The organism is Pigmentiphaga sp. H8, from assembly GCF_003854895.1.
Classification (GTDB): Bacteria; Pseudomonadota; Gammaproteobacteria; order Burkholderiales; family Burkholderiaceae_B; genus Pigmentiphaga.
The window spans coordinates 3,270,487-3,327,600 of the sequence record NZ_CP033966.1 but is presented as its reverse complement, the minus strand read 5'-3'; the positions used below and the strand labels follow the sequence as shown (position 1 = coordinate 3,327,600).

The 57,114-nt window shown below is 68.7% G+C and carries 50 protein-coding genes and 2 tRNA genes (2 of these 52 cut by a window edge); 27 read left to right on the top strand and 25 right to left on the bottom strand.

The features are described 5' to 3' along the window. From EGT29_RS15730 to EGT29_RS15710, 5 genes are all read left to right on the top strand, one after another. On the top strand, positions 1-618 hold the 3' end of the coding sequence (locus tag EGT29_RS15730) for an aldehyde dehydrogenase family protein (protein ID WP_124689867.1). The gene continues 813 nt to the left of window position 1, outside the view; 618 of the gene's 1,431 nt are visible here — the last part of the coding sequence; its start codon lies off the left edge, out of view; it ends in the stop codon at positions 616-618. Between the two features lie 37 nt (positions 619-655). Further along, positions 656-1,654, top strand: a complete 999-nt coding sequence (locus EGT29_RS15725) for a D-glycerate dehydrogenase (protein WP_124689866.1) — start codon at positions 656-658, stop codon at positions 1,652-1,654. Next, a complete protein-coding gene (locus EGT29_RS15720) occupies positions 1,647-3,392 on the top strand; it encodes a dihydroxy-acid dehydratase (protein ID WP_124689865.1) in 1,746 nt (581 codons plus the stop codon). The genes EGT29_RS15725 and EGT29_RS15720 overlap by 8 nt, the downstream gene beginning before the upstream one ends. Then, a complete protein-coding gene (locus EGT29_RS15715) occupies positions 3,389-3,901 on the top strand; it encodes a 2,4'-dihydroxyacetophenone dioxygenase family protein (RefSeq protein WP_124689864.1) in 513 nt (170 codons plus the stop codon). The genes EGT29_RS15720 and EGT29_RS15715 overlap by 4 nt, the downstream gene beginning before the upstream one ends. 73 nt (positions 3,902-3,974) lie before the next feature. Further along, positions 3,975-4,934 (top strand): LysR family transcriptional regulator, encoded by a 960-nt coding sequence (locus tag EGT29_RS15710; RefSeq protein ID WP_124689863.1) that lies wholly within the window; start codon positions 3,975-3,977, stop codon positions 4,932-4,934. 10 nt (positions 4,935-4,944) lie between these two features. Here the strand turns inward: EGT29_RS15710 and EGT29_RS15705 are convergent, their stop codons facing one another. From EGT29_RS15705 to EGT29_RS15665, 9 genes are all read right to left on the bottom strand, one after another. After that, positions 4,945-5,676, bottom strand: coding sequence for a SapC family protein (locus EGT29_RS15705; RefSeq protein ID WP_124689862.1), 732 nt, complete (start codon positions 5,674-5,676; stop codon positions 4,945-4,947). 10 nt (positions 5,677-5,686) lie between these two features. Then, positions 5,687-6,412 carry a fumarate/nitrate reduction transcriptional regulator Fnr gene (fnr, locus tag EGT29_RS15700; protein ID WP_124689861.1) on the bottom strand — a complete coding sequence of 242 codons (726 nt, stop codon included), beginning with the start codon at positions 6,410-6,412 and terminating at the stop codon, positions 5,687-5,689. A 58-nt stretch (positions 6,413-6,470) separates the two neighbouring features. Beyond that, entirely contained in the window at positions 6,471-7,367 is an 897-nt protein-coding gene (locus EGT29_RS15695) for a LysR family transcriptional regulator (protein WP_124689860.1), read from the bottom strand. An 83-nt stretch (positions 7,368-7,450) separates the two neighbouring features. Beyond that, complete coding sequence (locus EGT29_RS15690) at positions 7,451-9,391, bottom strand: response regulator (RefSeq protein WP_238160010.1); 1,941 nt, start codon at positions 9,389-9,391, stop codon at positions 7,451-7,453. After that, a complete protein-coding gene (locus tag EGT29_RS15685; RefSeq protein ID WP_124689859.1) occupies positions 9,388-9,873 on the bottom strand; it encodes a response regulator in 486 nt (161 codons plus the stop codon). Before EGT29_RS15685 ends, EGT29_RS15690 begins: the two co-directional genes overlap by 4 nt. A 10-nt stretch (positions 9,874-9,883) precedes the next feature. After that, positions 9,884-12,040 carry an ATP-binding protein gene (locus EGT29_RS15680; RefSeq protein ID WP_124689858.1) on the bottom strand — a complete coding sequence of 719 codons (2,157 nt, stop codon included), beginning with the start codon at positions 12,038-12,040 and terminating at the stop codon, positions 9,884-9,886. Between the two features lie 121 nt (positions 12,041-12,161). Then, positions 12,162-12,929: an ABC transporter permease gene (locus EGT29_RS15675; protein WP_124689857.1), complete on the bottom strand. Its 768-nt coding sequence runs from the start codon at positions 12,927-12,929 to the stop codon at positions 12,162-12,164. A 45-nt stretch (positions 12,930-12,974) separates the two neighbouring features. Beyond that, positions 12,975-13,757, bottom strand: a complete 783-nt coding sequence (locus EGT29_RS15670; RefSeq protein WP_124689856.1) for an ABC transporter ATP-binding protein — start codon at positions 13,755-13,757, stop codon at positions 12,975-12,977. A gap of 1 nt (position 13,758) precedes the next feature. After that, the gene (locus tag EGT29_RS15665) at positions 13,759-14,820 is read right to left on the bottom strand and encodes an ABC transporter substrate-binding protein (protein WP_124689855.1); all 1,062 of its coding nucleotides are present in this window, start codon (positions 14,818-14,820) and stop codon (positions 13,759-13,761) included. Between the two features lie 196 nt (positions 14,821-15,016). Here EGT29_RS15665 and EGT29_RS15660 point away from each other — a divergent pair, with 196 nt between their 5' ends. Further along, complete coding sequence (locus EGT29_RS15660; protein WP_124689854.1) at positions 15,017-15,799, top strand: class II glutamine amidotransferase; 783 nt, start codon at positions 15,017-15,019, stop codon at positions 15,797-15,799. A gap of 18 nt (positions 15,800-15,817) precedes the next feature. On the opposite strand, the gene uraD is transcribed toward EGT29_RS15660, so the two are convergent. Together uraD and puuE are read right to left on the bottom strand one after the other, a co-directional pair. Next, positions 15,818-17,590 (bottom strand): 2-oxo-4-hydroxy-4-carboxy-5-ureidoimidazoline decarboxylase, encoded by a 1,773-nt coding sequence (gene uraD, locus EGT29_RS15655; RefSeq protein WP_124689853.1) that lies wholly within the window; start codon positions 17,588-17,590, stop codon positions 15,818-15,820. Positions 17,591-17,598: 8 nt separating this feature from the next. Continuing rightward, a complete protein-coding gene (gene puuE / locus EGT29_RS15650) occupies positions 17,599-18,540 on the bottom strand; it encodes an allantoinase PuuE (protein ID WP_124689852.1) in 942 nt (313 codons plus the stop codon). Between the two features lie 170 nt (positions 18,541-18,710). On the opposite strand from puuE, the gene uraH reads away from it, so the two are divergent. Next, a complete protein-coding gene (uraH, locus tag EGT29_RS15645) occupies positions 18,711-19,064 on the top strand; it encodes a hydroxyisourate hydrolase (RefSeq protein ID WP_087840597.1) in 354 nt (117 codons plus the stop codon). On the opposite strand, the gene EGT29_RS15640 is transcribed toward uraH, so the two are convergent. Then, positions 19,027-20,013, bottom strand: a complete 987-nt coding sequence (locus tag EGT29_RS15640) for a LysR family transcriptional regulator (protein ID WP_124689851.1) — start codon at positions 20,011-20,013, stop codon at positions 19,027-19,029. The two genes, uraH and EGT29_RS15640, sit on opposite strands and share 38 nt — an antisense overlap. 143 nt (positions 20,014-20,156) lie before the next feature. Here EGT29_RS15640 and xdhA point away from each other — a divergent pair, with 143 nt between their 5' ends. From xdhA to xdhC, 3 genes are read left to right on the top strand one after another with little or no spacing between them, the layout of a single operon-like run. Further along, positions 20,157-21,758 (top strand): xanthine dehydrogenase small subunit, encoded by a 1,602-nt coding sequence (gene xdhA, locus EGT29_RS15635; RefSeq protein WP_161567830.1) that lies wholly within the window; start codon positions 20,157-20,159, stop codon positions 21,756-21,758. After that, on the top strand, positions 21,755-24,079 hold the full coding sequence (gene xdhB / locus EGT29_RS15630; RefSeq protein ID WP_124689849.1) for a xanthine dehydrogenase molybdopterin binding subunit: 2,325 nt from the start codon (positions 21,755-21,757) through the stop codon (positions 24,077-24,079). Before xdhA ends, xdhB begins: the two co-directional genes overlap by 4 nt. Further along, on the top strand, positions 24,076-24,918 hold the full coding sequence (gene xdhC, locus EGT29_RS15625; protein ID WP_124689848.1) for a xanthine dehydrogenase accessory protein XdhC: 843 nt from the start codon (positions 24,076-24,078) through the stop codon (positions 24,916-24,918). Before xdhB ends, xdhC begins: the two co-directional genes overlap by 4 nt. Positions 24,919-24,922: 4 nt before the next feature. Here xdhC and EGT29_RS15620 read toward each other — a convergent pair whose 3' ends face one another. The 4 genes from EGT29_RS15620 to EGT29_RS15605 form a co-directional block, all read right to left on the bottom strand. Next, on the bottom strand, positions 24,923-25,444 hold the full coding sequence (locus tag EGT29_RS15620) for a MarR family winged helix-turn-helix transcriptional regulator (protein ID WP_124689847.1): 522 nt from the start codon (positions 25,442-25,444) through the stop codon (positions 24,923-24,925). Positions 25,445-25,505: 61 nt separating this feature from the next. After that, complete coding sequence (locus tag EGT29_RS15615; protein ID WP_124689846.1) at positions 25,506-26,420, bottom strand: ABC transporter substrate-binding protein; 915 nt, start codon at positions 26,418-26,420, stop codon at positions 25,506-25,508. 8 nt (positions 26,421-26,428) lie between these two features. Further along, complete coding sequence (locus EGT29_RS15610; RefSeq protein WP_124689845.1) at positions 26,429-27,388, bottom strand: tripartite tricarboxylate transporter substrate binding protein; 960 nt, start codon at positions 27,386-27,388, stop codon at positions 26,429-26,431. Positions 27,389-27,423: 35 nt separating this feature from the next. Beyond that, entirely contained in the window at positions 27,424-27,819 is a 396-nt protein-coding gene (locus tag EGT29_RS15605) for a RidA family protein (RefSeq protein WP_238160008.1), read from the bottom strand. A 212-nt stretch (positions 27,820-28,031) separates the two neighbouring features. On the opposite strand from EGT29_RS15605, the gene EGT29_RS15600 reads away from it, so the two are divergent. From EGT29_RS15600 to EGT29_RS15575, 6 genes are all read left to right on the top strand, one after another. Further along, complete coding sequence (locus EGT29_RS15600) at positions 28,032-28,826, top strand: IclR family transcriptional regulator (RefSeq protein ID WP_161567829.1); 795 nt, start codon at positions 28,032-28,034, stop codon at positions 28,824-28,826. Positions 28,827-28,844: 18 nt separating this feature from the next. Then, positions 28,845-29,294, top strand: coding sequence for a MaoC family dehydratase (locus tag EGT29_RS15595; RefSeq protein WP_124689842.1), 450 nt, complete (start codon positions 28,845-28,847; stop codon positions 29,292-29,294). 5 nt (positions 29,295-29,299) lie between these two features. Continuing rightward, positions 29,300-29,857, top strand: coding sequence for a MaoC/PaaZ C-terminal domain-containing protein (locus EGT29_RS15590; protein ID WP_124689841.1), 558 nt, complete (start codon positions 29,300-29,302; stop codon positions 29,855-29,857). A gap of 7 nt (positions 29,858-29,864) precedes the next feature. Next, entirely contained in the window at positions 29,865-31,364 is a 1,500-nt protein-coding gene (locus EGT29_RS15585; protein ID WP_124689840.1) for a class I adenylate-forming enzyme family protein, read from the top strand. A 96-nt stretch (positions 31,365-31,460) separates the two neighbouring features. Next, on the top strand, positions 31,461-32,384 hold the full coding sequence (locus EGT29_RS15580) for a tripartite tricarboxylate transporter substrate binding protein (RefSeq protein ID WP_238160005.1): 924 nt from the start codon (positions 31,461-31,463) through the stop codon (positions 32,382-32,384). A gap of 36 nt (positions 32,385-32,420) precedes the next feature. After that, positions 32,421-33,872 (top strand): NAD-dependent succinate-semialdehyde dehydrogenase, encoded by a 1,452-nt coding sequence (locus EGT29_RS15575; RefSeq protein WP_124689838.1) that lies wholly within the window; start codon positions 32,421-32,423, stop codon positions 33,870-33,872. Between the two features lie 32 nt (positions 33,873-33,904). On the opposite strand, the gene EGT29_RS15570 is transcribed toward EGT29_RS15575, so the two are convergent. The 6 genes from EGT29_RS15570 to EGT29_RS15545 form a co-directional block, all read right to left on the bottom strand. Further along, positions 33,905-35,815 (bottom strand): ABC-F family ATP-binding cassette domain-containing protein, encoded by a 1,911-nt coding sequence (locus EGT29_RS15570; RefSeq protein ID WP_124689837.1) that lies wholly within the window; start codon positions 35,813-35,815, stop codon positions 33,905-33,907. 235 nt (positions 35,816-36,050) lie between these two features. Beyond that, on the bottom strand, positions 36,051-36,935 hold the full coding sequence (gene prmB, locus EGT29_RS15565; RefSeq protein ID WP_124689836.1) for a 50S ribosomal protein L3 N(5)-glutamine methyltransferase: 885 nt from the start codon (positions 36,933-36,935) through the stop codon (positions 36,051-36,053). Continuing rightward, positions 36,932-38,062, bottom strand: coding sequence for a succinyl-diaminopimelate desuccinylase (gene dapE, locus EGT29_RS15560; RefSeq protein ID WP_124689835.1), 1,131 nt, complete (start codon positions 38,060-38,062; stop codon positions 36,932-36,934). Before dapE ends, prmB begins: the two co-directional genes overlap by 4 nt. A gap of 28 nt (positions 38,063-38,090) precedes the next feature. Beyond that, positions 38,091-38,921, bottom strand: a complete 831-nt coding sequence (gene dapD / locus EGT29_RS15555) for a 2,3,4,5-tetrahydropyridine-2,6-dicarboxylate N-succinyltransferase (protein ID WP_124689834.1) — start codon at positions 38,919-38,921, stop codon at positions 38,091-38,093. A 137-nt stretch (positions 38,922-39,058) separates the two neighbouring features. Next, a complete protein-coding gene (gene dapC / locus EGT29_RS15550; protein WP_124689833.1) occupies positions 39,059-40,267 on the bottom strand; it encodes a succinyldiaminopimelate transaminase in 1,209 nt (402 codons plus the stop codon). Between the two features lie 167 nt (positions 40,268-40,434). Continuing rightward, positions 40,435-41,142 carry a winged helix-turn-helix domain-containing protein gene (locus EGT29_RS15545; RefSeq protein ID WP_341434473.1) on the bottom strand — a complete coding sequence of 236 codons (708 nt, stop codon included), beginning with the start codon at positions 41,140-41,142 and terminating at the stop codon, positions 40,435-40,437. Positions 41,143-41,359: 217 nt separating this feature from the next. On the opposite strand from EGT29_RS15545, the gene EGT29_RS15540 reads away from it, so the two are divergent. The 9 genes from EGT29_RS15540 to EGT29_RS15500 all read left to right on the top strand — a co-directional run bounded on the left by EGT29_RS15540 (position 41,360) and on the right by EGT29_RS15500 (position 51,956). Further along, positions 41,360-41,446: transfer RNA gene (locus tag EGT29_RS15540), tRNA-Leu, on the top strand. Positions 41,447-41,639: 193 nt separating this feature from the next. Next, positions 41,640-42,950, top strand: coding sequence for a trigger factor (tig, locus tag EGT29_RS15535; protein WP_124689831.1), 1,311 nt, complete (start codon positions 41,640-41,642; stop codon positions 42,948-42,950). After that, positions 42,950-43,606, top strand: a complete 657-nt coding sequence (clpP, locus tag EGT29_RS15530) for an ATP-dependent Clp endopeptidase proteolytic subunit ClpP (RefSeq protein ID WP_087840613.1) — start codon at positions 42,950-42,952, stop codon at positions 43,604-43,606. Before tig ends, clpP begins: the two co-directional genes overlap by 1 nt. A 2-nt stretch (positions 43,607-43,608) precedes the next feature. Then, positions 43,609-44,871, top strand: coding sequence for an ATP-dependent Clp protease ATP-binding subunit ClpX (clpX, locus tag EGT29_RS15525; RefSeq protein WP_124689830.1), 1,263 nt, complete (start codon positions 43,609-43,611; stop codon positions 44,869-44,871). Between the two features lie 484 nt (positions 44,872-45,355). Beyond that, positions 45,356-47,788, top strand: coding sequence for an endopeptidase La (gene lon, locus EGT29_RS15520; protein ID WP_124689829.1), 2,433 nt, complete (start codon positions 45,356-45,358; stop codon positions 47,786-47,788). A gap of 189 nt (positions 47,789-47,977) precedes the next feature. Then, on the top strand, positions 47,978-48,316 hold the full coding sequence (locus EGT29_RS15515; RefSeq protein ID WP_165404624.1) for an HU family DNA-binding protein: 339 nt from the start codon (positions 47,978-47,980) through the stop codon (positions 48,314-48,316). A gap of 160 nt (positions 48,317-48,476) precedes the next feature. Further along, positions 48,477-48,552, top strand: a tRNA-Val gene (locus EGT29_RS15510). 200 nt (positions 48,553-48,752) lie between these two features. Further along, a complete protein-coding gene (gene nadA, locus EGT29_RS15505) occupies positions 48,753-49,892 on the top strand; it encodes a quinolinate synthase NadA (protein ID WP_124692379.1) in 1,140 nt (379 codons plus the stop codon). A gap of 144 nt (positions 49,893-50,036) precedes the next feature. Then, entirely contained in the window at positions 50,037-51,956 is a 1,920-nt protein-coding gene (locus EGT29_RS15500) for a SurA N-terminal domain-containing protein (protein ID WP_124689828.1), read from the top strand. Positions 51,957-51,987: 31 nt separating this feature from the next. Here EGT29_RS15500 and EGT29_RS15495 read toward each other — a convergent pair whose 3' ends face one another. Beyond that, on the bottom strand, positions 51,988-52,704 hold the full coding sequence (locus EGT29_RS15495) for an arylesterase (protein ID WP_124689827.1): 717 nt from the start codon (positions 52,702-52,704) through the stop codon (positions 51,988-51,990). 28 nt (positions 52,705-52,732) lie between these two features. Here EGT29_RS15495 and EGT29_RS15490 point away from each other — a divergent pair, with 28 nt between their 5' ends. Next, positions 52,733-53,470, top strand: coding sequence for an ABC transporter ATP-binding protein (locus EGT29_RS15490; RefSeq protein ID WP_124689826.1), 738 nt, complete (start codon positions 52,733-52,735; stop codon positions 53,468-53,470). Positions 53,471-53,491: 21 nt separating this feature from the next. Here the strand turns inward: EGT29_RS15490 and EGT29_RS15485 are convergent, their stop codons facing one another. Both EGT29_RS15485 and EGT29_RS15480 read right to left on the bottom strand, forming a co-directional pair. Further along, positions 53,492-55,018 (bottom strand): NAD(P)H-hydrate dehydratase, encoded by a 1,527-nt coding sequence (locus EGT29_RS15485; RefSeq protein ID WP_124689825.1) that lies wholly within the window; start codon positions 55,016-55,018, stop codon positions 53,492-53,494. Between the two features lie 3 nt (positions 55,019-55,021). Continuing rightward, positions 55,022-56,365 carry a D-amino acid dehydrogenase gene (locus tag EGT29_RS15480; RefSeq protein WP_370282386.1) on the bottom strand — a complete coding sequence of 448 codons (1,344 nt, stop codon included), beginning with the start codon at positions 56,363-56,365 and terminating at the stop codon, positions 55,022-55,024. 133 nt (positions 56,366-56,498) lie between these two features. On the opposite strand from EGT29_RS15480, the gene purL reads away from it, so the two are divergent. Then, positions 56,499-57,114 carry the beginning of a phosphoribosylformylglycinamidine synthase gene (purL, locus tag EGT29_RS15475; protein WP_124689823.1) on the top strand. It continues 3,413 nt past the right edge of the window, so the window shows 616 of its 4,029 coding nt (coding positions 1-616); the start codon lies at positions 56,499-56,501; its stop codon lies beyond the right edge, outside the window.

Genomic DNA, 57,114 nt, shown 5'->3' with positions numbered 1-57,114 from the left:
TTTTTCTCGACCGGGCAGCGATGCACCGCATCGAGCCGGTTGATCGTCCAGCGCGGCATCCACGACCGCTTCGTGCGGGCGATGAAGGAGCGCATGGCCGCGCTGCGCGTGGACGACGCGCTGGCGCCGGGCACCGACATCGGCCCGGTGGTGGATGCGCGCCAGTTGCAGCAGGACGAGGAATATCTGCGCATCGGCCGCGACGAGGGCGCCACGCTGGCCCACGGCGGCCGGCGGGTGGCGCGCGCCACGGACGGCCACTACCTGGAGCCGGCGCTGTTCACCGACTGCTCCAACGACATGCGCATCTGCCGCGAGGAAATCTTCGGACCGGTCGCGGCGGTGATCCCGGTGGCGGGCTACGACGAAGCGCTGGCCCTGGCCAACGACACCGAGTTCGGCCTGTCGGCGGGCATCTGCACGACCTCGCTCAAGCACGCCACGCATTTCAAGCGGCATGCCCAGGCCGGCATGGTGATGGTGAACTGCCCGACGGCGGGGGTGGACCCGCATGCGCCGTTCGGCGGCCGCAAGGGATCGAGCTACGGCCCGCGCGAGCAGGGAAGTTACGCGGCCGAGTTCTATACCACCGTGAAAACGGCGTACACCCTGGCCTGAGCGCCGGATGAGCGTCCATCTGATCCGGAGAAGTGCCATGCCGCAATCCCTGCCCACTGTCATCGTCAGCGCTCCCGTGCCGCCCGACCTGCGCGCGGCCATCGAGGCGGCCTGCAGGATCGTCGACGTACCCACGGGCCAGCGGCTGGACGAGGCGGTATCCGCCGCCGACCGCGCCATGGCGCGCGGCGTGCTGTGCACGGTGCGCACCCCGGTGGACGCCGCCACGCTGGAGGCGCTGCCGGCCGTCAAGGTGGTGTCCAATTTCGCCGTGGGCTACGACAACGTCGATGTGCCGCGTGCCACACGGGGAGGCGTGCTGGTCTGCAATACGCCGGGCGTGCTCGATCGCGCGGTGGCCGACCTGACGATGGGCTTCGTGATCTGCCTGGCGCGGGACATGGTGGAAGGCGACGCCTACGTGCGCCGGGGCGCCTGGATGCGGGGGCCCGCGCCGCTGACCGCGGACCTGGCGGGCAAGACCTTGGGGCTGCTGGGCATGGGCCGCATCGGCCGCATGGTGGCCCGGCGCGCGCAGGCCTTCGACATGCGGGTGATCTATCACAATCGCAACCGCGACACGCCGTCCGAGCAAGAGGGGCTGGCCGCCTACCGCTCGCGCGATCAACTGCTGGCCGAGTCCGATTTCCTGAGCGTGCACGTCCCCCTGTCCGCCGGGACGCGCGGCTCGGTGGGGATGCGCGAGTTCGAGGCCATGAAGCCTTCGGCTTATCTGATCAATACCGCGCGCGGGGCGGTGGTGGACGAGGCGGCGCTGGTCCAGGCGCTGCGGGACGGCCGTATCGCGGGAGCCGGGCTGGACGTGATGGAACGCGAGCCGCTGGACCCCGCCAGTCCGCTGTGCGCGCTGTCCAACGTGGTGCTGCAGGCGCATGCGGGCAGCGCCACGGTGGAGACGCGGCGCGCGATGATGGAACTGGCGGTGGCCAACCTGCTGGATGCCTTGGGAGGACGGCAGCCTCGCGCCATGGTGAATCCCGCCGTGCGCGACGGTCTGGGGGCGGTCCATGCATGACGAGCCGCCCCAAGGCCTGGACCGGGGCCTGACCCACTACGGCGACAGCGAGTTCGCGCGCTTCCTGCGCCGCTCGTTCGCCTTGTCCATGGGGCACACGCGCGAGGCGCTGGCACGGCCCGTCATCGGCATCGCGCATCCCGGCGGCGAGTTCAACAACTGCCACCGGCATTTTCCCGAGCTGATCCAGGCGGTCAAGCGCGGCGTGCTGGCCGCGGGCGGGCTGCCCATGGAGTTTCCCAGCATCTCGCTGGGCGAGCCGTTCCTGCATCCGACCAGCATGATGTTTCGCAACCTGATGTCCATGGACGTGGAAGAGATGATCCGTGCCCAGCCCATGGACGCGGTGGTGCTGGTGGGCGGTTGCGACAAGACCGTGCCGGCCCAATTGATGGGGGCGCTGTCGGCCGGATGCCCGGCCATCCAGCTGGTGGGCGGGCCCATGATGACGGGCCGCCATCGCGGCGAGCGCCTGGGCGCCTGTACCGATTGCCGGCGGCATTGGGGCCGCTACCGCGCCGGCGCCATCGACGCCGGCGAGATCGGCGCGATCGAAGGCAACCTGGCGACCACGGCGGGGACCTGCGCGGTCATGGGCACGGCCAGCACCATGGCCTGCGTGGCCGAGGCGCTGGGCATGATGCTGCCGCACACGGCGGCGATTCCGGCGGTCCACGCCGATCGCCTGCGGGCCGCCGAGGCCTCGGGCGCGCAGGCGGTCAGGCTGGCGCGGGACGGCCTGCGGCCGGACGCCATCGTGACCGGCAAGGCGGTGGACAACGCGCTGCGGGTGCTGCTGGCGATCAGCGGATCGACCAACGCGGTCCTGCACCTGACGGCAATCGCCGGACGGCTCGGATTGCCGGTGGACGCCGCGCGGCTGAACCGGCTGTCGGAAGAGACGCCGGTACTGGTCGATCTCAAGCCCACGGGTTCGCATTACATGGAGGACCTGTACGCGGCCGGCGGCGTGCAGGCCATCCTGCGCGAACTGCGCGAGCTGCTGCACCTGGACTGCCTGACCGTGACCGGCCGCACGGTGGGCGAACTGCTGGACGCGCAGCGCGACGCCTGGGTGGACCGCGCGGTGATCCGGCCGCGCGCCCAACCGCTCAAGCCCGAGGGCGGGCTGCTGGCCCTGTCGGGTTCGCTCGCGCCCCACGGCGCGCTGATCAAGCGCGCGGCGGCGGACGAAGCGCTGTTCGAGCATACCGGCAGGGCGGTGGTTTTCGACACCCTGGAGGACATGGCCGAGCGGCTCGATGCCGAAGACCTGGACGTGCGGCCCGACGACGTGCTGGTGCTGCGCAATGCCGGGCCGCTGGCGGCCGCCATGCCCGAGGCCGGCTACATCCCGATCCCGGCCAAACTGGCACGCCAGGGCGTGCGCGACATGGTGCGCATCTCGGACGCTCGGATGAGTGGTACCGCATACGGCACCGTGGTGCTGCACGTCTCGCCCGAGGCCGCGGCGGGCGGTCCGCTGGCCCTGGTCAGGAACGGCGACCCGATCCGCCTGTCGGTGGCGCGGCGCACGATCGACCTGCTGGTGGACGAGGCCGAGCTGGAGCGCCGCCGCGCCGGCTGGACACCCGCGCGGCCGATGGCGCAGCGCGGCTACCAGTGGTTGTACCAGCGGCACGTGATGCAGGCCGAGCATGGCTGCGACTTCGATTTCCTGCGCGCATCGGCGCGCCCCGACGATGCCGGTGATGGCCGGCAAGGAGACCCGGCATGACCGGAACCGTGTTCGCCCAGCCCCTGGCGCAACTGCCGGGCATCCTGCCCGAGATCGCGATCGACGCCATCCCCGCCGACGAGCGCGTCTGGGTGCCGCAGGCGCCCAACGTCTGGTTCCGTCCGCTGTTCCTGAACACGCTGGGCGGCGGCTGGTGCAACCTGCTGCGGGTGCGCCGTTCGGGCGTCCTGAGCCGGCACATCCATCCCGCGCCGGTGTTCGGCTACGTCATCAAGGGCTCCTGGCGCTACCTGGAGCACGATTGGGTGGCCTCGGCCGGCCGCTTCGTGTTCGAGCCGCCCGGCGAAATCCACACCCTGACGGTGGACGCGAATGCCGAGCACGACGAGATGATCACCTTTTTCAACGTCAGCGGCGCCATGGTCTACCTGGACGAGCAGGGCATGCAGATCGGCTACGAGGACGTGTTCAGCAAGATCGAGATGTGCAGGCGCCACTACCGGGAAGTGGGCCTGGGCGAGGACTACGTGCGGCGGTTCATCCGCTAGCCGCTTCCGGGTTCAGTCGGAAGCCGGGGCCCGCATTGTCTATTCGGGACCCGGCGGATATAGTCATGCTGCCATGGACATCAACAAGCTCGACCTGAATCTCCTGCTGGTCTTCGAGGCGCTCTATCTCGAGCGCAACGTGACGCGCGCGGGGGAACGGGTAGGCCTGTCCCAGCCGTCCATGAGCAATGCCCTGCTGCGTTTGCGCAACCAATGCAACGACCCCTTGTTCGTGCGCACGCAGGGCGGCATGGAACCCACCTCGTATGCGTCCGAACTGGCGGGCAGCGTGCTGCGCGCGCTGGAGCTGGTGCGCAACGGTTTCGAGCAGGCCAGCGGCTTCGATCCGGCCTCCAGCCAGCGCAGCTTCACGCTGCTGATGTCCGATTTTTCCCAGTTCCTGGTGCTGCCGCAGCTCGTGGCGCGCTTCAAATCGTCGGCGCCGGGCATCAGCCTGGAGGTCAGCAGCCTGAGCCGGGAGCATTACCGGGCGGCGCTGGAGAACGGCGACGCCGACCTCGCGGTCGGCAACCTGCAGGAGCTGCAGAGCGGCTTCTACCAGCAGGGCCTGTTCGTCGACCAGCACGTCTGCGTGATGGGCAACGGCTTTCGCAAGGCGGGCGAGGCGATCACGCTGGATGAATACCTCGCGGCACGGCACCTGGTGGTGACGGCCAACAAGACCGACCTGCAGATCGAAAAGGAACTGGGCAAGCAGGGGCACCGGCGCGAGGTGGCGCTGCGCGTGCCCAACTACCTGGTGCTGCCCAAGATCCTGGCGCAGACGGACCTGATCGTCACGGTGCCCGAGGTCATCGCCCAGGCCATCACCGACGATGCGGCCGGGGCGACCTGGTCGCGGCTGCCTTTCCAGACCCCGCATACGCACATGCGCCAGTTCTGGCATGCGCGCTACCACCATGACAGCGCCAACACCTGGCTGCGCCGGCAGATCGCCGACCTGCACATAGGCGCCAGCCTGCGCAAGGTGGGAGCCGGCCCGACGCCGCCGGTGTGTCCGGAAGCGGCGTGAGGCGCGGCGGCTAGCCGGCCAGCGTGACCAGGTGGCCCCAGTTCAGCCGCGATTGCAGATGGAAGTAGGTCATGGCCAGCCAGCCCTTGCGCATCCACGCGGCGGCCGTGGCGTCCGGCAACTGGTCGAAGCGGGTCTCGTCAACGACCAGGAAGCCATCCAGCGTGACGCGCTCGCCGCCTTGCAGGTCCACGGCCACCTGGCGCGGGATCAGCAGGTTCTCGGCCCGCAGGGCCGCGACGTAGTCGCGCGTCATGGCCAGGCCGGCCTGGAGTTCTCCCAGGAATTGCAGCATTTCCCCGACCACGGGAGCGGGCTGCCCACCCTCGAACAGGGGCTGGGCATCGGCGGCGGAACTGCGCAGGTGTTCGGCGTCCTCGTCCACGCACAGCGCGTAGCGCTGGCTGGCCGGATCTTCCTGCAGGATGAACGGATAGCGCCGCAGGTGCGCGGGAATGTAGCGGCTGGGCCGCCACCGCCCCGCGTCGTCCACCATCAGGTTCTGCGCGTTGCGCAGGCCCAGCACCGCCATGGGCATCTGCTCCTCGCCGGCGAACACGATGGGCAGGTCGCGCGCCGCCATCGCGAACTCCGTGGCCACCAGCGGCACCGCGGTCTGGCCGCGCGCGAAGGCGTAGCCGGCCTGGCGGTCGAACCGCAGATGGGCGTGGCGCTGCGGGTCCAGGGCGCGGGCCTGGGCGAACATGGGGGCGTTGGCGCCCGCCTGGGGGGAGGTGGTCATCGATTTCCTGCTAGCAATGGGGGCCGGCCAGGCGCCGCAGCGCCGGCATGTCGAGGATCTCGACCTGCTTCTGCTGGATGCGCAGCACGCCGGACTTGGCGAAGCGCGAGAATAGGCGGCTCACGGTTTCGAGGGTCAGCCCGAGGAAGTTGCCGATTTCCTCGCGGCTCATGCGCAGCACGAAGGCCGACGAGGAATAGCCGCGTGCGGCCAGGCGTTCCGACAGGCTGATCAGGAACACGGCCAGCCGCTCCTCGGCGCGCATCGTGCCCAGGGACAGCAGCATCTGCTGGTCCTGTTCGATTTCGCGGCTCATCAGCCGCATGAGCTGGCGCTGCAGCGAAGGCAGGTGGTTGGCCAGCGAGGACAGGTCGCGCACCGGGATCACACAGACCTCGCTGTCCTCCAGCGCGATGGCGGTCGAGGCGTGGCTGTTGCGGCCCAGGCCGTCCAGCCCGACGATTTCGCCAGGCAGGTGAAAGCCGGTGATCTGCTGGCGGCCGTCGGCCAGTTCGAGATAGGTCTTCAGGGTGCCGAAGCGGATGCCGTAGACGGCGTCCAGGCCGTCCTCGAAGCGAAAGAGGGATTCGCCCCGGGCCAGCCGCACACGCTGCTGCACCAGTTCGTCCATGCGGCCGGCGTCCTCCGCGGCCATGCCCACGGGCAGGCAGAACTGCCCCAGCCCGCAGGTCGAGCAGCGTACGGAGTCTGGGGTAACTGGAATGCGTTTGGTCATGGCGTGTCTTTGTTCTGAGCCGGCCGCGGCGGCCTGGGCGGGCGCCAGCCCGGGAAGGCTAGGGCAGGCGCTTGGCGTAGCTTTGCCGCAGCATGTCGATGAAGACCCGGACGCGCAGCGGCAGATGCTTGCGCTGAGGATACACGGCGTAGATGGCGTTGGGGGGCGCGGCGAATTCGTCGAGCACCGTCACCAGCCGGCCTTCCTTGAGGTCGTCCTCGATTTCCCACAGCGATCGCCATGCCAGCCCCCGTCCGTCCAGCGTCCAGGCATGGAGCACGGCGCCGTCGGTGCATTCCAGCGTACCCGATACGCGCTGCGGTGTCGTCTTGCCGTCGACGGCGAAGAGCCAGCCGCGCGCCTGATTGACGCCGGTGCCGAAGGACAGGCAGTTGTGGCGTGCCAGGTCGGTGGGGTGCTGCGGGGTGCCGTGCCGGCGCAGGTAGGCGGGCGCGGCGACGACCATGCGGCGGTTGTCGGCCAGGCGCACGCTGACCATGCTGGAGTCGGCCAGGTCGCCGATCCGGATGGCGCAGTCATAGCCTTCGTTGACCAGGTCCACCAGCCGGTCGCTCAGGTCCAGTGTCACGGTGATGCCGGGATGGGCATCCAGCAGCCGCGGCAGCAGGGGCGCGACGTGGCGCCGGCCGAAACCGCCGGGCGCGGTGACGCGGAAATGCCCCTTGGGATGTTCGCCGCCGGCCGCCACGCTGTTCTCGGCGTTCTCGAGCGTTTGCAGGATCTGCTGGCATTCCTCGAAGAATTCCGTGCCTTCGGCGCTGAGCGAGATCTTGCGCGTGGTGCGGATCAGCAGCTTGACGCCCAGCCGGGCTTCCAGCGCATCGATGCGCCGGCCGATGACGGCGGGCGCGACGCCTTCGCTGCGGGCCGCGGCCGACAGGCTTCCGCGTACGACGGCCGAGACGAAGGATTCGATCTGCTTGAAGCGGTCCATGGGACGGGCGATTTATGCAAAATAGTAAATAATTTGCGCCCGATTTTAGCCCATCCTTAAAAACCGACGGTAGCGCCGGGGTATCAAGGCTGGGGGTCGCGCTGCAGGACGCGGATCAACTGGTCGATGTCCAGCGGCTTGGTCAGGTGGAAGGCGAAGCCGGCGTCCAGGCAGCGGCGCACGTCGGATTCCATGCCATAGCCCGTGAGCGCGACCGCGATCTGGTCGGGCTGGGGAGCGTAGCGCCGCAGCACGTCGATGCCGTCGCCGTCGGGCAGCCCCATGTCGCTGACCAGGACGTCGTAGCGCCTGGCGTCGACGCAGCGGCAGGCCGCCGCCACGTTTTCCGCGACCTCGACCTCGTAGCCGTATTCGGCCAGCAGGAACTGCATGGCCTCGGCGGTATCGATGTTGTCCTCGACCAGCAGGATGGTGGCGGGGCGGACCAGGGGAGCGGACACGGGAAGGGTCTCCTCGGTGGGGGCGTGCAGGGAGCCGCTGGCCGGGTCGTCCAGCGTCAGCGTGAAGGTCGTGCCTTTGCCCTGGCCGTCGCTGCGCACGCTCAGGGTGCCGCCGTGGCGCTGCGCCAGCGAGCTGGCGATGGCCAGCCCCAGCCCCAGGCCGCCGCGCGACTGGGCGGCGTCTTCCTCGCCCTGGTCGAAGGCATCGAAGATGCGCTTGAGGGCCTGCGGGGGGATGCCTATGCCCGTGTCCGAGACGTCCACCGCGATCCTGCCCGGCACCGGCTGGTACATGGTGACGCGTATCTCGCCGCCGCGCGGCGTGAATTTGATGGCGTTCTTCAGCAGGTTCCAGACGATCTGCTGCAGGCGGGCCGGGTCGGCCTGCACGATGACCGGGTAGGGCAGGGGCGTGTAATGCAGCTCGATGTGGCGAGCGGCGGCTTCCTCGCGGAAGATCTCGGCGATCCCGTTCAGGATGCCAACGAGATCGGTGGGTTCCAGGCGCAGGCTCAGCTTGTCGTTGACGATCTTGGAGATGTCCAGCAGGTCGTCGATCAGGCGAGCCTCGACCTCGACGTTGCGCTTGATCAGTTCGACGCTGCGGCGGCATTCGGGGGCCAGGTCCTGGCGCAGGTCCAGCGCCTGCGCCGCCGCGTAGATGGGCCCCAGCGGCGTGCGCAGTTCGTGCGAGAGCACGGCCAGGAACCGGTCCTTGGCGCGGTTGGCGGCCTCGGCCTGTTCCTTGGCCATCTGCAGCAGGTCGGCCGCGACCCGGCTGTCGGTCATGTCGCGCACGATGCGGGAGAAGCCGTGCACGGCGCCGCCGTTGCCGAAGATGGCGGTGGTCACCACCGAGGCGTAGAAGGTGGCGCCGTTCTTGCGCATCAGCCAGCGCTCCTCGGCCAGGCTGTTGCCGGTGCCGATGTCGGCGAGCTGCTGGCGCAGCGAGCCGGGCTCGGGCTGGCCCGGCTCGGGCGGAAGGTTGAACATGTCGCCGGGCCGTCCGATCACCTCTTCGGCCGGATAGCCGAACAGCCATTCCGAGGCGCGATTCCAGCTTTCTATCGTGCCGTCCAGCGACAGCGTGGCCACCGAGTAATCGCGCAGCGCGTCGATCAACTGCCCGAAATAGGTTTCGCTCTCGCGCAGCCGGCGCTCGGCATCGTGCCGCGACCGCCGTTCGCGGGCTTCGTCCAGGGCCCGCCTCACGACGATGGGCAGGCGCTCCAGGCGCTGCTTGAGCACGTAGTCGGTCGCGCCTTCCTTCAGCATGTCGACCGCGTGTTCCTCGCCCAGCACGCCGGAGACGAAGATGAAGGGCAGCGCGCTGGGGTGGCTGCGCACGATCCGCAGCGCCTCGCTGCCCGGAAAGCCCGGCATGTGGAAGTCGGACAGCACGAGGTCGAAGTTCCCGCCGTCCAGGGCGCGGATGAAGTCGGCCTCGTTGTTGACGATCACGCTCTCCACGCTGAGTCCCGCGATCGACAGGCGTTCCAGGGTCAGTTCCGCATCGTGGGGATCGTCCTCGGCAAGCAGGACGCGCATGGCGGGCGGGTTCACGTGGGCAGGCTCCGGGAGTCGCGGTTGCCGCGGCCGGCGGCGCGGCGCAGAGAGCCGGGAGGCGGCTCGTTCAACACCGCCCAGAATACGCCCAGTTCTCCGATCGCGCGTACGAAATCCGGGAAATTCACCGGCTTGACCACGTAGGCGTTGACGCCCAGGTCGTAGGCGCGCACCAGGTCGCTTTCCTCGCTGGACGAGGTCAGCATGACCACGGGCACGTTCTGTAGCCCACGGTCCTCGCGTATGAGCTGGAGCAGTTCCAGTCCGTCCATCTTGGGCAGCTTCAGGTCCAGCAGGATGACCGCGGGGTTGCCGGCCGGCCGGTCCTGATGATGCCCGCGCCGGAACAGGTAGTCGGCGGCTTCCTCGCCGTCGCGCGCGACCACCACGTCGTTGGCGAGCTGGCTTCTTTCGAGCGCGATCAGGGTCAGTTCAAGGTCCTGGGGACTGTCTTCGACCAGCAGAATGGGCTTGAGCATGACGGGGGTCTCACTCCTTCAGGTCGGCCGCGGTCGCGGCGGGGGGCGGGGCGTCGGGCAGGAACACGTAGAAGGTCGCCCCCTGGCCAGGGCTTCCTTCGGCCCATACGCGGCCGCCGTGGCGTTCGACGATGCGGCGGACATTGGCCAGGCCGATGCCCGTGCCCTCGAATTCTTCCATGCGGTGCAGACGCTGGAATACGCCGAACAGTTTGCCAACGTATTTCATGTCGAAGCCCACGCCGTTGTCGCGCACATGGATGACGTGGCCGCCGTGGCGCGGTTCGGCGGCGATCTCGATCACCGCGGGGTCGCGGCCGCGCGTGTACTTGATGGCGTTGGACAACAGATTGCGCAGCGCCAGGTGCATGTAGGCGGCGTCGGCGTGGACGGACGGCAGGTCGCCCATGATCCATTCCACCGGGCGGCCGTCGAGGTCGGGGGCGAGTTCGCGACGTATCTGCTCGAGCGCCTGCGCCAGGTCCACTTGCGAGGGCCGCAGGGCCGAGCGGCCCATCTGCGAGAAGGTCAGCAGCGCATCGACCAGCCTGCCGGCGAAGCGGGCCGAGTCGCCGATATTGTCGAGGTAGCGCGCGCCGCGGTCCGACAGATGGGCGCCTTCGTATTCGCGCAGCAGGTCGGCGTAGCCCGCGATATGGCGCAGCGGCGCGCGCAGGTCGTGCGAGACGCTGTACGAGAAGGCTTCGAGTTCCTGGTTGATGCGGCCCAGTTCGTCGGCCAGGCCGGCCAGTTCCTCGGCCTTGCGCAGCACCACGCCGGTAATGGCGGTACGCAGCTCCGCCGCGCTTTCCAGCTCGCAGGGTTCCCACGGGTGGGCGCGGCCGCGCGTCCACTCCGGCCTGAACCAGAGCACGTAGTTGGCATGCAACTCCGATATCGGCAGGGCCAGCACACCGCAGGCCACGCGGCGCAGCGCGGCGAATTCGGGCGCCGCCTCGGGCAGGCTGGCTGTGTGGAAGAGCCCGGTGCCATCCGTGCTCGCAAGGCGGGCCGCCAGCGCCTGCACGGCCCGATGGCTGGGCGCCTGGCCGAAGGTCAGGCATTCGTCGCCATGCACGATGGCCGCGCCGGACGCATCCGCGAACGCCAGCAGTTGGGCCGGCATGCTGGCCAGCCCGGCGGGGACGCTGTCATGCCGGGACATCGCGGCCAGCAGCACACCCATCAGGCGTTGCAGTTCGTGCCGCCGCTCCGCTTCGGCCTGGGCCTGGCGGGCATCGATCTGCAGCGCGACGACCTGCACGAGCAGGTCGCATTGGGCACGGACGGCCGGCGGCATGGCCCGGGGCTGGGCGTGATGGCAAGCGATCATGCCCCACAGCCGGCCCTGCGACATCAGCGGCAGCGACATGGCCGCGCGGGCGCCCACGTTCTCCAGGCAGTGCAGCAGCGCGGGCGGCGCCGCGCGCAGGCCGGCCAGGCTCAGGTCCGTGCAGGCGCCCGTATCGGGGTTGCGGGAAGGTTCCAGCGGCGAGGGTTCGCTGCCGGTGTCGGGGATGTAGCTCAAGCGTTGGGCACGGTCGTCGCGGCGCGCCTCGAGCGACGGGTCGTCGGCCGGAAAACGCCGGCCCAGCAGCGAGGCATAGCCGCGGCCGCGCCGTTCGGCGTTGATGCGGCCATGGCCGTCGAGGTCGAGTTCATAGGCGATCACGCGTCCGAAACCCGTCATCTTGCGAATGCGTTCGACCGCCAGGGCGCACAGTTCATCGGCGGTCTGGCAGCGATGGGCGCGATCGACGAAGTCGCCCAGGTCGGACGGCCGGACCGTCGGCGCCACGGGTTCGAACTCGGCCACGATGGATCCGCCGTACCGGTGGACCACCAGGTCGAAGCGGCCGGCCACGGCGACGAAGGCCACCGTGTCCAGGTGCTGGGGCGTGCGTTCGGCCTGGGTCGCGGCGCGCAGCCGCTCGTGGAAGCGGCTGTCGGCGGGCCGCACCAGGTACGACAGCCGCTGGCCCAGCAGCACGGCCGGCGGCGCGTTCAGGTGCTGTCGCACGGAGGCGCTGGCCTGCAGGATCGTGCCGCGGGCACGGTCGAGCACGAGCAGGAAGCCGTGGGGCTGGATGCCGGACGGCGGGCGGGTGGACCCGCTCGCACGCGCGGCCGGAATGTCCTTGCCGGACGCGGGACTCGGGAGGTGCACCTGGTTCGGGATCGAAGAGGGCGAACCCCGATAGTATGCCCGCCCCGGCGCGTGTCCCGCGCGCCGGCCGGATTATGTAGCGATACTTACAGCGCGTCTCAATTCGGAGACGGGTCCGGCCTCAGGTGCCCTGGTTGCCCCGGTGGGCCCACGCCGTGGTGCGTTTTTCCACCAGCGCGAACAGCTCGTACATGGCCATGGCCATCACGCCTATCACCATCAGGCCCGAGAAGGCCAGCGGCATCTTCATGGCCGAGCCGGCCGACACCAGCAGGTAGCCGATGCCCTCGTTCGAGGCCGCCATCTCGGACACGGTCGAGCCGACGAAGGCCAGCGTGATCGCCACTTTCAGCGAGGCATAGAAATACGGCAGCGACCGGGGCAGCCCGACCTTGAGCAGCACGTCCATGCGCTTGGCGCCCAGCACACGCAGCACGTCCTCGAGTTCGGGCTCGAGCGTGGCGAGCCCGGTGGCGATGTTGACCATGATGGGAAAGAACGAGATCAGGAAGGCGGTCAGCACGGCGGGGCCGATGCCGATGCCGAACCACACCACCAGCACCGGCACGAAGGCCGCCTTGGGCAGGGCGTTGAACGCGGTCATCAAGGGGTACACGGCCGTGTAGGCCAGGCGCGAGCTGCCGATGACGAAGCCCAGCACCACGCCCACCACGATGGAGATGCCGAAGCCGGCCATCGTGACCCAGAAGGTGCGCCAGGCATGCATGGCGATGACCGGCGCGTAGTCGATGGTGGCCTGCAGGATCTGCGAGGGGCTGGGGAAGATGAACTCGGACACTTCGAAAACCCGGCAGATGATCTCCCACAGGATGATGACGGCGGCCAGCAGCGTGATCGGGGCGAGACGTTGGGCGAGGGTGTTGTTCATCGGGCGAGTCGGCGTGGGGAGGCGGGAAAGCGCGCGGGGCGCCGGTCAATGTCCGATCTGGGTGCGCAGTTCCAGCACCAGGGCGTTGAAGTCGTCGGAATAGGTGGTCTCGAGTTGCCGGGGCCGTGGCAGTTCGATATCCCGGCGGGACAGGATGCGGCCGGGGCGCTTGCTCATCACGTACACGGTATCGGCCAGGAACACGGCCTCGCGCAGGTCGTGGGTGACCAGCACCACGTTGAAGCGGCGCTCGCTCCAGAGGTCGCGCAGGACGCACCACAGTTCCTCGCGCGTGAACGCGTCCAGCGCGCCGAAAGGCTCGTCCAGCATCAGCATTTCGGGTTCGTGGATGAGCGCCCGGCACAGCGATGCGCGCTGCTGCATGCCGCCCGACAGCTCCCACGGGAACTTGTGCTCGTAGCCGCCCAGCCCGACGGTGGCCAGCAGCGCCCGCGCGCGGTCGGTGTATTCGGCGCGCCGGGCCCGGAAGCTGGAGCGGTAGGGCTCGACGATCTCCAGCGGCAGCAGGACGTTGTCGAGCGTGGTGCGCCAAGGCAGCAGGTTGGGAGCCTGGAAGGCCATGCCGACGATCTTCAGGGGGCCGGTGACCCGGTTGCCGCCCACGGTCACGGTGCCGCGGGTGGGCGACTTCAGGCCGGTCGTCAGCTTCATGAAGGTGGACTTGCCGCAGCCCGAGGGGCCGACGATGGCAACGAACTCGCCCTTGTCTATCGAGAGGCTGATGTCCTCGACCGCGTAGTCGCCCGCCCGCTCCAGGGCAGCGTTGTAGGCCAGCGAGACCCGCTGGAAATCGACGAAGGCCGCCATGTCACTTGCCGCGCAGCACGGAAGCCGTCAGGGATTTTTCCGGCAGGAACGAACGGTCGAACGCCATCTCGGGCTTGACCGAGGTCTTGGTGCCGTAGGTGCGGGTGACCTGGGCCGCCATCAGCGCCATGCGGGCGGGTTCGATGTCGCCGAAGCCGTCGGCGCGCGCATCGGGCGTGTCGATGGCGGTCTGGATCGCCAGCCGCAGGCGCTTGAGTTCCAGCGGCGCGTCGATGATGCCGTCCCGTTCCTTGACGGTGGCGATCGAGGCGGCCGGATCGGCCAGCACATCGCGCGTGGCCTTGGCCACCGCGCGTAGGAAGCCCTTGACCGCCTCGGGATGATTCCTGGCGAAATTGCGGTCGGCGATGATGGCGTTGCCGTACAGCTTCACGCCGTATTCGGGATAGGACATGATGGCGATGTCCTGGTCCTTGACGCCGCGCGCGTTCAGGTTCAAGAGCGAGGTGAAGTAGAAGCCGGTGATCGCGTCGACGTCGCCGCGCGCGAGCATGGTCTCGCGCAGCGCCGGATCCATGCTGACCCAGGTGACCTTGGCGTCGTCGATCTTGTTGGCCTGGGCGAAGATCGGGAAGGACCGGCGGCCGCCGTCGAACGAGGGCGAGCCCAGCTTCCTGCCTTCGAGGTCCCTGGGGGTCTTGATGCCGCTTTTCTTGAGCGAGAACACCGCCGCCGGCGTGTTGTTGTAGATCATCATGACGCCGGTGGGCTGGTTGGGCGCGCCGGGGTTGTTGCCCTGGAATTCCATCAGCGCCGCCAGGTCGGCGAAACCCATTTCGTACGAACCCGAGGCCACCCGGTTCACCGCCGCGCCCGAGCCGCTGCCGGCGTCGATGGTCACGTCCAGCTTTTCCTGCTTGAAATAGCCCTTCTTGGCCGCCACCAGGAAAATCGCGCTCGGCCCTTCGAAGCGCCAGTCGAGCTGGAAGCGTATCTTGGTATCCTGGGCGTGGGCGGCGGGAGCGGCCCAGACCGTGGCCAGCGACAGCGCCAGGCCGGCGAGCACGGCACGGCGATCCGGGGTGCGAGGTGTCGTCTTCATGCTGGGGTTTCCTCGGGTGAGTGGGGACGGTTGTGCCGTCCCGGGTTTTGTGGGGAGAATACATCCCGGTTTCGCACCCCAACAATGCGAGGTAAACCCGCATTGGTGCGGCGTTTCCCCGGTTGGGGGCGTACCGGTTTCCACCCGTATCAAAAGCAGGATCCATGCCCGTTTTCTTGCACCGCGAAGGTTCCCCATGTGCCAATTGCTAGGCATGAACGGCAACACGCCGACCGACATCGTCTTCAGCTTCACCGGCTTCGCCACCCGCGCGGGGCGTACCGGCGAGCACGTCGACGGCTGGGGCATCGCCTTCTTCGAGGGAGCGGGGGTGCGCCACTTCGTGGACCACGAGCCGGCGCTGCTGTCGCCGGTGGCGGACCTGATCCGGCACTATCCGATCAAGTCGCGCAACGTGATCGCGCACATCCGCAAGGCGACGGTGGGGCGCGTGGCGCTGGAGAACTGCCATCCGTTCGTGCGCGAACTGTGGGGGCGCTACTGGGTGTTCGCGCACAACGGCGACCTGGTGAACTATCTCCCGGCGCTGGACGGCCCCTACCGGCCGGTGGGCGACACCGACAGCGAACGGGCCTTCTGCTGGATGCTGCAATGCCTGCGGGCGCGCTTCGCCTGTCATCCGGGCATCGAGGCCCTGGCCGACGCCCTGGGCGAACTGAGCGCGGGAATCGCCGCGCACGGCACCTTCAATTTCATGCTGTCGGACGGCGAGGCCCTGTACGTCCATTGCTCCACGCGCCTGCACTACCTGGTGCGCCAGCACCCCTTCGCCACCGCCAGCCTGTCGGACGAGGAGGTCAGCGTGGACTTCGCCCAGGTCACCACGCCCGACGACCGCATCGCGGTCATCGTGACCGAGCCCCTGACCACCAACGAGGTCTGGCGCCGCTTCGAGCCCGGCGAACTGATGGTGTTCGTCGACGGCGCGCCGGTGCTGGCGCGCCTGGTCAGCGGCTGAGGGCGGCGCGGCGGCCCGCTACGAGGCGGCCGCCATCTGTTCCAGGAAGTCCAGCATCAGTTCGCCGGCCAGCTGGGCGTCGTCGGCCGTCATGGTCTCGAGCGGGTTGTGGCTGATGCCGCCGTTGCCGCAGCGGGTGAACAGCATGGTGATGGACGTGGCCTCGGCCAGCTTCATGGCGTCGTGGCCGGCGCCCGACGGTAGTTCGAAGACGGGCAGGCCGCGGTCGGCAATGGCGCGGGACCACATGGCCATCTGTTCGTGGGCGCAGGGCGCGGCGGCGGCGCGCATCAGTTCCTCGGTCGCGACCGAGATGCCGCGCCGCGAGCAGATGGCCGAGACCTCCCGCTCGATGTCGGCCAGGGCCGCGTCGCGCACGGCATTGTCGGCGGCGCGCAGGTCCAGCGACAGGGTGCAGGCGCCGGGGATGACGTTCACCGATCCGTGCGGCACGTTCAGCATCCCCACCGTGCCGACCAGCGACGGCGCCTGGGCGCAGCGCCGTTCCACCGCCAGCACGATCTCGGCGGCGGCACAGGCGGCGTCGCGGCGCATGTCCATGGGGGTGGTGCCGGCATGGCTGGCCACGCCGGCCAGGGTCATGAGGCGGCGCACGCTGCCGGCGATGGAGGTGACCACGCCCACGGGCAGGTTGCGTTCCAGCAGCACCGGGCCCTGCTCGATGTGGATCTCGAAGTAGTGCCGCAGGCGCGCCGCCTCGGCCGCCGCCTTGCCCAGCTGTTCCGGGTCGAGCCCCGCGAGCTGCATGGCCTCGCGCATGCTGACGTCGGACGCGTCCAGGGCGTCCAGCACGCCGGGATCGAAGCGGCCGATGTAGGCCGACGAGCCCAGGAAGGTGCTGCCGTAGCGCACGCCTTCCTCTTCGGCGAAGGCCACCACGTCCAGGTCGAAAGGCAGGCGGCGGTTGCGTCGCTTCAGGTCGGCCACCACGGCGATAGGCAGCAGGACCCCCAGGCGGCCGTCGTACTTGCCGCCGTTGCGGACCGTGTCGTAGTGGCTGCCGGTGGCCACCAGCGGCGGCTCGGCCACCGTGGGGGCGGCCCGGTAGCGGCCCACGACGTTGCCGGCCGCGTCCTGGTAGACCGAGTCGAAGCCGGCCTCCAGCATCCAGGCCTGGATGCGGGCCGCCACCGCGCGGTGGGCCGCGGACAGGTAGGTGCAGGTCAGGTGGTCGGGCGAGTCGGAATAGCTGGCCAGCGTCTCGGCCCAGCCCATGACGGTGTCGCCGTAGGGGCGCGTCAGCGACAGCCGGTCCGCCAGCCGGATCTCGGCGATCCGGTCGATCTGTCGCAAGGCCTCGGCGAACTCCTGGTCGGGCGCGTGGCGCAGCCGGCGTTCCAGGGCGGCGATGATGTCGTAGCGGCTCAGGCCGGCGCCCGTGGGGCCGCGCACCGCGATGATGAAGGGAAATCCGAAGCGGCTGTTGTAGGCCGCGTTCAGTTGTTGCAGCAGCTCGAATTCCTCGGGCGAGCACTGGGTGAGTCCGGCGCGCGCCTGTTCGCCGGCCGAGTCCTCGGTCAGCTGGCCCGCCACGGCGGCGCGGCCCGCCAGCTCCGGGTGGGCGCGGATCAGCGCCAGCTGTTCGTCCCGGCTGGCCTGCCGCACGGTTTGCGACAGCGCGTACTTGAGGGCGGCGGCCGAGGCGAAGGGGCGCAGGGCAAGGGCCCGTTCCAGCACCCAGGGGCTGTGCTCGTACAGGCCGTCCAGGAACTGGACGAAGCGGATGGGATCGGCGGTATTCAGGACGTCGAGCGTGAGCGAGGCGGTCATGGCGGGAATCAGGAGGCGGAGCCGGCGGCCGGCGTGTACGGGTGTTCTTGCTTCCAGTGGCGGGCGATGTCGACGCGGCGGCATACCCAGACGTCCTGATGCTTCTCGACGTGGTCCAGGAAGCGCTGCAGGGCCGTGAAGCGGCCGGGGCGGCCCAGCAACCGGCAATGCATGCCCACCGACATCATGCGCGGCTTGTCGGCGCCTTCCGTGTAGAGCACGTCGAAGGTGTCGCGCAGGTAGTGGAAGAAATGATCGGCGGTATTGAATCCCTGCGGCGTCGCGAAGCGCATGTCGTTGGCGTCCAGCGTGTACGGGACGATCAGGTGGGGCTTGCGCGCGCCGGAGGACGTCTCGACTTCGGTCCAGAACGGCAGGTCGTCGCCGTAGTAGTCGCTGTCGTACAGGTAGTCGCCCTGTTCGACCAGCAGGCGGCGCGTGTTGGGGCTGTCGCGTCCCGTGTACCAGCCCAGGGGCCAGGCGCCATCGGTCAGCCGGCGCAGGATTTCCGTGCCGCGATGCATGTGCTCGCGCTCGGTGGCCTCGTCCAGGTTCTGGTAGTGGATCCAGCGCCAGCCGTGGCAGGCGATCTCGTGGCCATGCTCCAGGAAAGCCGCCGTGGCTTCCAGGTTGCGCTCGAGCGCCATTCCGCAGCCGAACACCGTGAGCGGCAGGCGCCGCCGCTCGAATTCGTTCAGGATGCGCCAGACGCCGGCGCGCGAGCCGTATTCGTAGATGGAGTCCATGCTCATGTGCCGCGCCGGGTAGGCGGCCGCGCCCACGATCTCGGACAGGAACTGTTCGGAGGCGGCGTCGCCGTGCAGGACGTGGTTCTCGGCGCCTTCCTCGTAGTTCAGGACGAACTGCACGGCCACGCGGGCGCGGTTGGGCCAGCGCGCGTCGGGAAGGTGGCGGCCGTAGCCGATCATGTCGCGGGGATATGCTGTCATGGCGCGGGCAACGAATCAGGAGTGGAAACGGAACGGACACGCATGGACATTCTCCCATGCCGGGCGGAAGGGCCGCGGGCGGGGATGTAGCCGCTAGCGAAACTATATACACTTTTGTCCTCGCGCCGGCCGGCGCGCGCCGCGCCATCGCGTTCCATCAAAGGATCCCCATGGGAAAGCTGACCACCCACGTTCTCGATACCGCCCATGGCTGTCCGGCCGCGGGCATGAGGATAGAACTGTTCCGCATGGATGACGGCCAGGCGGTCCTGCTGCGGCAACTGTCCACCAATGCCGATGGGCGCGTGGACGGGGCGCTGCTCGAAGGCGACGAGCTCGTCGCCGCCGCCTACCGCCTGGTGTTCGAGGCCGGCGACTATTTCGCCGCGCGCGGGCTGGCGTTGCCCGAACCGCGCTTCGTCGATCGCGTCGCGCTCGACTTCGGCATCGCGCAGCCCGGCCAGCACTACCACGTGCCGCTGCTGGTCAGCCCCTGGAGCTGGAGTACGTATCGGGGGAGCTGACGGCCGGCGCGCGCACGCTGGCGGCGATCTGTTCGCGCAGCCAGCGCACGGGCCCGTCGCGCCGCGCGCGCGGGTGCCACAGCAGGTAGTACTGCAATGACGGCAGCGGAATGGGAAGCGGCATCACCGAGACCGGCAGCGAGCTGGCGAAGAAATCGGTGAAGCGCCTGCCGGTGGTCAGCAGCAGGTCGGTCTGCGTCAGCACGTAGGGAATCAGGCTGAACACGGGACATTCGAGCGCGATGTGGCGCGTGTGTCCCAGCCGCGCGAGCATGGCGTCGACCGTGCTGCGCAGGCCAGGGCGCATCGCCGTGGGCGCGGCGTGGCGCGCCTGCAGATAGGCCTGCGCGGTCAGGCCGCGGCGCGCCAGGGGATGGTGGCTGCCCATCATCACCACCAGTTCGTCCTCCATCAGCGGCAGCCGGTGCAACTGCGCCGGTGGGTCGGGCCAGTTGGCGATGACCAGGTCCAGGCGGCCGTCGCCCAGTTTCTGCGCGTAGTCCAGGTCGTCCGTCAGCGGGTGCACGCTCAGCGCCAGGGCGGGCGCGGCGGTGCGCAGCCGGCCGGCCAGGCGCGGCAGCAGCATGGGGTCCAGATAGTCCGGCGCGGCCAGGTGCAGGGTGCCGCGCGCCTTGCGTGGATCGAATTCGTCCGGGGGCGCCAGGAAGTGCTCGGCCTGCGCCAGCATTTCCCGCGCCGGCGCCTCCAGCGACAGGGCGGTGGCGGTGGGTACGACGCCGCCCGGCCCGCGCGCGAACAGCAGGTCGCCGGTCAGGCGGCGCAGCCGGGCCAGCCGGCCCGACAGCTGGGGCTGGCCCATGCCCAGCCGTATCGCGGCGCGCGAGACGTGCAGCGTGTCCAGCAGCGTGACGAAGGCCTGGATGTCGGTCAGGCTGAGGCGGGACAGGTCGGTGCTGCCCGGGGCTGTGGCGGGCGGGGAGGCGGGCATGGGAGCTCCGGCAAATCATCCATGAAAATGGATAATGCTCATCTTTGGATGAAGATGACAAGCCCCGCCAGGGCGCGTATGTTTCGGATATGGTCCCTGGCGTGCCGCGATGGACGCGGCGGGCGTACTCCTGGCTGAGCGACATGGCTTCCGATCCTTCCTCCCCCGATACGCCGCCGGAGCTGCGGGTTCGCCCCGTGCGCTTCTGGCATGGCCCCAGGCTGGTCGAACTGGGCGGCTTGCCGCCCGCCCTCACAGTGCTGGAATGGCTGAGGGAACAGGCCGGCTGCCATGCCGCCAAGGAAGGCTGCGCCGAAGGCGATTGCGGCGCCTGTACCGTGGCGGTAACCGACCTGGACGACGCCGGCGATCTTCGTGTGCGCGCCATCAATGCCTGCATCCAGCCCGTGGCGGCGCTGGACGGCAAGCTGCTGGCGACCGCCGGCGACATCGGCGAACCCGGGGCCCTGCATCCCGTGCAGGCGGCCATGGTGGCGCACCATGGTTCGCAATGCGGCTTCTGCACCCCGGGCATCGTGATGTCGCTGTATGCCATGTACGAGGGCCGGCGGCTGGCCGATGACGCGGCGGTCGACCGCGACGACGCGGTGCGGGCCTTGTCCGGCAACCTGTGCCGGTGCACGGGGTATCGCCCCATCCTGGACGCGGCGCAGGCGATGTGCACACCGGACTGGCAGGGCGAGACGGCCGGCGGGATGCGCGAGCGCCTGGCGCAGGTGGCGCCGGGGCAGCAAGCCTGGACCGCGCCGGAATCCACCGAAGGTTTCGAGGGCCATGCGCGCGGGCGCTTCCTGGCGCCGCGCACGCTGGCGCAACTGGCGGCGCTGCGCGCGGCGCATCCGGACAGCCGCATCGTGGCCGGCGCGACCGACGTCGGCCTGTGGGTGACCAAGCAGCATCGCGCGCTGGGCGACGTGTTGTGGATAGGCGGGGTGTCCGAACTGGCCACGATCGATCGCATCGGCCGGGATGCGCTGGCATCGTCGCGCTGGGAAGCGGATGTCGCGTGCCTGGAGATCGGCGCGGCGGTCACCGTCGAGGACGCGTGGCGGGCGCTGGCGCCGCACTTTGCCGCCTGTATCGATTACTTCGACCGCTTCGCCTCGGTGCCGGTGCGCAACAGCGCCACGCTGGTCGGCAACGTCGCGAACGGTTCGCCCATCGGCGACACCGCGCCGCTGCTGATCGCGCTGGGCGGCTCGGTGGTGCTGCACCGGCAGGGCCGCGAGCGGATCCTGCCGCTGACCGACTTCTATCACGGCTACCAGAAGAACGACCTGCGTCCGGGCGAATTCATCCGCGCCGTGCGTGTGCCGCTGCCCGGCGCCGATGTCGCGGTCCATGCCTGGAAGCTGTCCAAGCGGGTCGAGCAGGACATCAGCGCGGTGGCCTTGGCCACGGCGCTGCGCGTGGAAGGCGGCCGCATCGTGGCCGCCGGCGTGGGGGCGGGCGGCATGGCCGCGGTGTCCAGCCGCGCCGTGCGCACCGAGCAGGCGCTGCTGGGCCTGCGGGTGGACCAGCCCGCCGCGGCGCTGCGCGACAGTCCCGGCATGCGGGCGGCCTGGCAGGCCATGCACGACGAATTCGATCCCCTGGACGATCTGCGCGCCAGCGCGGCCTATCGGCGCCAGGCCGCGGCCAACCTGCTGCTGCGTTCCTGCCTGCAACTGGCGCGGCAGGCGCCGGCCACGCGCCTGGGCGAACTCGCGGCGATACAAGCATGAACGCGCCCGACCATCCCGGCATCCTGAACGTCAAGGCCGAGCCGCAGGCCTGCGGCGTGGCGGCGCCGCACGAGGCGGCGCACCTGCACGTCAGCGGCCGCGCGCTGTATGTCGACGACGTGCCCGAGCCGCGCGGCACCCTGTTCGTCGCTCCCGTGCTGTCGAAGGTCGCGCACGGGCGATTGAAGAGCCTGGATGCCTCGGCCGCGCTGGCGGTGCCCGGCGTGCGCCGCGTGGTGACCGCCACCGACCTGCCCGCCGCCAACGTGGTGGGGGCGGGGCACGACGAACCCATCCTGCCCGCGGACCTGATCGAATACCTGGGCCAGCCGGTCGCGCTGGTCGTCGCCACCGGCGCCAAGGCGGCGCGCGTGGCCGCGCGGGCGGTGCGGATGGAGGTCGAGCCGCTGCCGGCCATCCTGACCATAGCCGAGGCGCTGGCGGCCGAGTCCTGGGTGCTGCCCCCGGTGCATCTGGCCGAAGGCGACGTCGAGGCGGCCATGGCCGCCGCGCCCCACCGCCTGCAAGGCGAGTTCGCGATGGGCGGGCAGGAACAGTTCTACCTGGAAGGACAGGTCGCCCTGGCCATGCCGGGCGAGGACGGCACGATGAAAGTGCTGTCGTCCACTCAGCATCCGGGCGAAGTGCAGCACTGGGTGGCCGATGCGCTGGGCGTGCCGGCCCATTCGGTGCAGGTCGAATGCCGCCGCATGGGCGGCGGATTCGGCGGCAAGGAGACCCAGGCCGGCCACATCGCGGTATGGGCGGCGGTGGCGGCGCGCATCGCCGGGGCACCGTGCAAGATGCGGCTCGACCGCGACGACGATTTCCTGATCACGGGCAAGCGCCATCCCTTCCTCGGCCGCTGGACGGTGGGCTTCGACGGCCAGGGGCGCATCCTGGCCATCGACCTGATGCAGGCGGCGGCCTGCGGATTTTCGGCCGACCTGTCGGGGCCGATCGCCGATCGCGCCATCTTCCATGCCGACAACGCCTACTACCTGCCGGCCGCCGCCATCCACAGCTATCGCTGCAAGACCCATACCCAGTCCCATACGGCCTTCCGGGGCTTTGGCGGGCCCCAGGGCGTGGGCATGATCGAGGCGGCCCTGGACGACATCGCCCGCCACCTCGGCCTGGATCCGCTGGCCGTGCGCCGGATCAACCTGTACGGCGATGCGCCCCGCGACCGCACGCCCTACGGGATGCAGGTCACCGACAACATTCTTCCCGCGCTGATCGAGAGGCTGGAGGCCGACTGCGGCTACGCCGGGCGGCGCGAGGCCATCGCGCGCTGGAATGCCGCCAGTCCGGTGATCAAGCGCGGCCTGGCCCTGACGCCCGTGAAATTCGGCATCTCGTTCACGGCCACGATGTTCAACCAGGCCGGTGCGTTGGTGAACGTCTATACCGACGGTTCGGTCACGGTGAACCACGGCGGGACCGAGATGGGGCAGGGGCTGCATACCAAGGTGTGCCAGGTCGTGGCCGACACGCTGGGCGTGCCGCTGGCATGGGTGCGCATCACCGCCACCGATACCGGCCGGGTGCCCAACGCCTCGGCCACCGCCGCTTCCAGCGGCACCGACCTGAACGGCCGGGCGGCCGAGTTCGCGGCGCGCGAGGTGCGCGACCGCCTGCGCGCCCATGTGGCGGGCACGCGCGGCCTGGACGTGGCGCAGGTGTCGATACGCGGCGGCAAGGTGCTCGTGCCCGGCGCCGAACTCGATTTCGTGGCCGTGGCCAAGGCGGCCTACGCCGCCCGCGTGTCGCTGTGGTCGGACGGCTACTACGCCACGCCCAAGATCCACTACGACCACCAGACCATGCGCGGCCGTCCGTTCTACTACTTCGCCTACGGCGCGGCGGCGACCGAGGTCGCGGTCGATACCCTGACCGGCGAGACGCGGGTGCTGCGCGTGGACATCCTGCACGACGTGGGCCGGTCCATCAATCCGGCCATCGACCTGGGCCAGATCGAAGGCGGCTTCGTGCAGGCCGTGGGCTGGCTGACCTCCGAGGAGTTGGTCTGGAAGCCGGACGGCACGCTGGCCACGCATGCGCCGTCCACCTACAAGATCCCGACCTCGGGCGACGTGCCGGCCGATTTCCACGTGGCGCTCTGGCCCGAGCCCAACCGCGAGGACAACGTCTACGGCTCCAAGGCCGTGGGCGAACCGCCTTTCATGCTGGGCTTCGCCGCGTTCTTCGCCATACGCGAGGCGGTGGCCGCGGCCCGGCGCGAACAGGGACGCACCCCGCTCGTGCCCTTGTCGGCGCCCGCCACGCCCGAGGCCGTGCTGCGAGCCGTGGAGCAATGACGCATACCGCGCTGCTGCCCCAGGGGCTGGCCGATTTCGCCCGCGCGGCGCGCGGCCGGGCCGTGTGCCTGGTCCGTGTGCTGGAAGTGCGGGGCAGCGCCCCGCGCGGCATCGACGCGGCGCTGCTGGTGGGCGCCGAAGGCTTTGCCGGCACCATAGGCGGCGGCCACCTGGAGTACGAAGCCATCGCCTACGCGCAGTCGCTGCTGCGGCAGGCCGAGGCCGGCTGCACGGCCGAGCAGACGCGCCGCTTCGCGCTCGGTCCTTCGCTGGGCCAGTGCTGCGGCGGCAGCGTGGAGCTGCGCTTCTCGGTGCTGGCGGATGGGGACGAGGCCATGCCGCGGCTGCACGGGCTGGAGGCGCGGCCGTACGAACTCTGGCTGTATGGCGCCGGGCACGTGGCGCGGGCGCTGGTGCACGTCATGCTGCCGCTGCCGTTCCGGATACGGTGGCTGGACACCCGCGAAAACGTTTTTCCCCAGCCGCTGCCCGGACAGGTCGAGACGCTGCAGACCGATGACCTCGCGGCCGAAGTCGCCGACGCCGCGCCCGGCGTCATGCACCTGGTCATGACCCATAGCCACGCGCTGGATTTCGACATCGTGCGCGCGGTGCTGGAGCGCGGCGATGCCGCCTATTGCGGGTTGATCGGCTCGGCCACCAAGCGCACGACCTTCGAGCGGCGCCTGCGCGCGCGGGGCATGGCCGAGGCAGGCATCGACGCGCTGGTGTGTCCGGTGGGGCTGCCGGCGATTCCGGGCAAGCTGCCGGGGATTATCGCGGTCTCGGTGGCGGCGCAACTGCTGCTGGCCGCGCAGGCGGTGGAAGCGCGGGCTTGAGGCCTTAGTCGCCCGCCTCGATGGCGAACAGCAGGGTGCTCAGCATGGCGGCCAGCTTGTCCGCTTCCTGGCGGCCGAGGGGCCGCAGCAGCTCCGCCATCGCCTCGAAGTGGCGGGCGATGGCCTGGTCGGCCAGCGCCTTGCCCTCGGGCGTGAGCCGCACGATCACGCCGCGGCGGTCGTTGGGATCCGGTTCGCGCATCACCAGGCCGCGCTCCTGCACGCGATCGATGCGGTTGGTGACGGCACCCGAGGTCAGCAGCGACACCTTGATCAGGTCCGAGGGCTTGAGCGCGAACTCCGGGCCGCAGCGGCGCAGGGTGACGATCAGGCTGAAGGTCTCCCAGGTCAGCCCCATGGGCGCCAGCCATTCCTCGGCGTGCCGCACCATGTGCGTGGACAGGCGCGACAGGCGGCCGATGATGCCCAGCGGCCAGGGATCGAGATCGGGGCGCTCGCGCTTCCAGTCGTCCAGCAGTTGCTGGACGGAATCGCGCCGCGGAGAAGGGGGAGACGCAGGGGGCAAGGGACTGACTCTCGACGCCGTTTCGGTTGCGTCGAACTCTATCACGAGCCGCGCAGCCGGTTCACGCCGGCGGCAGGTGGCTCAGGTCCACGTAGCGGGCCGGGTCGTCCAGCGCTTTGGGCTGGCCCGCGTGGCGGTTGCGCAGCGCCAGCACGGTGGCGATGCCGGCCATGCTGGGGCGCAGGTCGCGGATGAGGCCGGTGGCGGGGGCCAGCAGTACGTCGCGGGCGCGCTCGCTCAGTGCCGGATCGAGATCGGGCGCGTGCTCGCGCAGCAGGGCGGCGGCGCGCGGGCCGGTGTCCGGCCGGGCGAGCCAGTCCATCGCGGCCCGGTAGGCGCGTGCGAACGCCCTGAGCGTATCGCTCGATGCGGCGGCCCAGGCGCGTTGGCAGAAGGCGGCCGATCCCATGTAGTCGTCCAGCCAGTCCGCGCCCGGCAGGATGCGGCAGCCGGCCTCCCGCGCCAGCAATTCATAAGGGGTGCGCAGCAGCGTGGCCGCATGCCGGCCCGCCAGCAGGGCCGCGTAGCGCTGGCTGGTACCGCCGGCAGGCACGATCTCCACGTCATCGGCCGGGATGCCGTGGGTGGCCAGCAGCTCGCGCAGCACGAAGGCAAAGCCGGTGGACAGCGCGTCCACCGACAGGGTCCGGCCGCGCAAGTCGTCGTAGCCATGGATGCCGGGCGCCGCGACCAGGCTCAGAAAGCCCCGGTCGCCGCCCAGGAAGGCCACCAGGTCGGGACGGATGCCGGGGATGCGGGCATGGCCCTCCTGGTAGGCCACGAGATTGTCGATGCCGGCGATGGCGACCTGGACCTCGTCGCGCAGCAGGCGCTCGACCAGTTCGGCCGAGCCGCCGACGTAGCGAAGTTCGATGGAAACCCCATGGCTTGCGAAGAAGCCCTGGTCGATGCCGGCCCACAAGGGCAGGTTCCATCCGCCGTCGAACACGGCCACGCGCAGGGGAGCGATCGCCATGGCGGGCCTCAGTTGACGGCGGCGCCGGAGGCGCGGACCACGGGGCCCCAGCGGTCGATCTCGCTGCGTATCAGGCGCGCGAATGCCTCGGGCGTGCCGCCCAGGATTTCCATGCCCTGGCCTTCGAGCTTTTCGCGCACCGCGGGCTCCCGCAGGGTTTCCTGCAATACGCGGTTGAGTTTGTCGACCACGGGCTGCGGGGTGCCGGCCGGAGCCACGAGGCCGAACCAGGCCGAGACGTCGAAACCCGGCAGCCCTTGTTCGGCGATGGGGGGAACGTCCGGCAGGCTGGCCAGCCGCCGGGCCGAGGTCAGGCCCAGCGCGCGCAGCTGGCCGGCCTGGATCTGGCCGGCGGCGACGGGGACGCTGAGGAAGGTCATGGCCACGTCGCCCGCCAGCACCGCGTTCATGCTTTGCGGCGCGCTCTTGTAGGGCACGTGCATCAGCTTGATGCCGGCCTGCGACGCGAACATCTCGCCGGCCAGATGCTGCGAGGTGCCGCTGCCGCCGGACGAGTAGGCGAGATCCGGCGTCTTGCGGGCCGCGGCGACGAGATCGGGAATGGAACGGATGGGCGACTTGGCCGCCACCACCAGCACGTTGGGATTGGAGGCCACCGTGCCGATGGGCTTGAAGTCCTTGACGGGGTCGAAGGGCATGCGGGCGTACAGCCAGGGGTTGATGCCGTGCGTGCTGATCGAGGCCAGCAGCAGCGTATGGCCGTCGGCGGGCGCCTTGGCGACCAGTTCGCCGGCGATGTTGCCGCCCGCGCCCGGCCGGTTGTCGACGACGACGGTGTGCCCCAGGCGGCGGGACAGGTCCACGCCGATGATGCGGGACAGGATGTCGGCCGAGGAGCCGGGGCCGCTGGTGACGACCAGCGTGACGTTCCGGCTGGGATAGGTATCCGCGTGGGCGGCAAGGCAAAGCGAACTGGCGAACAGGGCAAGCAAGGCGCGGCCTGACATGGAAGTCTCCTGGGTGGCGCGGGGCGGGGTGGGGATCAGACCACGGCGATGGCCTGGATTTCGACCACGATGCCCGGACGGGCGAAATGCGACACCGTGATCAGGGTACTGGCGGGAAAGCCGGTGCTGCCGAGCAATTCGGCGCGGATGTCGACGAAGCGGTCGCCGTGCCGGGGATCGTCGATGAACACGGTCATCCAGACCAGGTTGCGCAGGTCCGCGTCGCAACGGGCCAGGGTCCCCTGGATCAGCGAGAAGCAGGCGCGCACCTGGGCCTCGAACTGGCCTGAGATGTCGCGGCCTTGCGCGTCCTCGGTGGTGGTCTGCCCGGCGAGCCAGATGGTGCGTCCGCCTTCCGAGACGACGGCGGGCGAAAAGGCGCGTTGCTGCTGGTAGGGGGTGCCTTCTAGGCGGGTGATCCTGGCTTGCACGATGCATGTCCTGGGGAGGGTGGAATGTGTAGTTATCTTATCATTAAGAATCTTAATGTAAAGATATATGGAGTCAGGGTTTACGCAAAGCTGACGGGACGTCCAAAGTCGGTTGCCATATGGGCAACTCACGTCTACAGCCGGCGGCGCGAGTCTTAGTATCCCGTCCATCGCAACCGGATGGTCGCCGGCGTATCCAGACAGGGCTTCGGATGAACAGCACCTCGCCGGCCAGCCATCGCAAGACGATAGACAAGGCCATGCAGATCATGACGGCTTTCACGCAGGACCGCCCCGAGCTCGGGGTCACGGAGTTGGCCGAGCGCCTGGGCATGCACAAGAGCGTCGTCTCGCGCATCGCCGCGACGCTCAAGGCCTGGGGCATGATCGAAAGCAACCCGGTCACCGGCCGCCTGCGCGTGGGGTCGGCGGCCTTTCGCATCGGCTCGCTGTTCTCGCACCATCCGAACAGCCTCGCGGACGTCGCCGGCCCGTCGCTGGCCGACCTCGTCGCCCAGACGCATCACTCGGTGCACCTGAGCGTGCGCAAGGGCGAGCGGATCCTGGTGGTGGCCACCGTCGAGAGCCCCAGCGCGCTGCGGGTGATCATGCGCGTCGGCGACGAACGCGCGCTGCACGCGACCGCCGCCGGCAAGCTCTTCATGGCACTGTCCGAGCCCGGCCTGATGCGCGCTGCCTACCGGGCGAGCGGCTTCAAGGCGCTGACGCCCCAGACCATCACCACGATGGCGGAGATGGAGCGCGGCTTCGCGCGCATCCGCCGCGAACGTGCCGCGCACAACCGGGGCGAGAACACGCTTGGGGCCGGCGCGGTGGCCGCCCCCGTGATGTCGCGCGCGGGCGAGGTGATCGCCGCCGTCTCCTGCGTGTTTCCGCTCCACGTCGTCGACGCGGGGCAACGCTCTTTGATCGAGAAGAGCACCAAGGCCTGCGCCGAGAAGCTCTCGGTCAAGGTCGCGCAATTTCCGCAACGGACTTTCGCCTGATCCAACAAGGAGGATGCTTTGCCTATCAATCTGAATGCCCTGGGCGCCGAGACGCCCTGGTCCGAGGCCGTGGTGACCCAGGACAGGATCGATGCCCTGTGCAGCGTCCTGGGAGACTACAACCCGTTGTTCCTGGACGCCGACGCGGCCGGCGCCAGCGGGAACGGGGGCATCGTCGCGCCGCCCACCTTCATCAACTGCTTCCGCGATTTCAAGACGGCGCTGGTGCTGTCGGAAACCGAAGTCGACCTGCCGCTGCTGCTGCATGGCGAACAGGTGATCCGCTACTACAAGCCCGTCCGCCCCGGCGACCGCATCCTGCACAAGATCAAGGTGATCGAGGCCGGCCGCAAGCAGAGCAAGACCTACGGCGAGGTCAGCTACTTCACGGTGCTGATCAAGTTGAAGAACCACGACGACGAGCGCCTCGTCGAAGCCACCCAACTCTTTTTCGTACGGGACGAGTGAACGACATGAATGCCTATTCTTCCCTGGAGGTTTCCCAACGCCTGGCCGTTCCCGTCGGCACGGAGCTGCCGGCCGCCAAGGCCGGCCCGTACTTCGAGGACATCGACATCGGCCTGGCCCTGGAGCTCGTGAAGCCCGCCATTACCCGCCTGCAGATCGCCAAGTTCGCCGGCGCCTCGGGCGACTTCAACCCCAGTCACGTGGACGAGGACATCGCCCGCGACATCGGCGGCATGGGCGGTGTCTTCGCCCACGGCATGATAGGCATGGGCTTCCTGGGGCAGTTGCTGACCGATTTCCTGTGGGACCGCCCGCTGCGGATGTTCTCCACCCGGGCGACGATCATCGTCCGCCCCGGCGACTCCCTGACCTGCCGCGCCAAGGTCACGCGCAAGTGGGTCGACGACGAGGACAACCTGGTGGAGTTCGAGCTGGAAGCGGTGAACCAGCAAGGCGAGGTGACCCACACGGGCAAAGCGCAAGCCGTCCTGCCGCACCGGCCGCTCGCCATCAAGGCCGAGCTGAAGCGGCCCTACCTGGTGCAGCATCGTGTCATCGGTTGAGCGCCGCGTGTCCGTGCCCGTTACGGTGCAGCGTGCCCTGGGCCTCGTGGCCCGGCGGCACGGCGCGCGGGTGGCGGTGCGGCACGGCGATGCCACGCTCACTTTCGCCGAGCTGGATCGCCGCGCCGCGGCCATCGCGCAGGGGCTGATGGCCGCCGGCCTGGCGCGTGGCGACCGGGTGGCCGTGATGCTTCCCAACTGCGCGGACTACATCGCGATCGCGGCAGCCTGCGCGAAAGGGGCGCTATGCATGGTGCCCGTCAACTACCGCTACACGGGCAGCGAACTGCGCCGGCAGGTCGAGGACTGCGGGGCGAAGGCGCTCGTCTGCGACACGCGGTTCGACCCGCAGGTCGCGGATGCCGCGCTGCCCGGCTCGGTGCGCACCATACGCCGCGGGCCGGAGCTCGAGGCGATGATCGCCCGGGCCTCGGACGCCTGGGTGCCGCCCGAGGCGCGGGAAGACGATCTTTTCTATCTCGGCTACACCTCGGGCACCACCGGCAGGCCCAAGGGTGCCATGGTCACCCAGCGCAATCGTGCACTCGCCTATCTCTACTGGGCGACGGAGTTCGGCATCGGCAGCGGGGACGTCGCGCTGCATTGCGGACCCTTCCACCACACCGCGCCCTTCACCTTCACGCTGGCGCAGCTTGCGGTGGGGGGCTCGGTCGTGGTCCTGGACAGCTTCGACGCGGTGTCGGCGGCATCGGTCATCGCCAGACACGGCGTGACGTGGTCCTTCATGGTGCCTTTCATGCTGGAACGCGTCCTGGAAACGACGCTCGACGGTGGGACGGCGCGGACCTTGAGGATGCTGATCTCCGGCGCGTCGCCCCTGTCCACACGCACCAGGACGCGCGTGCAGGAACGCTTCCCCGGCGTCGCCCTGCACGATTTCTACGGAGCGACGGAGGCGGGCGTGGTCACCAACCTTCGTCCCGAAGGCCAGTCTGCCAGGCCGCGCTGCGTGGGCCTGCCCATTGCCGGGATCGAGGTCCAGATCCGCGACGAACGGCGCGGGATCGTTACCGAGCCCGGGGTGGTCGGCGACATCTGGCTGCGCGGACCGACTCTTTTCGCCGGGTACTTCATGGCGCCGGAGAAAACGGCCGAGGTCAGCGACGGGCAATGGTGCACGCTGGGCGATATCGGCTACCTGGACGAGGACGGCTATCTCTACCTGGTGGACCGGCGCAAGGACGTCATCAAGAGCGGTGGGGTGAACATCTACCCGATCGAAATCGAGGAGGTCCTTCTGCGCGAGCAGGACGTGCGCGAATGCGCGGTGGTCGGTGTGCCGGATGAGCGGTGGGGGGAGGCGGCCACGGCGTTCCTGGTGCTGAAGGACGCGGCGGATGCGGCGCAGGTGCAGCGGCGCGTGCAGGAACTCTGCAAATCCCTGCTGGCGGATTACAAGCGCCCGAAGGCCTACCGGTTTCTTGCGGCCTTGCCCCGGAACGCCAACGGAAAAGTCCTGAAGCGCGACCTGAGGGAAGCCGTCTGATTCCCATGACAACGAATGTCCCGGCTGCGGGACCCAGGAGACAAGATGATACGCAAGGTGATGTTGGCGGCATGTTGCGCGAGCGGGTTGCTTGTGATGGCGGCGCCCGCGCCGGCCGAGGAAGCGTGGCCGTCCCGGCCGATCCAGCTGGTCGTTCCCTTCCCCCCGGGAGGGCCGACCGACGTGACGGGGCGGGTGCTGGCGGACAAGCTCGGCCAGGAACTGAAGGTGGCCGTGGTGGTGCAGAACAAGGGCGGCGCCAGCGGGAACATCGGCGCCCAGTTCGTGGCCCGTTCGGCGCCGGACGGCTACACGCTGCTGTTCACGACCGGCGGCACGCACGGCATCAATCCCTTTCTGTACGACAAGCCCGGATACGATCCGGTGAAGGATTTCGAGCCCATCGTGTGGGTGACGACCTCGCCCAACATCCTGGTCGTCAATCCATCCTTCCCGGCGAAGACGCTGGCCGAACTCATCGCGATGGCCAAGGCCGACCCCGGCAAGTACAGCTCGGCCGCGCCCGGCCAGGGCTCCACGCCGCACATGTTCGGGGAACTGTTCAAGCGGACGGCCGGGATCAGCATCCAGCACATTCCCTACAAGGGCAGCGGCCCGGCCCTGACCGACGTGATGGGCGGGCAGGTGCCGATCATGTTCGACGGCATCCCGTCGTCGCTGCCGCTGGTCAAGGCGGGCAAGCTGCGCGCGCTGGCCGTGACCGGCCCGCAGCGCAGCGCGGAAGCGCCGGACATCCCGACCGTGGCGGAAACTTTTCCGGGTTTTGATGCATCAGGCTGGTTTGCGCTTTATGCTCCTCATGGTACGCCGGCGCCAGTCGTCACCGACATCAACCAGGCGGTGAACCGGATATTGCAGATGCCTGAGGTCAAGCAGGCCTACGCAAAGCTGGGCGCGGACGTGGTGGGCGGAAGCCCGGAGAAACTGCGCGAGCAGGTGAGCAAGGAACTCGCCAAGTGGTCGGAGCTGATCAGGCAGACGGGCATGAAGGCGGAGTAGGGCAGCACTGCCGCGATACGCAAAGGAAGGATAGAGATGACACAGGCTACGACTTATACGGATACCCAACTCTTCATCGACGGCAAGTGGAAGGATGCCGCCGATGGCAAGACCCTTGCCGTGGTGAATCCCGCGACCGGCAAGGAAATCGGCCGCGTGGCCCACGCCGGGCGCGTCGACCTCGAGCAGGCCGTCGAGGCGGCGCAGCGGGGCTTCGCCACCTGGAACGGCATGACCGCCGCCAAGCGCAGCGAGATCATGCGCAAGGCCGCCGGACTGATGCGCGAGCGCGCCGGCGAGATCGCGCCGCTGATGACCCAGGAAAACGGCAAGCCGCTGGCCGAGGCCAAGGGCGAGACGCTGGCCGCCGCCGACATCATCGAGTGGTTCGCCGAGGAAGGTTTCCGGGTGTACGGCCGCATTGTGCCCTCGCGCGGCAGCCTGGCGCAGCGCCAGATGGTGCTCAAGGATCCGGTCGGGCCGGTGGCGGCCTTCACGCCCTGGAACTTTCCGATCAACCAGGTGGTGCGCAAGCTGGCGCCGGCACTGGCTGCCGGCTGCTCGGTGGTGGTCAAGGCGCCCGAGGAAACCCCCGCCGCGCCGGCCGCGCTGATCCGCGCGTTCCAGGATGCCGGCCTGCCGCCGGGCGTCCTGGGGCTGGTGTATGGCGATCCCGCCGAGATCTCGGGTTTCCTGATCCCGCATCCGGCCATCCGCAAGATCACGTTCACGGGCTCGACCGCGATCGGCAAGCAGCTTGCCGGGCTGGCGGGCCAGCACATGAAGCGCGTGACCATGGAGCTGGGCGGCCACGCGCCGGTCATCGTCTGCGAGGATGCGGACGTTGCCCTGGCGGTCAAGTCCGCCGGCGGCGCCAAGTTCCGCAATGCCGGCCAGGTCTGCATCTCGCCGACGCGTTTCCTGGTGCATGAAAGCGTGCGCGCCGAATTCGCCGCCGAGCTGGCGAAGTGGGCGAAGGGCCTGCGCGTGGCCGATGGCCTGGCCGAGGGCACGCAGATGGGGCCGTTGGCCAATCCCCGCCGCCTGACGGCCATGTCCAGCTTCCTGGATGATGCGGTCCAGAAGGGCGCGCAGGTGCTGGCCGGCGGCAAGCGCATCGGCGAGGTCGGCAATTTCTGGGAGCCGACCGTGCTGTCCGACGTGTCGCTCGATGCCCGCATCTTCAACGACGAACCCTTCGGGCCGGTTGCCGCCATTCGCGCCTTCAACACGCTGGACGAGGCGATTGCCGAGGCGAACCGGTTGTCGTATGGCCTGGCCGGCTACGCCTTCACGAGTTCGCTGAAGAATGCCGACCTGATTTCCCGCAAGGTCGAGGTCGGCATGCTGTTCGTCAACATGCCGGCCATCCCGACGGCCGAGATGCCGTTCGGCGGGATCAAGGATTCGGGTTTCGGTTCGGAAGGGGGCCCGGAAGCGGTGGAAGCCTACCTGAACACGCGCGCCGTCAGCGTGATGAACGTCTAGGCTTCGCGGGCCGAGGCGTCCGCGCGGACGCCTCAGGCCTGGATGGCGTCGAGTTCTTCCTGCACGCCCAGCCAGGCCTCCTCGATCTCGCCCAGCCGCTTCTGCAGGTCGCCATGCTCGGCCAGCACGCTGCGGCATTCGTCACGGCGGGCATCGTCGTACAGGCCGGGATCGGCGATGAGCTGATCCAGGTCGCGCTTGCGCGCCTCCAGCTTCTGCATGTCTTCTTCCAGCTTCCTGAGCCGGGTCTCCAGCGGCTTGCGCAGGGTCGACAGGCGCTGGCGGCTTTCGGCCTCGAGCCGGCGCTGCGTCTTGCGATCGACGCCGCCCTCGGCGGACGTGGCGGCGGCCGATGACGCTGCCGCGCTGCCGCCCTGGCGGCTGGCCAGCCAGTCGCGGTAGTCCTCCAGGTCGCCGTCGAATTCGTGCACGCCGCCGTCGGCGACGATCCAGAAGCTGTCCACGGTGGTCCGCAGCAGATGGCGGTCGTGCGAGACCAGCAGCATGGTGCCCTCGAACTCGGCCAGTGCCTCGGTCAGCGCCTCGCGGGTGTCGACGTCCAGGTGGTTGCTGGGTTCGTCCAGCAGCAACAGGTTGGGTTTCTTCCAGACCACCAGCGCCAGCGCCAGGCGGGCCTTCTCGCCGCCCGACATGGGGCCGACCTTGGCCAGCGCGAAGTCGCCCGAGAAGCCGAAGCCGCCCAGGTAGTTGCGCAGGTCCTGTTCGCGCGCCTCGGGGGCCAGGCGGGCCAGGTGCAGCAGGGGCGTCGCCTCGGCATCCAGCATGTCGAGCTGGTGCTGGGCGAAGTAGCCGACGGCCAGGCCGCGGGCTTCCTTGCGCTCGCCGTCCAGCGGGGCGATTTCGCCGGCCAGGGTCTTGACCAGCGTACTCTTGCCCGCGCCGTTGGCGCCCAGGATGCCCACCCGCGCGCCGGCCCGCACCGACAGCTTGACGCCGTCCAGGATGGGAGCGGCGGGATAGCCCGCGCGCACGCCGTCCAGCGACAGCAGCGGATCGGGCATGTGGTCGGGCGAGGGGATGCTGATGTCGATGCCCGCCGCGGCGCGCATGGGCGCGAGCACCTGCATCCGCGCCAGCGCCTTGACCCGGCTCTGGGCCTGCTTGGCCTTGCTGGCCTTGGCCTTGAAGCGGTCGATGAAGCTTTGCAGGTGGGCGGCCTCGCGCTGCTGCTTGTCGTAGGCGATCTGGTTCTGCCGCAGGCGCTCGGCGCGCTGGGTCAGGAAGTCCTCGTAGCCGCCCTTATAGCGAACCAGCTTGCCCTGGTCGAAATGCAGGATGGTCCGGGCCACCGCGTCCAGGAATTCGGTGTCGTGCGAGATCACCAGCACGGTGCCGGGGTAGGCCGCCAGCCAGCGTTCCAGCCACAGCATGGCGTCCAGGTCCAGGTGGTTGGTGGGCTCGTCCAGCAGCAGGAGGTCGGACGGCGCCATGAGCGCGCGCGCCAGATTCAGGCGCATGCGCCAGCCGCCCGAGAAGCTCGCCACCGGCTGGCGGAATTCCTCTTGCGAGAAACCCAGGCCGACCAGCAACTGCTCGGCGCGCGATTGCGCCGAGAATGCGCCCGCGTCGGCCAGTTCGGCCTCCAGCTCGGCCAGGCGCAGGCCCTCGCGGTCGACGTCGACCGCGGCCCGCTCGGCCTGCAGGCGGCGCAGGCGCGTGTCGCCGTCGATGACGAATTCCAGCGCCTCGCGGTCGGTCTCGTGGATTTCCTGCGCGATCGACGCGATGCGCCAGCTGGCCGGGATGTCCAGGCTGCCCGCGTCCGGCTCCAGGTGGCCGTTCAACAGCGCGAACAGCGTGGACTTGCCCGCGCCGTTGGGGCCCACGATGCCGACGCGTTCGCCGGGATGGACCACGAAGTCGGCGCCGTCCAGCAGCACCTTGGTGCCGCGCCGAAGCGTAATGCCTGATGCTCGTATCACTGCGGGGACCGCCTTGTCTCGACGCTCGCCCGCGCCGCTCGACAAAATTGCCGTTCTCCATCAGCCTGGCAGTACCCCAGGAAACCGCGGATCTGGCTCCGCCAGTCCGCCGGTTTCGCCCCGGGGACCCGGTGCCGGGCCGCCCCAAGGCGGGGCCCAGCCCCCATGGGGGGCTGCCGCGTAGCGGCTGGGGGTCTACCATCGGGGGCGCGCGACAGCGCGTAGGGGGGGGCTTTCATACCAATTGGTCCTGCCTGAGCAGCAACACCTTGTCGTCGCCGCCGGAGGTGCTCAGCCAGACCGGATCGAGATGGGGAAAGGCCTGTTCGAAATAACCCTTCTCGTAGCCCAGCTCCAGCACCAGGATGCCGCCGGGCTGCAGGAACTCGGCGGCCCCGGCCAGCAGCGGCCGGATCAGGTCCATGCCGTCCGCGCCCCCGGCCAGCGCCAGGCTCGGCTCGTGGCGGTACTCCGCCGGCAGCGCGTTCATGGAATCGGTGTTGACGTAGGGCGGATTGCACAGGATCAGGTCGTACTGCGCGGGAGGCAGCGCCTCGAACAGGTTCGACTGGTGCAGCGCCACGCGGTCCTGCAGGCCGTAGTCGTCCACGTTGATGCGGGCCACGTCCAGGGCGTCCTTCGAGATGTCCACCGCATCGACCTGCGCGTGCGGGAAGGTCTCCGCCGCCGCGATGGCCAGGCAGCCGGAACCGGTGCACATGTCCAGCGCCCACTCCACCGCGTAGGGGTCGTCGATCCACGGCGCCAGGCCGTCGTCCAGCAGCTCGGCGATGTACGAGCGCGGCACGATGACCCGCTCGTCCACGTAGAAGCGGCGGCCGCGCAGCCAGGCTTCGTTGGTCAGGTAGGGGGCGGGCAGGCGCTCGTCGATGCGGCGATCGATGATGGCCAGCACGGCCTCGCGCTCGCCGTCGAGCACGGCGGCATCGACGAAGGGCTCGAGCCGGTCGATGGGCAGGTGCAGCGTGTGCAGGACCAGGTAGACGGCTTCGTCGTAGACGTCTAGCGTGCCGTGGCCCAGCGCGATGCCGGCGGCGTTGAAGCGGCTCACGGCATAGCGGATCAGGTCGCGCACGGTGCGCAGGGGATGGGATGTCATCTGAGCAAGGCTTCCAGCGTGCGCCGGTAGATGTTTTTCAAGGGCTCCAGGCTGTCCACGGCGATGCACTCGTTGATCTTGTGGATGGTGGCGTTGACCGGGCCGAACTCGACCACCTGGGGACAGATCCGCGCGATGAAGCGGCCGTCCGAGGTGCCGCCGGTGGTCGAGAGTTCGGCCTCGATCCCCAGCTCCGCCGCGATGGCCTCGGACAGCGCGGTGCACAGCGTGCCGCGCGGGGTCAGGAAGGGCAGGCCGGAGACCGACCATTCGATGCCGTATTCGAGTCCGTGGCGATCGAGAATGTCGTGGACGCGGGTCTTCAGCGTCTCGACCGTGCTGGCGGTGGAGAAGCGGAAGTTGAAGTCGATTACAGCTTCCCCGGGCACGACGTTGGTGGCGCCGGTGCCGCTGTGGAAGTTGGAGATCTGGAACGTGGTCGGAGGGAAGTACTCGTTGCCGCGATCCCATTCGGTGGAGGCCAGTTCCGCCAGCGCGGGCGCGGCCTGATGGATGGGGTTGCGGGCTTTTTCGGGATAGGCCACGTGGCCTTGTATGCCCTTGACCGTCAGGCGGCCCGAGACCGAGCCGCGGCGGCCGTTCTTGATGGTGTCGCCCAGCTGGGCGGACGAGGTGGGCTCGCCCACGATGCAGTAGTCGGGCGTTTCGCCGCGCGCGGCCAGCATGTCGCAGACCTTCACCGTTCCATGGACGGCCGGGCCTTCCTCGTCGGAGGTGATCAGCAGGCCGATCGAGCCGGGGTGGTCGGGATGGTGCGCGACGAATTCCTCGGCCGCCACCAGGAAGGCGGCGATCGAGCTTTTCATGTCGGCCGCGCCGCGGCCGTACAGCATGCCGTCGATCACGGTCGGCACGAAGGGGTCGGTGTTCCAGTGTTCACGCGGACCGGGGGGCACGACATCGGTGTGGCCGGCGAACACCACCAGCGGGCCCGCGTTGCCGCGCCGCGCCCAGAAATTGACCACGCCGCCGCCCTCGACGGTTTCGCAGGCGAAGCCCAGGGCCGTCAGACGGTCGATCAGCAGGGCCTGGCAGCCCTCGTCGACGGGGGTGACCGAAGGCCGGCGGATAAGGTCTTCGACCAGGGAGAGAACGGAGGTGGTCATGTTGGACGCGGCGGGGGAAGTCGTGGAATCAGGCGCGCAGCAGATCGTTGATGCTGGTCTTGGCGCGGGTCTGCGCATCGACGCGCTTGACGATCACGGCGCAGTTCAGGCTGTACTTGCCGTCGGCCGAGGGCAGGCTGCCGGGTACGACCACCGAGCCCGAGGGCACGCGGCCGTAGGTGATCTCGCCGGTTTCGCGGTTGTAGATCTTGGTGCTCTGGCCGATGAACACGCCCATGGACAGGACCGAGTTTTCTTCGATGATCACGCCTTCGACGACCTCCGAGCGGGCGCCGATGAAGCAGTTGTCTTCGATGATGGTGGGGTTGGCCTGCAGCGGCTCGAGCACGCCGCCGATGCCCACGCCGCCCGACAGGTGGACGTTCTTGCCGATCTGCGCGCACGAACCCACCGTGGCCCAGGTGTCGACCATTGTGCCTTCGTCGACGTAGGCGCCGATGTTCACGTAAGAAGGCATCAGCACGGCGTTGCGGGCAATGAACGAGCCGCGGCGGGCCGCGGCCGGCGGCACGACGCGAAAGCCGCCCTGCTTGAAGTCTTCGGCGCTGTAGCCGGCGAACTTGCTGGGCACCTTGTCGTAGAACTGCAGGGCGCTGCCCGGGCCGGTGCCCATCACGACGTTGTCTTCCAGGCGGAAGGACAGCAGCACGGCCTTCTTGATCCACTGGTGGACGGTCCAGTCGCCGTTCTGCTTCTCGGCCACGCGCAGTTCGCCCTTGTCCAGCCCGGCAAGGACGTGTTCTACGGCTTCGCGGACGGCCGCGGGGGCGGCGGAGGGCGACAGCGAGGCGCGGTCTTCCCAGGCTTGTTCGATGACGGTCTTGAGGTCTTGGCTCATGGTCGGATATCCAATAAGAGGACCCCCCCTACGCGCTTGCGCGCGCCCCCCGAGGGGGCGGCACTGGCGGACCGGCGGAGCCGGATCCGCTGTGCCCTGGGTAGCGGGGTGTGTTTACATGCGGTATGGGTGTTCGTTTATGCGATGCGGGTCGGGGGCAGCGAGCGGGCGTAGCGCGCCAGGCGGTGGGCCGCTTCGACGCATTCGTCCAGCGGCGCCACCAGTGCCAGGCGCAGGCGGTTCGCGCCCGGGTTGCCGGCGGGGGTCTCGCGCGCGAGGTAGCTGCCCGGCAGGGCCGTGACGTTTTCTTGCGCCAGCAGGCCGCGGGTGAACTCGGCGTCGTCGATGGGCGTGCGCGGCCAGAGGTAGAACGAGGCCTGGGGGCGCTGGATGTCCATCGCGTCCTGCAGGATGGGCAGGACCGCGTCGAACTTCTCGCGGTACATGCGCCGGTTCTGGCGCACGTGTTCCTCGTCGTTCCAGGCCGCGACGCTGGCCGCCGACACCACGTCGCTCATGGCGCTGCCGTGATAGGTGCGGTACAGCAGGAACTGCGCCAGCAGCTTGGCGTCGCCCGCCACGAAGCCGGAGCGCATGCCCGGCACGTTCGAGCGCTTGGACAGGCTGGAGAACACCACGATGTTGTGGAAGTCGCCGCGCCCCAGGCGGTGGGCGGCTTCGAGCGCGCCCAGCGGAGGCTCGGCCTCGTCCAGGTAGATTTCGGAATAGCACTCGTCCGAGGCGATGATGAAGCCGTACTTGTCGGCCTGCTCGAACAGGTACTTCCATTCGTCCAGGTCCATGACGTTGCCGGCCGGGTTGCCGGGCGAGCAGACGTAGACCAGCCGGGTCTCGCGCCATTCCGCGGGCGAGACCGATGCCCAGTCGCAGCCGAAGTTGCGCGCCGGGTCGGCGTTGACGAAGGTGGGGCGGGCGCCGGCCAGCAGCGCGGCGCCCTCGTAGATCTGGTAGAACGGGTTGGGGCACAGCACCCGGGGCTGCTGCGCGCCGTCGATCACCACCTGCGCGAAGGCGAACAGGGCCTCGCGCGAACCCAGCACGGGCAGCACCTGTTTGTCCGGATCGATGGCCGGCAGCCCGTAGCGCCGCTCCAGCCAGCCGGCGATGGCGGCGCGCAGCGCGGGCGAACCCTTGGTCGGGGGATAGCCGGACAGCCCGGACAGGTTCTGCCGGATGGCGTCCTCGATGAAAGCCGGCGTGGCGTGCTTGGGCTCGCCGATGGACAGGCTGACGGGACGCAGGCTGGCGGGCGGCACGATATCGGCGTACAGCGCGCGCAGTTTTTCGAAGGGATAGGGCTGGAGCAGCCCGAGGCGAGGATTCATGGCCGCGATTGTAACCTCGCGGCCGGCCATTTTGCCGCCGGGCCGCCCCAAGGCAAAAAGCGCCCCCTTGGGGGGCAGCGCCGACGCGTAGCGGCAAGCGTGGGGGCCTTCCTGCCGCCGGGCCGCCCCAAGGCAAAAAGCGCCCCCTGGGGGGCTGTCGGCACGCCTTAGCGGGCGTGTTTGGGGCCGGGCGCCAGATCCCCGCAGGGCTGCGTGAAGGAATAGCCCACGCCCCGGACCGCCTCCAGGGGCAGGGTGACGCCGTGCCGCTGCGCCTTGCGGCGCAACCGGCTCACCAGGACCGCGACGTTGTGCAACTGGCGCTCGCCGTCCTTGGCCGAGACGGCCTGCCACTGGGCAAAGGTCAGGGTGCGGTTGCGCTCGCTGAAAAGGTGACTGACGAACTGCCACTCGGTCAGCGTCAGCGGCAGGCTGCGGCCCTCCGGACTCGTCAGGCGGCGCGGCGGCGTGGACAGGATCCATAGCGCCGGCGTGGGCGTTTCGGGCGGCGGCTCGGCCAGGCGCGGCCTGGCCAGGGCGAGGTGGCGCCGCATGGCGCGCAGGATGGGCAGCAGTTGCGCGTTCGGATCGGCGCCCAGCACCCGGACTTCCACGTGGGGCATGTCGGCGGCCTGGCCGGGATCGGGCGGAATGTAGACGAGCCGGGTCAGCGGGACGCTGTCGAACGCGGTCGCCCGCGCCGCGTCGGCCAGCACCACGGGGTTCTTGCCCGCGCGCAGCAGCGCATGCACTTCCTGCGAACTGGTGCAGACGTAGACGCTGAAGCCGGCGCGCATCAACTCGTCCGCGATTTCGTAATCGCGGCCGGTCTCCCCGAGCAGGACGGCGACTTCTGGCGTGTGGGTTTCGATCATTGCGGGCAAGAAAAGCGTTGCGGGATTGCAATCGCAATCTATCCCAACGTTTTGGTGAGGATGATCAATAACGGTAAACATGCGGCGGGAAGGCCCGAAAGTCCGTGCGGCAAGAGAAAACAATGATTGACGGAGCGGCCGGACGGGCGCGCGGGGACGGGTGAGGGGGGCCTCCGGGCCTTTTCGGAGACTCGGGTTACAATCCGGTTTCTGATGTGCGACCGTGGCGAAATTGGTAGACGCAACAGGTTTAGGTCCTGTCGGGAGAAATCCTGTGGAGGTTCGATTCCTCTCGGTCGCACCATAAGTTTGAACAACCCTGGTGGTGTCCGGCCGCAGCCGGCAAGGCGGCTTCCGGAGCCTTGGTGCGTCGCTGCGGCGCCGCATGGGGGCTGTGGCACAATTCGCGAATGCCCGGATCGATCTCTGGTTGCGGTGCCTCTCGCGGCGCGGGTGTCCGGTTCTGTCGATTACACATACTCAATATAGGTTTTTGCATGCAGCCTGTGGTTGAAACCCTGTCGGGGCTTGAGCGCCGCGTTGATCTTTCCGTGCCGGTGGCCGACATCGAAAAAGAAGTCGAGTCGCGCCTCAAGCGCCTGGCCCGCACCGCCAAGATGCCGGGGTTCCGTCCCGGCAAGGTCCCGCTGCCCATGCTGGCCCGTACCTACGGTCCCGAAGTGCGCATGGAAGTGCTGAACGCCAAGATCGGCGACGCCCTGGAAAAGGTCGTGGCCGAGGCCAAGCTGCGCCTGGCGGGTTCGCCCTCGGTCGAGCCCAAGACCGAAGGCGTGGCCGACGACGTGGTCGCCTTCAGCGCCACGTTCGAGGTCTACCCGGAAGTCGCCATTCCCGACCTGTCGGCCCTGGAAATCACCAGCGCCAAGAGCGAGGTGGGTGACGCCGAGGTGGACCGCACCGTCGACATCCTGCGCAAGCAGCGCGTGACCTTCGAAGAGCGCGAAGGCCGCGCCGCCGGCGACGACGACCGCGTGACGCTGGACTTCGCCGGCACCATCGACGGCGTCGCGTTCCAGGGCGGCACGGCCGAGGACTTCCCGTTCGTGCTCGGCCAGGGCCGCATGCTGCCCGAGTTCGAGGCTGCCGCGCGCGGCATGAAGGCCGGCGAGACCAAGGTGTTCCCGCTGGCGTTCCCGGCCGACTACGGCTCGGCCGAAGTGGCCGGCAAGACCGCCGAGTTCACCATCACGATCAAGAAGGTGGAAGAGGGCGTACTGCCCCAGGTCGACGCCGAGTTCGCCAAGCAACTGGGCCAGGCCGAAGGCGACGTCGAGAAGCTGCGCGCCGACATCCGCGCCAACCTCGAGCGCGAAGTCCGCAGCCGCACCCAGGCCCGCACCAAGTCGAGCGTGATGGACGCGCTGGCCAAGGCGGCGACCTTCGACATTCCCAAGGCCCTGGTCAACGACGACACCGAGCGCCGCATCGAGGCCGCCCGCGAGGACCTGCGCCAGCGCGGCGTGCCCAACGCCGACAAGCTGCCGATCCCGGCCGAAGCCTTCGCCTCGGAGTCCGAGCGCCGCGTGCGCCTGGGCCTGCTGGTGTCGGAACTGGTCAAGGTCGAGAACCTCAAGGCCAAGCCGGACCAGATCCGTGCCCGCATCGAGGACTTCGCCCAGAGCTACGAGAAGCCCGAGGAAGTCGTGCGCTACTATCTGACGGACAAGTCGCGCCTGGCCGAAATCGAAGCCATCGTGCTCGAGGACAACGTCGTCCAGCACGTGCTGTCCAAGGCCCAGGTCAAGGACGAGCAAGTCGCCTTCGATGAATTGATGGGAACTGCCTGATGCAACGCTTCGTAGATTTCTACGCATCCATGTACGGGGCCGAGTCGCTCGGCCCCAAGGCCCTCGGCTACGTGCCGATGGTGATCGAACAGTCCGGCCGGGGCGAGCGTGCGTACGACATCTACTCGCGTCTGCTGAAAGAGCGGATCATCTTCCTGGTTGGGCCGGTGGCCGATGCCACCGCCAACCTGATCGTGGCCCAGCTCCTGTTCCTGGAGTCGGAAAACCCCGAGAAGGACATCTCGCTGTACATCAACTCGCCCGGCGGGTCGGTGTACGCGGGCATGGCCATCTATGACACGATGCAGTTCGTCAAGCCCGACGTGGCCACGCTCTGCACCGGCCTGGCCGCCAGCATGGGCGCGTTCCTGCTGGCCGCCGGGGCCAAGGGCAAGCGGATCTCGCTGCCCAACTCCCGCATCATGATCCACCAGCCCTCGGGCGGCGCCCAGGGCCAGGCGACCGACATCGAGATCCACGCGCGCGAGATCCTGTACCTGCGCGAGCGCCTGAACCGGATCCTGGCCGAAAACACCGGCCAGCCGATCGAACGCATCGCGGTGGACACCGAGCGCGACAATTTCATGTCGGCAGCCGATGCGCTATCGTATGGCTTGATCGACAAAGTCTTCAGCAGTCGTACCGAACAGGGTTGAGCATGTCGGAAAAGAAAGGGTCGAACGAAAAGCTGCTCTATTGCTCGTTTTGCGGCAAGAGCCAGCATGAGGTTCGCAAGCTGATCGCCGGACCGTCGGTGTTCATTTGCGATGAATGCATCGACCTGTGCAACGACATCATCCGTGACGAAGTGGCCGCCGACGTCAAGACCGGCGCCAAGTCCGAACTGCCCACGCCGGCCGAGATCAAGGAGATCCTCGACCAGTACGTGATCGGCCAGACGCGGGCCAAGCGGATCCTGTCGGTGGCGGTGTACAACCACTACAAGCGCATCCGTCATGCCGGCGGCAAGACGGACGACGTCGAGCTGTCCAAGAGCAACATCCTGCTGATCGGACCCACGGGTTCGGGCAAGACGCTGCTGGCCCAGACGCTGGCCCGCCTGCTGAACGTGCCGTTCGTGATCGCCGACGCCACCACGCTGACCGAAGCCGGCTACGTGGGCGAGGACGTCGAGAACATCATCCAGAAGCTGCTGCAGAACTGCAACTACGATGTGGAAAAGGCCCAGCGCGGCATCGTCTACATCGACGAGATCGACAAGATCTCGCGCAAGGCCGACAACCCGTCCATCACCCGCGACGTGTCGGGCGAAGGCGTGCAGCAGGCGCTGCTCAAGCTGATCGAAGGCACCGTCGCCTCGGTTCCGCCGCAGGGCGGCCGCAAGCATCCGAACCAGGATTTCGTGCAGATCGACACGACCAACATCCTGTTCATCTGCGGCGGTGCGTTCGACGGACTGGAAAAGGTCATCCGCGGCCGCACCGAGAAGTCCGGCATCGGCTTCGGCGCCTCGGTCAAGGCGGAATCGGAACGCTCGGTCAGCGCGCTGTTCGGCGAAGTCGAGCCCGAGGACCTGATCAAGTTCGGCCTCATCCCCGAACTGGTCGGTCGCCTGCCGGTCGTGGCGACGCTGGACGAGCTGAACGAGGAAGCCCTGATCCAGATCCTGGTCGAGCCCAAGAACGCCCTGGTCAAGCAGTTCCAGAAACTGCTGGCCATGGAAGGCGCCGAACTGGACGTCCGGCCCCAGGCCCTTCTGGCCATCGCCGAGAAAGCGCTCAAGCGCAAGACCGGCGCCCGCGGCCTGCGCTCCATCATCGAAGCCGCGCTGCTGGACACCATGTACGAACTGCCCACCCAGGGCAACGTCGTCAAGGTCGTCCTGGACGAAAACGCCATTACCGGCGAAGGCATCCCCCTCCTGATCTACGGCGACAAGCCCAAGGTCGCCAATAAGTAGAGGATCCCCCCTACGCCCTTCGGGCGCCCCCCAGGGGGCGGCACTGGCGGACCGGCAAAGCCGGATCCGCGGTGCCCTGGGTCTGGGGGCACCTGGAAAAGAAAACGGCCTTGCTTGCGAGCAAGGCCGTTTTCTTTTCCAACTCAGACAGGCGCTTGGCAGTATCGCCAGTCTCCGCCAGCCCGTTGTTACCCCAGGATGCGGTGGATCCGGCTCCGCCGGTCCACCCGCATCGCCCCCTGGGGGGCGCCCGAAGGGCGTAGGGGGGGGCCACCTATGCTACATTGGGCCATGGCGTGTAAATCAATGGCCTGTGGGCGAATGATGACTCTGCGCCTCTCTTCGGGTTCATACGCTTTTCCCGGGCGTGCTGTGCGGGAAAAGGGCATGCGCCCGGCAGTCCCAGCAGACCACGTTGCCCGCCGACGCTTGAAATCCACGTTTACGCCCTCATCCTGATTGCATTCAAATTCGAGGACGAATCATGTCTGCGAGCCAGATACTCCCTCCCGAGCCGATCGAGTTGCCGCTGCTTCCGCTGCGCGACGTGGTCGTATTTCCTCACATGGTCATCCCGCTGTTCGTGGGGAGGCCCAAGTCCATCAAGGCGCTGGAAGCCGCGATGGAAGCCGGCAAGAGCATCATGCTGGTGGCCCAGAAGTCGGCTGCCAAGGATGAACCCTCGGCCGACGACATCTACGAGATCGGCTGCCTGGCCAGCATCCTCCAGATGCTCAAGCTGCCCGACGGCACCGTCAAGGTGCTGGTCGAGGGTGCCCAGCGCGCCCGTATTACCCGCATCGACGACCTGGGCGCGCATTTCGCCTGCGAACTCGTGCCCATCGATCCCGACCGGGGCCAGGGCTCTGAAACCGAGGCCCTGCGGCGCGCGATCGTGTCGCAGTTCGACCAGTACGTCAAACTGAACAAGAAGATCCCGCCCGAGATCCTGACCTCGCTGTCGGGCATCGACGAGCCCGGCCGGCTGGCCGACACCATCGCGGCGCACCTGCCGCTCAAGCTGGAGCAGAAGCAGAAGATGCTCGAGGTGTTCTCCACCTCCGAGCGGCTGGAAGCGCTGCTGGCCCAGCTCGAGACCGAGATCGACATTCTCCAGGTGGAGAAGCGCATCCGCGGCCGGGTCAAGAAGCAGATGGAGAAGAGCCAGCGCGAGTACTACCTGAACGAGCAGGTCAAGGCCATCCAGAAGGAACTGGGCGAAGGCGAGGACGGTGCCGATTTCGAGGAACTCGAAAAGAAGATCATCGCCGCCCACATGCCCAAGGAGGCCAAGAAGAAGGCCGATGCCGAGCTCAAGAAGCTCAAGCTGATGTCGCCCATGTCGGCCGAGGCCACCGTGGTGCGCAACTACATCGACACGCTGGTCGGCCTGCCGTGGAAGAGGAAGAGCAAGGTCAACAATTCCTTGCCGCACGCGGAAGAGGTGCTCAACGACGACCACTACGGCCTCGACAAGGTCAAGGAACGCATCCTTGAATACCTTGCCGTGCAACAGCGCGTGGACAAGGTCAAGGCGCCCATTCTGTGCCTGGTCGGCCCTCCGGGCGTGGGCAAGACCTCGCTCGGCCAGTCGATCGCCAAGGCGACCAACCGCAAGTTCGTGCGGATGGCGCTGGGCGGCGTGCGCGACGAATCCGAGATCCGCGGCCATCGCCGTACCTACATCGGTTCGATGCCGGGCAAGATCCTGCAGAACCTGTCCAAGGTCGGCGCGCGCAATCCGCTCTTCCTGCTCGACGAAGTCGACAAGATGGGCATGGACTTCCGTGGCGACCCGGCGTCGGCGCTGCTCGAGGTGCTGGACCCCGAACAGAACCACACCTTCCAGGACCACTACGTCGAGGTCGATTTCGACCTGTCCGACGTGATGTTCGTGGCGACCAGCAACACGCTGAACATTCCGCCGGCCCTGCTGGACCGGATGGAGGTCATCCGCCTGTCGGGCTACACCGAAGACGAGAAGGTGCACATCGCCATGCAGCATCTGCTGCCCAAGCAGATGAAGAACAACGGGTTGAAGGCCGAGGAGCTCAAGGTCGAGGAATCGGCCCTGCGCGACATCGTGCGCTACTACACCCGTGAAGCGGGCGTGCGCGCGCTGGAACGCGAGGTCAGCAAGATCTGCCGCAAGGTGGTCAAGGGCCTGCTGCTCAAGGGCGACAAGCAACAAGTGGTCGTCACGGCGGACAACCTGAACGACTACCTGGGCGTGCGTCGCTACACCTTCGGCGTGGCCGAGAAGGAAAACCAGATCGGCCAGGTGACCGGACTGGCCTGGACCGAAGTGGGCGGCGACCTGCTGACGATCGAAGTGGCGGTCATGCCGGGCAAGGGCGCCATCCAGCGCACCGGCTCGCTGGGCGACGTCATGAAGGAATCGGTCGAGGCCGCGCGCTCGGTGGTGCGATCGCGCGCTCGCCGGCTGGGTATCGATCACGCGGTGTTCGAGAAGAAGGACATGCACGTGCACGTGCCCGAGGGCGCCACGCCCAAGGACGGTCCGTCGGCGGGCGCGGCGATCACCACGGCCATCGTTTCCTCGTTGACGGGCATCCCCGTGCGCGCCGACGTGGCGATGACGGGCGAGATCACGCTGCGTGGCGAAGTCCTGCCTATCGGCGGCCTGAAGGAGAAGCTGCTGGCCGCGCACCGGGGCGGTATCAAGACCGTGCTGATTCCGGAGGAGAACGCCAAGGACCTGGCGGAGATCCCGGATACGGTCAAGAACCATCTCGATATCGTGCCGGTCCGCTGGATCGATCGGGTGCTCGAACTCGCGCTGGAGCGGCTGCCCGAGGCCTTGCCCGAGGAGGAGGCCGCGAAGGCCGAGGCCAAGGTCGAGGCCCACGTGGCGGCCGAAGGCGGGGCTGCCACGGACCCTGTCATGAAGCACTGATCCCGCGGTCTGGGTCGTGGAAGAGGGCACGCAAGTGCCCTCTTTTTTTTCGTCACATGCGGAAACATCAGGTTTTACGCGGTTTTCCAGCGGGTTTCCCTTGACACGACTTTCTGCCCGAGGATTAAATAGCCGTCTGCGTTTCGTACCGGCAAGAGCAGTTTCGATGCGGTACGTCGCTCTTCGGGGGTGCCCCTTGCGGACTCGCATCGGGACCAAAAATTTTTTCCACAGATAGACCTTGTGAGGGGCCTAATGAACAAGACCGAGCTTATCGACCACATCGCCAAGCAAGCCGACATTTCCAAGGCGGCTGCCGGCCGTTCGCTGGATGCGCTGGTGGGAGCGGTGAAAACGACGCTCAAGAAGGGCGGCACGGTGACGCTGGTCGGTTTCGGCACTTTCGCGGTGAGCGCTCGCGCGGCCCGCACCGGCCGTAACCCGCGTACCGGCGAAGCCATCAAGATCAAGAAGGCCAAGGTGCCGAAGTTCCGTCCGGGCAAGGCGCTGAAAGACGCCGTCAACTAAGGCGTAAGCACTTCGTGACGAGAAACCCTGGTTTGGTGCCAGGGTTTTTTTTCGTCCCCAGGTTTCAGGTCTCAGCGTGTGGACGCACGGCAGCGGGGGGCGGATGCAGGTGCCTGGGCAATCCGCTACAATACGCGCCGAGTCACGGTTCGCAGCCAGAGGGTGCTTAGCTCAGTTGGTAGAGCGGCGCCCTTACAAGGCGTAGGTCACAGGTTCGACCCCTGTAGCACCCACCACTCTGTTGCAGCGTAGACGTGCCGGGATCAAGGGCTTGGAGTCATCCAGGCCCTTTTTCTTTGGGCCGTCGCCGGGACCGCGCCATGCGTTTTTGGGTTTCCGCTATTGACATTCTTTATGCTCATATTTAGCATAAGTCCGGTCGATATTTTTTTATTCAAAAAATGCTCAATATGAGCATAAATAGATGGATGACAGGATGAGCCAGACGCTGCTTCGCACTTTCGATTTCGATTCACCCTCGGCCGCCGGCGGCTCCTGCTCGGTGGGGCAGGCCTGGGCCAAGGTGCCCGAAAGTTTGCCGGGGCAGCGGCGGGACGAACTGAAGGCGCGTATCCGGGCGTTGCTCCAGCGCGAGAACGCGGTGCTGGTCGCGCACTACTACGTGGATGCCGAATTGCAGGAACTGGCAGACGAGACGGGAGGCTGCGTCGCGGACTCGCTGGAGATGGCGCGCTTCGGCCGCGACCATCCTGCCACCACGCTGGTGGTGGCAGGTGTGCGCTTCATGGGGGAAACGGCCAAGATCCTCAGTCCCGAGAAGCGCGTGCTGATGCCGGACCTGGACGCCACCTGCTCGTTGGACCTGGGCTGCCCCCTGGACGACTTCTCGGCCTTCTGCGATGCCCATCCCGACCGCACGGTGGTGGTCTACGCAAACACCAGCGCGGCCGTGAAGGCGCGCGCGGACTGGACCGTCACGTCGGCCATCGCGCTGGATATCGTGGCGGACCTGCACGCTCGCGGGGAAAAGATCCTGTGGGCGCCCGACCGGCACCTGGGCGCCTACATCCAGTCGCAGACCGGGGCCGACATGCTGCTATGGCAGGGGTCGTGCCTGGTGCACGACGAGTTCAAGGGCATCGAGCTCGAATTGCTGCGGGAGGAATATCCGCAGGCCAAGGTGCTGGTGCACCCGGAGTCGCCGCCGGCCGTCGTGGCCCAGGCCGACGTGGTGGGTTCGACCTCGCAGATGATCAAGGCGGCGCGCGAGCTTGACGCCACGCATTTCATCGTGGCCACCGACCAGGGCTTGCTGCACAAGATGCGGCTGGCCGCCCCCGGCAAGGTTTTCATCGCGGCGCCCACGGCGGGCGCAAGTGCGACTTGCAAGAGTTGCGCGCACTGTCCGTGGATGGCCATGAACGGGTTGGAAAACCTGATGGGATGCCTGGAGCAGGGCGCGGGCGAAGTCCTGCTGGAGCCGGCGCTGGGGCGGCAAGCGCGTCGGCCGATCGACCGCATGCTGGATTTCGCCGCCCGCCGCGACTGCCGGGTCAGGGCCAGCGGCGATCTGGCGCGCGACGCCGCGCTGTTTTCCGCGGTCGGGCCGGCGTAGTCCACGCCGGCCGCGGAAGGCATGGAGCCCCAGGCGCCATGCTAGAATCGGCTCGACACTAATGGGTGCCCATTGGCCTTGAGCCTGTGGGCATTTTGCTTGTATGGCCGTCGTGCCGCTGGCATCCGACCGGAGTATTCGCGCATGTTTGACCTCATCCGTAACCATCGCCGCTGGATGCAGTTCGTCCTGCTGCTGCTGATCCTGCCGTCGTTCGTCTTCGTCGGCATACAGGGGTACTCCAGCTTCATGGAAGGCGACAAGTCGCTGGCCAAGGTGGCGGGCGAAACCGTGACGCAGCAGGAGTTCGACGCGGCCTCGCGCAACCGGCTCGACCAGCTGCGCGGCATGATGGGCGCGCAGTTCGATTCGCAGGCCTTTGATACGCCGGCCATGCGCCAGGCGGTGCTGGACGAGATCATCAACACCCGCCTGATCGCGGCCGAGGCCACCAAGAACCATTTCTCGGCCTCCGACGACCAGCTCCGCGCCACCATCCAGGCGATTCCCGCCGTGCAGGAAGACGGCAAGTTCAGCAACGCCCGCTACCGCGACGCGCTGGCCGCCCAGGGCATGACCCCGGTGATGTTCGAGGCCCAGTTGCGCCGCGACCTGGCCCTGCAGCAGGTGCTGGGGCCGGTGGCGCAATCGACCACCATGCCGGACGCCGTCATGGACCGCCTGGTGGCCGCGGCGACCGAGCGTCGCAGCATCCAGACCCTGCGCGTGGCCGCGGCGGACTATCGCGCCAAGGTCAGCGTCAGCGACGACGAGGTGAAAGCCTATTACGAGGCCAATCGCGCCCGCTTCCAGGTGCCGGAACGCGTCGACGCCCAGTACGTGGTGCTGGACCAGGGCGCATCGACCTCCGGCATGACGGTGTCCGAGGACGACATCAAGAACTACTACGAACAGAACAAGGGCCGCTACGGCCAGGAAGAACAGCGCCGGGCCAGCCACATCCTGATCACGGTCGATAGCGGCGCGAGCGAGGCCGTGCGCGAAGAAGCGCGCAAGAAGGCGCAATCCCTGGACGAGCAGGCCAAGGGGCCCAAGGCCGATTTCGCCAAGCTGGCGCGCGAGAACTCGCAGGATCCCGGCTCGGCCACCAAGGGCGGCGACCTGGACTGGTTCGGCCGCGGCATGATGGTCAAGCCTTTCGAGGATGCCGCCTTCGCGCTGAAGGAGGGCGAGGTGTCGGGCGTCGTGACGACCGACTACGGCTTCCACGTCATCAAGCTCACCGGCATCCGTCCGGCCGTGGTCAAGCCCCTGGCCGAAGTCCGCGCCCAGATCGTCGAGGAAATCAAGCAGCAACAGGCTGCTCGCCGTTTCGCCGAGGCCGCCGAGCAGTTCACGAACCTGGTGTACGAGCAAAGCGACACGCTCGACCCCGCGGCCCAGAAGTTCGGCCTGAAGATCCAGGAAGCCCAGGGCGTCACGCGCAGCGGGCTGCAGGGCAACGACGTCATGGGCAATCCCAAGGTGGCGCAGGCTCTGTTCTCGGACGAGGTGCTGCGCGAGAAGCGCAACTCGGGCGTGATCGAACTCGCTCCGAACCGCCTGGCGGCCGTGCGAGTGGTCAAGCATGTGCCGGCATCGGTGCAGCCCCTGGCCGACGTGTCGAGCGGCATCCGCACGCAGCTGACGCAGGACAAGGCGCTCGATCTGGCCCGCGCGGCGGGCGAGGAGCGCCTGAAGGCCCTGCGGGCCAAGGATTCGAGCCAAGGTTTCGGCGCCGCCGTTACCGTGGCGCGCAATGCGCCGCAAGATGTCGCGCCCGCGCTGCTGAACGCGGTCATGAAGGCGCCGGCCGACAAGCTGCCGGCTTTCGTGGGCACGATCGCCGGCGACGACTATGTCATCGCCCGGATCTCCAAGGTCGAGGCCGCGCCCAAGCCCGACGCCGCCGCGATCGCCGGCGAGAAATCGATGATGGAGCGCCGCTGGGCCCAGGCCGAGCAACTGGCCGTGCTACAGACGCTGCGTGAGAAGTACCAGGTCACGGTCTCGCCCGAAGGCACGGCCCTGACCACCGCCGCGCCAGCCGCCGCCGAGCGCTGACGTCGCCGGCCTGCCCCGGGGGCCGGCCGTGTCAGGACTTGCCGGTACCCAGCAGCGGTTCCAGGCGAGGCCAGACGTTGTCCAGCAGGCGCGGCTGCGCCTGCGCCGTGGGATGCAGGCGGTCGGGCTGGAACAGCTCGATGTGCTGGGCGACGCCGTCCAGCAGGAAGGGCAGCAGGGCCGCCTGCTGCTCCTTGGCCACCTTGGAGAACAATTGCTGGAAGCGCTGCGTGTAGTCGCGGCCGTAGTTGGGCGGGATCTGCATGCCCACCAGCAACACGCGCGCGCCAGCCTGGCGCGACGCCTGCACCATCTTGTTCAGGTTCTGCTCGGTCATCTGCAAGGACAGCCCGCGCAGCGCGTCGTTGGAGCCCAGTTCGATCACCACCACGCCCGGCCGATGGCGCGCGAGCAGCGCCGGTAGGCGGCTGACGCCGCCGCTGGTGGTGTCGCCGCTGATGCTGGCATTGACCACGCGGTAGTCGAATTTGCGTTCGCGCAGGCGGGCCTCGAGCAGCGCCACCCATCCCGTTCCGCGCGGCAGGCCGTACTCCGCGGACAGGCTGTCGCCCAGCACCAGCAGGGAAGGCGAGGAACTCGCGGCGGGGGCGGCGGTCTGTGCCAGGGCGGCCGGGACAAGGCCGCACAGCGCGGCCGCGCACAGCGTGCCCGCGAACAGGCGCCGCACGGCGTCGTGCGGGATACGGGCAGCGCCTTGAGGCGGCTGCGACGAGCGAGGCTTTATCATGTCTTTCCTTTCTTCCAGCGATCCAATCATGACGGGACCGACCCGATCCGCCGCGAGCCAGCCCGCGGCCACGCCTGCCGACCAGCCGGCCATCGCTGTGCGATCGCTGACCAAGCGGGTGGCCGATTCGAGCGGCGAGCTCGCCATTCTCGACGCGGTCGATTTTACGGTGGCCTTCGGAGAGACCGTGGCCATCACCGGGAGTTCGGGGTCGGGCAAGTCGACGCTGCTGGGCCTGCTGGCCGGGCTGGACGTGCCGACCTCCGGATCGGTGCACCTGGCCGGCCGCGACCTGTTCGCGCTGGACGAGGACCAGCGGGCCGGCCTGCGGGCGCGCCACGTGGGCTTCGTCTTCCAGTCGTTCCAGTTGCTGCCCCACCTGACCGCGCTCGAGAACGTCATGCTGCCGCTCGAATTGGCGGGCCGCGATGCGCGCGCCGCGGCCACGGCCATGCTGGAGCGGGTGGGCCTGGGCGCGCGCCTGCGCCATTATCCGCGGACCTTGTCGGGCGGGGAGCAGCAGAGGGTGTCCCTGGCGCGGGCCTTCGTGGTGGAGCCGGAGCTGCTGTTCGCCGACGAACCCACGGGCAGCCTGGATTCGGCCACCGGCGAGGCCGTCATCGACCTGATGTTCGAATTGCACCGCGAGCGGGGCACGACCTTGCTGCTGGTCACGCACGATGCGAAGCTGGCGCAGCGCTGCGCACGCCAGTTGGTGGTGGCCGGCGGGCGCCTGGTGCACGATTCGGCCGGCGACGTATCCTGAACTGAACGCCCGCCGCGCGGGTCAGCGTCCGCCGCGATTGCGCAGGTCGCGCGCGGCGGGCGCGATTTCGCTGGCCGTCAGGCCGATCGGGCCGATGCCGCGCGCCACGAGCTCATCGGCGGCGGCGCCGTGTAGCCAGACACCGGCCCGCGCGGCTTCGCCCGTTTCCAGGCCTTGCGCCAGCAGCGCGCCCAACATGCCGGCCAGCACGTCGCCGGTGCCGGCGGTCGCCAGCCCGGCATTGCCGCTGTCATTGATGCTCCAGGCGCCATGCGGCCCGCTCACGATGCTGCCTGCGCCCTTCAGAACCACCCAGGCGCGATAACGCGCGGCCAGTTCGCGGGCGGCCTCGATGCGGTCCGCCTGCACGTCGTCGGTCGAGAGACCCAGCATGCGGGCGGCTTCGCGTGGATGCGGGGTCAGTACCGCGGGGCCGCCGCGGGCCGCCAGGGCGCGGGCCAGGTCGGGCAGCGCGCCCAGCAGGACCAGCGCATCGGCATCCAGCACCATGGGGGCCGAGGCGGGCGCCTCGGCCAGCAGCCGTCCGAGCCAGCGCTCGGCGCCGGCATCGGTGCCCAAGCCGCAGCCCGCGACCCAGCCGCTGACGCCCAGCCGCGCGGCATGATCCAGCAGTCGTTCTGCATCGCGCAGCATGAGCTCGGGATGCTGCGGGTCGCAGGGCAGCGCCAGCGGCGCCGATTCGGCCAGCCCGACCAGGATCTTGCCGGCACCGCCGTACAGGGCCGCGCGGGCGGCCAGCAAGGCCGCGCCGGTCATGCCGGGGGCGCCGGCCAGGATGGCCAGCGTGCCGAAACTGCCCTTATGGCTGTCCTGCTGCCGGGGGCGGAACAGTGCCGCGCAGTCGGCCTGCCGCACGAGCAGGCCGCCGTGGGGCCGCTGGGCATGGCGGGCGATGCCGGCCTCCAGTTCCAGGTCGGCGACGCTGACCGTGCCGGCATGATCGCGGCCGGCACGCGTGTGGAGTCCGGGCTTGTCGGCGATGAAGGTCAGGGTGTGGCGGGCCACGACGGTGCCCGGCTGCGCGCCGCCGGTGTCGGTGTCGAGTCCGCTGGGAGCATCCAGCGCCAGGATAGGCGATCCCTGCCGCGCGGCCCAGGCCGCCCATCGCTGCGCGGTCTCGGGCAGGGGGCGCGAGAGCCCGATGCCGAACAACGCATCGACGATCAGCGTGCGCGACGGATCGGGCAGGTCGCGGGCATCGGGTTCGCCAGCCTGCAACAGGCCCGCGGGCAATTCCTGCCAGGCCTGTTCGGCGTCGGGCGGCCGCTTGCCGGCCGACAGCGCCCAGACGCGGACCTGGCGGCCGGCCTGGTGCAGCAGCGCGGCCAGCATCAAACCGTCGCCGCCATTGTTGCCGGGGCCGCACAGCAGGTCGATCGCGTGCCCGGGCCAGCGTTCGGCGATGAGTGCGGCCGCCGCGCCGGCGGCTCGCCGCATAAGGGTGTGGGGCGGCAGCGCGGCCTGCGCCTCGCGTTCGATCAGCCTGATGGCGGGGGTGCGCAGCAGCCGGTGCGGGTAGGGATCCATGCGCTAATTCTTGCGCGCGTAGCGGCCGATGTCCAACCCGTCCAGTTCGATCTCCGGCGTCCGGCCGGCGACCAGGTCGGCGACGATGCGCCCCGTGCCCGCCGCCATGCTCCATCCCTGCGAACCGTGGCCGACGTTCAGGTACAGCCCGGGCAGCCGGGTGGCGCCGAGTACCGGCGGGCCGTCCGGCGTCATGGGCCGGGTGCCGGCCCACCAGGTCGCGCGCGAGAAATCCAGCATGCCCGGCATCCAGTCCTGAGCCGCCTTGACCAGCGTGCGCAGGGCCTTGTCGCGCAGGGCCGGGCCGCGCCAGCCCAGCTCGGCCGTGCCGGCGACGCGCAGGCGCTGGCCGAGCGGCGTTACCGTCACGCGATAGGTTTCGTCCACGAAGGCGCGGCGCGGACCGATGACGTCGTTGCGCAGGGGGAGGTTGGCGGCATAGCCCCGCACCGGGTAGACCGGCACGCGCACGCCCAGCCGGCCCAGCCACTCCCCGGCGTCGCTGCCCGAGGCCACGACAACCGCCTGCGCCGATAGCGTGCGGCCATCCTGCAGGCGCACGCCGGCGACGATGCCGCCGGCGTTCTGCACGGGCTGGGCGACGGTGTTGAACACGAACTCGACGCCACGCCGTTCGCATTCGGCCGCCAGCAGCCGGGCGAACAGCGGGCAGTTGCCCGACTCGTCGTCCGGATAGTGGATGGCGCCTGCCAGCGGCGTGCCGACGTGGACGGCGTCCTGCAGGTGGACGTCCATCGCCGTGGCTTCCTCCGGGCTCAGCAACTGGTGGGCGATGCCGCTTTCCTGGAGGATCTGGCGGGTGGCCAGCGTCGCGTCCACGTCGCGCTGGGTGCGCAGCAACTGCAGGTAGCCGATGCGGCGTTCGTACTCGAAGCCGTATTCTTCGCGCAGCGCGGCCAGTTGGGCGCGGCTGTAGCGGGCCACGCGCTGCATCGTGCGCTTGTTGGCGGCATAGCGTTCCGCCCGGCACTGGCCCAGCCACTTCACCAGCCATTTCCACAGCGCCGGGTCCAGCGAGGCGCGCAGCGCCACCGGCGCCTCGCTCTTGAACAGATGGGCCAGCACGCGGGCGGGCATGCCCGGGGCGGCCCACGGGGCCGCGTAGTCGGCGGCCAGGATGCCCGCGTTGCCGAAGCTCGATTCCTGGGCGACGCCGCTGCGGCGGTCGACGACGGTTACCTGCATGCCGTGCCGGTTGAGCCAATAGGCGGTGCACACACCGACGATGCCGGCACCGATCACAATCACACGCATGGGGTCTGGTCGCTTCTTCTGGTCGAGCCCGTTTTCCCGCCGGGACGCGAGGGCATTCCGGGGAACGGGCACCGGATTTTAAGCGGGGAGGGCGGGTATTCGCTCGTGGTTTTTCCCGATCCCCCGGTACGAAGTAAAATCACGGCTAGTCACGCGCTTTTCTCGCGTTTTCTCCCTCCTTTCCTCGGCTTCCAGCTCGCTTATCGTGGCCTCCATCCTGCGCCTCTCCGGCCCCCTCGCCCTTTCCTCGTTCCGCCGCGACCGCCTGTTGCGCCGCCTCCAGGCCCTGAATGCCTCGGTGGCGGATGTCTCGGCCCGGTTCGTGCATTTCGTCGCCGTCGAGGGCGACCTGGCCGCCGATGACCGCCAGCGTCTGGAGGGCCTGCTGCGCTACGGCGATCCGGCCCCCGAGGCCCAGCAAGGGCTGGAACTGCTGGTCGTGCCGCGCCTGGGCACGGTTTCGCCCTGGGCCAGCAAGGCCACCGACATCGCCCACAACTGCGGGCTGGCGCAGGTGCGCAGGATAGAACGGGCCGTCGCGTACACGGTGGTCCCGAAGCGGGGCCTGCTGGGCGGCGCCAAGTCGCTGTCGGCGGACGACCTGGCCGCGCTGGCCGGCGCGTTGCACGACCGCATGACCGAGACCGTGGTCGACGGCGCCTTCGACGGCGCCCCGCTGTTCGCGACCCTGGCCGGCAAGCCCATGCAGACCGTGCCCCTGCTGGCCGAGGGCGCGCCGGCGCTGGTGGCGGCCAACCGCAGCATGGGACTGGCGCTGTCCGACGACGAGATCGACTACCTGGTCGAGGCCTTCAACGGCC

Bases quoted from the DNA above. Each gene is read 5' to 3' on its own strand.
- EGT29_RS15670 (WP_124689856.1), bottom strand. From the start codon at position 13,757: ATGGCGGCCTTCGTCGATTTCCAGCGGGTCTCGCTGGCCTACAACGCT.
- EGT29_RS15660 (WP_124689854.1), top strand. From the start codon at position 15,017: ATGTGCCAATTGCTAGGCATGAACGGCAACACGCCGACCGACATCGTC.
- EGT29_RS15710 (WP_124689863.1), top strand. From the start codon at position 3,975: ATGGACATCAACAAGCTCGACCTGAATCTCCTGCTGGTCTTCGAGGCG.
- EGT29_RS15640 (WP_124689851.1), bottom strand. From the start codon at position 20,013: ATGCCCGCCTCCCCGCCCGCCACAGCCCCGGGCAGCACCGACCTGTCC.
- EGT29_RS15575 (WP_124689838.1), top strand. From the start codon at position 32,421: ATGACACAGGCTACGACTTATACGGATACCCAACTCTTCATCGACGGC.
- xdhC (WP_124689848.1), top strand. From the start codon at position 24,076: ATGACGCATACCGCGCTGCTGCCCCAGGGGCTGGCCGATTTCGCCCGC.
- prmB (WP_124689836.1), bottom strand. From the start codon at position 36,935: ATGACATCCCATCCCCTGCGCACCGTGCGCGACCTGATCCGCTATGCC.
- xdhB (WP_124689849.1), top strand. From the start codon at position 21,755: ATGAACGCGCCCGACCATCCCGGCATCCTGAACGTCAAGGCCGAGCCG.
- fnr (WP_124689861.1), bottom strand. From the start codon at position 6,412: ATGACCAAACGCATTCCAGTTACCCCAGACTCCGTACGCTGCTCGACC.
- puuE (WP_124689852.1), bottom strand. From the start codon at position 18,540: ATGACAGCATATCCCCGCGACATGATCGGCTACGGCCGCCACCTTCCC.
- EGT29_RS15675 (WP_124689857.1), bottom strand. From the start codon at position 12,929: ATGAACAACACCCTCGCCCAACGTCTCGCCCCGATCACGCTGCTGGCC.
- EGT29_RS15685 (WP_124689859.1), bottom strand. From the start codon at position 9,873: ATGCTCAAGCCCATTCTGCTGGTCGAAGACAGTCCCCAGGACCTTGAA.
- EGT29_RS15695 (WP_124689860.1), bottom strand. From the start codon at position 7,367: ATGGACCGCTTCAAGCAGATCGAATCCTTCGTCTCGGCCGTCGTACGC.
- uraD (WP_124689853.1), bottom strand. From the start codon at position 17,590: ATGACCGCCTCGCTCACGCTCGACGTCCTGAATACCGCCGATCCCATC.
- xdhA (WP_161567830.1), top strand. From the start codon at position 20,157: ATGGCTTCCGATCCTTCCTCCCCCGATACGCCGCCGGAGCTGCGGGTT.
- clpX (WP_124689830.1), top strand. From the start codon at position 43,609: ATGTCGGAAAAGAAAGGGTCGAACGAAAAGCTGCTCTATTGCTCGTTT.
- EGT29_RS15725 (WP_124689866.1), top strand. From the start codon at position 656: ATGCCGCAATCCCTGCCCACTGTCATCGTCAGCGCTCCCGTGCCGCCC.
- EGT29_RS15495 (WP_124689827.1), bottom strand. From the start codon at position 52,704: ATGATAAAGCCTCGCTCGTCGCAGCCGCCTCAAGGCGCTGCCCGTATC.
- EGT29_RS15665 (WP_124689855.1), bottom strand. From the start codon at position 14,820: ATGAAGACGACACCTCGCACCCCGGATCGCCGTGCCGTGCTCGCCGGC.
- EGT29_RS15545 (WP_341434473.1), bottom strand. From the start codon at position 41,142: ATGATCGAAACCCACACGCCAGAAGTCGCCGTCCTGCTCGGGGAGACC.
- nadA (WP_124692379.1), top strand. From the start codon at position 48,753: ATGAGCCAGACGCTGCTTCGCACTTTCGATTTCGATTCACCCTCGGCC.
- clpP (WP_087840613.1), top strand. From the start codon at position 42,950: ATGCAACGCTTCGTAGATTTCTACGCATCCATGTACGGGGCCGAGTCG.
- dapD (WP_124689834.1), bottom strand. From the start codon at position 38,921: ATGAGCCAAGACCTCAAGACCGTCATCGAACAAGCCTGGGAAGACCGC.
- EGT29_RS15500 (WP_124689828.1), top strand. From the start codon at position 50,037: ATGTTTGACCTCATCCGTAACCATCGCCGCTGGATGCAGTTCGTCCTG.
- EGT29_RS15610 (WP_124689845.1), bottom strand. From the start codon at position 27,388: ATGTCAGGCCGCGCCTTGCTTGCCCTGTTCGCCAGTTCGCTTTGCCTT.
- EGT29_RS15720 (WP_124689865.1), top strand. From the start codon at position 1,647: ATGCATGACGAGCCGCCCCAAGGCCTGGACCGGGGCCTGACCCACTAC.
- uraH (WP_087840597.1), top strand. From the start codon at position 18,711: ATGGGAAAGCTGACCACCCACGTTCTCGATACCGCCCATGGCTGTCCG.
- EGT29_RS15590 (WP_124689841.1), top strand. From the start codon at position 29,300: ATGAATGCCTATTCTTCCCTGGAGGTTTCCCAACGCCTGGCCGTTCCC.
- dapC (WP_124689833.1), bottom strand. From the start codon at position 40,267: ATGAATCCTCGCCTCGGGCTGCTCCAGCCCTATCCCTTCGAAAAACTG.
- EGT29_RS15485 (WP_124689825.1), bottom strand. From the start codon at position 55,018: ATGGATCCCTACCCGCACCGGCTGCTGCGCACCCCCGCCATCAGGCTG.
- EGT29_RS15705 (WP_124689862.1), bottom strand. From the start codon at position 5,676: ATGACCACCTCCCCCCAGGCGGGCGCCAACGCCCCCATGTTCGCCCAG.
- EGT29_RS15715 (WP_124689864.1), top strand. From the start codon at position 3,389: ATGACCGGAACCGTGTTCGCCCAGCCCCTGGCGCAACTGCCGGGCATC.
- EGT29_RS15580 (WP_238160005.1), top strand. From the start codon at position 31,461: ATGGCGGCGCCCGCGCCGGCCGAGGAAGCGTGGCCGTCCCGGCCGATC.
- dapE (WP_124689835.1), bottom strand. From the start codon at position 38,062: ATGACCACCTCCGTTCTCTCCCTGGTCGAAGACCTTATCCGCCGGCCT.
- EGT29_RS15490 (WP_124689826.1), top strand. From the start codon at position 52,733: ATGACGGGACCGACCCGATCCGCCGCGAGCCAGCCCGCGGCCACGCCT.
- tig (WP_124689831.1), top strand. From the start codon at position 41,640: ATGCAGCCTGTGGTTGAAACCCTGTCGGGGCTTGAGCGCCGCGTTGAT.
- EGT29_RS15615 (WP_124689846.1), bottom strand. From the start codon at position 26,420: ATGGCGATCGCTCCCCTGCGCGTGGCCGTGTTCGACGGCGGATGGAAC.
- lon (WP_124689829.1), top strand. From the start codon at position 45,356: ATGTCTGCGAGCCAGATACTCCCTCCCGAGCCGATCGAGTTGCCGCTG.
- EGT29_RS15600 (WP_161567829.1), top strand. From the start codon at position 28,032: ATGAACAGCACCTCGCCGGCCAGCCATCGCAAGACGATAGACAAGGCC.